This is a genomic window from Roseibium sp. AWQ4_254, from assembly GCF_056161025.1.
This window is the reverse complement of the sequence record NZ_JBSWYH010000011.1, coordinates 113,644-157,881: the sequence shown is the minus strand read 5'-3', so window position 1 is coordinate 157,881 and position 44,238 is coordinate 113,644. Positions and strand designations below refer to the sequence as shown.

The 44,238-nt window shown below is 60.4% G+C and carries 38 protein-coding genes (1 of these 38 only partly in view); 22 read left to right on the top strand and 16 right to left on the bottom strand.

Annotation, left to right across the window (positions count from 1 at the left end; translation table 11 throughout):
• Positions 1-75: 75 nt before the first annotated feature.
• The 7 genes from ACXAIC_RS10785 to ACXAIC_RS10755 form a co-directional block, all read right to left on the bottom strand.
• On the bottom strand, positions 76-291 hold the full coding sequence (locus ACXAIC_RS10785) for a hypothetical protein (RefSeq protein ID WP_475177711.1): 216 nt from the start codon (positions 289-291) through the stop codon (positions 76-78).
• A 158-nt stretch (positions 292-449) separates the two neighbouring features.
• Positions 450-704, bottom strand: a complete 255-nt coding sequence (locus ACXAIC_RS10780; protein WP_475177708.1) for a hypothetical protein — start codon at positions 702-704, stop codon at positions 450-452.
• A 124-nt stretch (positions 705-828) separates the two neighbouring features.
• Positions 829-2,358 carry a S8 family peptidase gene (locus ACXAIC_RS10775; protein WP_475177702.1) on the bottom strand — a complete coding sequence of 510 codons (1,530 nt, stop codon included), beginning with the start codon at positions 2,356-2,358 and terminating at the stop codon, positions 829-831.
• 354 nt (positions 2,359-2,712) lie between these two features.
• Entirely contained in the window at positions 2,713-4,245 is a 1,533-nt protein-coding gene (locus tag ACXAIC_RS10770) for a S8 family peptidase (protein ID WP_475177697.1), read from the bottom strand.
• Positions 4,246-4,260: 15 nt separating this feature from the next.
• A complete protein-coding gene (locus ACXAIC_RS10765; RefSeq protein ID WP_475177693.1) occupies positions 4,261-5,202 on the bottom strand; it encodes a phosphatase PAP2 family protein in 942 nt (313 codons plus the stop codon).
• A 31-nt stretch (positions 5,203-5,233) separates the two neighbouring features.
• The gene (locus ACXAIC_RS10760) at positions 5,234-6,946 is read right to left on the bottom strand and encodes an SARP family transcriptional regulator (RefSeq protein ID WP_475177688.1); all 1,713 of its coding nucleotides are present in this window, start codon (positions 6,944-6,946) and stop codon (positions 5,234-5,236) included.
• 330 nt (positions 6,947-7,276) lie between these two features.
• Entirely contained in the window at positions 7,277-8,179 is a 903-nt protein-coding gene (locus ACXAIC_RS10755; protein ID WP_475177683.1) for a LysR family transcriptional regulator, read from the bottom strand.
• A 128-nt stretch (positions 8,180-8,307) separates the two neighbouring features.
• Between ACXAIC_RS10755 and ACXAIC_RS10750 the strand changes: the two genes are divergently transcribed.
• From ACXAIC_RS10750 to ACXAIC_RS10725, 6 genes are all read left to right on the top strand, one after another.
• On the top strand, positions 8,308-8,778 hold the full coding sequence (locus tag ACXAIC_RS10750) for a nucleoside deaminase (RefSeq protein WP_475177678.1): 471 nt from the start codon (positions 8,308-8,310) through the stop codon (positions 8,776-8,778).
• 91 nt (positions 8,779-8,869) lie between these two features.
• Positions 8,870-9,865, top strand: a complete 996-nt coding sequence (locus ACXAIC_RS10745) for an ABC transporter substrate-binding protein (RefSeq protein ID WP_475177673.1) — start codon at positions 8,870-8,872, stop codon at positions 9,863-9,865.
• Between the two features lie 3 nt (positions 9,866-9,868).
• A complete protein-coding gene (locus ACXAIC_RS10740) occupies positions 9,869-10,648 on the top strand; it encodes an ABC transporter ATP-binding protein (protein ID WP_475177668.1) in 780 nt (259 codons plus the stop codon).
• 1 nt (position 10,649) lies between these two features.
• The gene (locus ACXAIC_RS10735) at positions 10,650-11,486 is read left to right on the top strand and encodes an ABC transporter permease (protein ID WP_475177667.1); all 837 of its coding nucleotides are present in this window, start codon (positions 10,650-10,652) and stop codon (positions 11,484-11,486) included.
• Positions 11,483-12,877: an amidohydrolase family protein gene (locus ACXAIC_RS10730; RefSeq protein WP_475177666.1), complete on the top strand. Its 1,395-nt coding sequence runs from the start codon at positions 11,483-11,485 to the stop codon at positions 12,875-12,877. Before ACXAIC_RS10735 ends, ACXAIC_RS10730 begins: the two co-directional genes overlap by 4 nt.
• Positions 12,878-12,981: 104 nt before the next feature.
• Complete coding sequence (locus ACXAIC_RS10725; RefSeq protein ID WP_475177662.1) at positions 12,982-13,980, top strand: isopenicillin N synthase family dioxygenase; 999 nt, start codon at positions 12,982-12,984, stop codon at positions 13,978-13,980.
• Between the two features lie 72 nt (positions 13,981-14,052).
• Here the strand turns inward: ACXAIC_RS10725 and ACXAIC_RS10720 are convergent, their stop codons facing one another.
• Complete coding sequence (locus ACXAIC_RS10720) at positions 14,053-15,036, bottom strand: isopenicillin N synthase family dioxygenase (protein WP_475177657.1); 984 nt, start codon at positions 15,034-15,036, stop codon at positions 14,053-14,055.
• 247 nt (positions 15,037-15,283) lie between these two features.
• Here ACXAIC_RS10720 and ACXAIC_RS10715 point away from each other — a divergent pair, with 247 nt between their 5' ends.
• The 3 genes from ACXAIC_RS10715 (at position 15,284) to ACXAIC_RS10705 (ending at position 18,217) form a co-directional block, all read left to right on the top strand.
• Positions 15,284-15,445 carry a hypothetical protein gene (locus ACXAIC_RS10715; RefSeq protein ID WP_475177654.1) on the top strand — a complete coding sequence of 54 codons (162 nt, stop codon included), beginning with the start codon at positions 15,284-15,286 and terminating at the stop codon, positions 15,443-15,445.
• A gap of 70 nt (positions 15,446-15,515) precedes the next feature.
• Positions 15,516-17,711, top strand: coding sequence for a glycosyltransferase family protein (locus tag ACXAIC_RS10710; RefSeq protein WP_475177651.1), 2,196 nt, complete (start codon positions 15,516-15,518; stop codon positions 17,709-17,711).
• Positions 17,711-18,217, top strand: coding sequence for a hypothetical protein (locus ACXAIC_RS10705; protein WP_475177647.1), 507 nt, complete (start codon positions 17,711-17,713; stop codon positions 18,215-18,217). Before ACXAIC_RS10710 ends, ACXAIC_RS10705 begins: the two co-directional genes overlap by 1 nt.
• A gap of 72 nt (positions 18,218-18,289) precedes the next feature.
• Here ACXAIC_RS10705 and ACXAIC_RS10700 read toward each other — a convergent pair whose 3' ends face one another.
• Positions 18,290-19,786, bottom strand: coding sequence for a hypothetical protein (locus ACXAIC_RS10700; RefSeq protein ID WP_475177643.1), 1,497 nt, complete (start codon positions 19,784-19,786; stop codon positions 18,290-18,292).
• A gap of 3 nt (positions 19,787-19,789) precedes the next feature.
• Positions 19,790-21,925 carry a caspase family protein gene (locus tag ACXAIC_RS10695; RefSeq protein WP_475177638.1) on the bottom strand — a complete coding sequence of 712 codons (2,136 nt, stop codon included), beginning with the start codon at positions 21,923-21,925 and terminating at the stop codon, positions 19,790-19,792.
• 370 nt (positions 21,926-22,295) lie between these two features.
• On the opposite strand from ACXAIC_RS10695, the gene ACXAIC_RS10690 reads away from it, so the two are divergent.
• The 3 genes from ACXAIC_RS10690 (at position 22,296) to ACXAIC_RS10680 (ending at position 25,412) form a co-directional block, all read left to right on the top strand.
• A complete protein-coding gene (locus ACXAIC_RS10690; protein WP_475177633.1) occupies positions 22,296-23,648 on the top strand; it encodes an aspartate aminotransferase family protein in 1,353 nt (450 codons plus the stop codon).
• Positions 23,645-24,733 carry an anhydro-N-acetylmuramic acid kinase gene (locus tag ACXAIC_RS10685; protein WP_475177629.1) on the top strand — a complete coding sequence of 363 codons (1,089 nt, stop codon included), beginning with the start codon at positions 23,645-23,647 and terminating at the stop codon, positions 24,731-24,733. The genes ACXAIC_RS10690 and ACXAIC_RS10685 overlap by 4 nt, the downstream gene beginning before the upstream one ends.
• A 61-nt stretch (positions 24,734-24,794) precedes the next feature.
• Entirely contained in the window at positions 24,795-25,412 is a 618-nt protein-coding gene (locus ACXAIC_RS10680) for a GntR family transcriptional regulator (RefSeq protein ID WP_475177624.1), read from the top strand.
• A 6-nt stretch (positions 25,413-25,418) separates the two neighbouring features.
• Here ACXAIC_RS10680 and ACXAIC_RS10675 read toward each other — a convergent pair whose 3' ends face one another.
• Both ACXAIC_RS10675 and ACXAIC_RS10670 read right to left on the bottom strand, forming a co-directional pair.
• Entirely contained in the window at positions 25,419-25,835 is a 417-nt protein-coding gene (locus tag ACXAIC_RS10675; protein ID WP_475177621.1) for an MAPEG family protein, read from the bottom strand.
• A 191-nt stretch (positions 25,836-26,026) separates the two neighbouring features.
• Entirely contained in the window at positions 26,027-27,421 is a 1,395-nt protein-coding gene (locus tag ACXAIC_RS10670; RefSeq protein WP_475177618.1) for an L-serine ammonia-lyase, read from the bottom strand.
• Between the two features lie 281 nt (positions 27,422-27,702).
• On the opposite strand from ACXAIC_RS10670, the gene kynU reads away from it, so the two are divergent.
• Entirely contained in the window at positions 27,703-28,923 is a 1,221-nt protein-coding gene (gene kynU, locus ACXAIC_RS10665) for a kynureninase (RefSeq protein ID WP_475177613.1), read from the top strand.
• Between the two features lie 10 nt (positions 28,924-28,933).
• Here the strand turns inward: kynU and ACXAIC_RS10660 are convergent, their stop codons facing one another.
• A complete protein-coding gene (locus tag ACXAIC_RS10660; protein ID WP_475177609.1) occupies positions 28,934-31,021 on the bottom strand; it encodes a putative bifunctional diguanylate cyclase/phosphodiesterase in 2,088 nt (695 codons plus the stop codon).
• Positions 31,022-31,513: 492 nt separating this feature from the next.
• Here ACXAIC_RS10660 and ACXAIC_RS10655 point away from each other — a divergent pair, with 492 nt between their 5' ends.
• The 9 genes from ACXAIC_RS10655 to hemP all read left to right on the top strand — a co-directional run bounded on the left by ACXAIC_RS10655 (position 31,514) and on the right by hemP (position 40,419).
• Positions 31,514-32,284, top strand: a complete 771-nt coding sequence (locus ACXAIC_RS10655; RefSeq protein WP_475177605.1) for an ABC transporter ATP-binding protein — start codon at positions 31,514-31,516, stop codon at positions 32,282-32,284.
• Positions 32,281-32,988: an ABC transporter ATP-binding protein gene (locus ACXAIC_RS10650; protein WP_475177599.1), complete on the top strand. Its 708-nt coding sequence runs from the start codon at positions 32,281-32,283 to the stop codon at positions 32,986-32,988. Before ACXAIC_RS10655 ends, ACXAIC_RS10650 begins: the two co-directional genes overlap by 4 nt.
• A 6-nt stretch (positions 32,989-32,994) precedes the next feature.
• A complete protein-coding gene (locus tag ACXAIC_RS10645; RefSeq protein ID WP_475177593.1) occupies positions 32,995-33,870 on the top strand; it encodes a branched-chain amino acid ABC transporter permease in 876 nt (291 codons plus the stop codon).
• Between the two features lie 11 nt (positions 33,871-33,881).
• Positions 33,882-34,847, top strand: coding sequence for a branched-chain amino acid ABC transporter permease (locus ACXAIC_RS10640; protein WP_475177588.1), 966 nt, complete (start codon positions 33,882-33,884; stop codon positions 34,845-34,847).
• 87 nt (positions 34,848-34,934) lie between these two features.
• The gene (locus ACXAIC_RS10635; protein ID WP_475177582.1) at positions 34,935-36,140 is read left to right on the top strand and encodes an ABC transporter substrate-binding protein; all 1,206 of its coding nucleotides are present in this window, start codon (positions 34,935-34,937) and stop codon (positions 36,138-36,140) included.
• Between the two features lie 571 nt (positions 36,141-36,711).
• The gene (locus ACXAIC_RS10630; RefSeq protein ID WP_475177576.1) at positions 36,712-37,890 is read left to right on the top strand and encodes a BaiN/RdsA family NAD(P)/FAD-dependent oxidoreductase; all 1,179 of its coding nucleotides are present in this window, start codon (positions 36,712-36,714) and stop codon (positions 37,888-37,890) included.
• A 108-nt stretch (positions 37,891-37,998) separates the two neighbouring features.
• Positions 37,999-39,036: a LacI family DNA-binding transcriptional regulator gene (locus ACXAIC_RS10625; RefSeq protein ID WP_475177573.1), complete on the top strand. Its 1,038-nt coding sequence runs from the start codon at positions 37,999-38,001 to the stop codon at positions 39,034-39,036.
• An 83-nt stretch (positions 39,037-39,119) separates the two neighbouring features.
• The gene (locus tag ACXAIC_RS10620) at positions 39,120-39,584 is read left to right on the top strand and encodes an Rrf2 family transcriptional regulator (RefSeq protein ID WP_475177570.1); all 465 of its coding nucleotides are present in this window, start codon (positions 39,120-39,122) and stop codon (positions 39,582-39,584) included.
• 619 nt (positions 39,585-40,203) lie between these two features.
• Positions 40,204-40,419 (top strand): hemin uptake protein HemP, encoded by a 216-nt coding sequence (gene hemP / locus ACXAIC_RS10615; protein ID WP_475177567.1) that lies wholly within the window; start codon positions 40,204-40,206, stop codon positions 40,417-40,419.
• 96 nt (positions 40,420-40,515) lie between these two features.
• On the opposite strand, the gene ACXAIC_RS10610 is transcribed toward hemP, so the two are convergent.
• From ACXAIC_RS10610 to betA, 3 genes are all read right to left on the bottom strand, one after another.
• On the bottom strand, positions 40,516-41,799 hold the full coding sequence (locus tag ACXAIC_RS10610) for an adenylate/guanylate cyclase domain-containing protein (RefSeq protein ID WP_475177561.1): 1,284 nt from the start codon (positions 41,797-41,799) through the stop codon (positions 40,516-40,518).
• 426 nt (positions 41,800-42,225) lie between these two features.
• Positions 42,226-43,689, bottom strand: a complete 1,464-nt coding sequence (gene betB, locus ACXAIC_RS10605; protein ID WP_475177556.1) for a betaine-aldehyde dehydrogenase — start codon at positions 43,687-43,689, stop codon at positions 42,226-42,228.
• A gap of 49 nt (positions 43,690-43,738) precedes the next feature.
• Positions 43,739-44,238: the final stretch of a choline dehydrogenase gene (betA, locus tag ACXAIC_RS10600; RefSeq protein ID WP_475177551.1), read on the bottom strand. The gene runs 1,159 nt beyond the window's last position; the window shows 500 of its 1,659 coding nt (coding positions 1,160-1,659); its start codon lies off the right edge, out of view; it ends in the stop codon at positions 43,739-43,741.

Sequence of the window (44,238 nt, the reverse complement as noted above, 5' to 3'; positions counted from 1 at the left end):
TCATCACGCGCCTTTAAGTGTCCATTTGCATAAGTGGACACTTAAGGCGCAAAATCGAAAAGCGGGAGGTGGGGTTCAGCGGACGCTCACGAAGAAACCCAGATCACGGCGCATGAAGCTGACCAGCCAATTTCCGGTCTCCACGTCCTTTGTTCCGAGCTTCTGACCGGCGCGCTGCGCGACCGCATCCGCCACAACGTCAATATTCTCCAGGTGAACGGGGGCAGCTGCCACCTCGCCCAAAGCCGAGCCCGAAAGGCAGGCTGATCCCGATGCAAAAACGCGACGCATGCATGAGAACCCCGTTCGGGCCAAGCCCGTCAAGCGCTCTCATGCATGCGCCAGAAGTGGACGCATTTTCCGCCGCCCGCTGGAGGGAATTTACGCTGCCATTGCCAGATCGTGCCCTTGACGTGAAGCGCGGCCTCACACCATTGAAAGGAGAGATTTCACAGCGTTGACGCCTCTTCATCGAACGCAATCTGCTCCACATCGTCCCGGGCAGCCAAGGCTTCGATGTCTTTGCCAGGAAGGATACCGGTCAGCATGTTGAGGTCGAGCAGCTGGTCTCCAACCGGTGTGTTGGTTTTTTTCAGCTGGGTCAGCAGGTCCCTGCAGTCCATTTTGCAAGTGATAATCACGGGAAAGCTGCCATTCGGCGATTTGGCCAGTTGAGCCTTCAGGTTCGGATCGAGCTTGTCCAAAAGTGGCTCCTCCTAAACATGCATGGACCCGATCGTCAGGGGCATCAGGAGCAGGGCCTGCCGAGCCGCTGGACGGGCCGTTGGAAAAACGGGGTGGCGCCCCAGGGGGCGCCACCTGAAAGTATCACCGAACGGCGCGGAATGCATTCACAAGTCCGAAGCCGAAGGCGACATCCCGGCCTGCCGGGGCAAGATCGGTGGCCGTGCGCCACATGTGCACACGGATACGGTCGCCGCTCCAGGAGGGGTGACGGGCTTTGATCAGGGCCGCAACTCCGGCCACGTGGGGTGTGGCCATGGAGGTGCCGCTCAGCCTGCGGTAGCCTGTCTGCGGGAAGGTTGACAGGACGTTGACCCCGGGCGCCGTGATTTCAACCTGCGGGCCGAAGCAGGAAAACGGCGCCCTGCGGCGGTTGCAGTCGACTGCGGAAACGGCCATGAAGGATGGGCAACGGGCCGGGTTGCCGACAGGCTCATCGGAATTGCCTGCAGCGGCAACCGCCAGGATGCCTCTGCTGCGCAACCGGCGGCCAGCCCGTTCATAGGCGAGGCTGAACTTGCTCGGATCATGCTGCTGGAACCGGCCGCCAAGGCTCAGATTGGCAATATGCATGCGGTTGCGGTAGCACCACAACAGACCGGCAATGATCCAGCTGGTTCTGCCCGAGCCGCTGCTGTTCAGAACCTTGACCGAATAAAGACGGGCATGGGGGGCGACGCCCACGACACCGCGGTTGTTGGCAAGGGCAGCAACGGTGCCCGCAACATGTGTCCCATGACCCTGATCATCTGCCCAGGAGCGGACACCAGGCACGAAGCTGGCGCCACCAAAGACCCTCAGGTCGGGATGGCGCGGCGCAATGCCCGTATCGACAATCGCGACCCGGGCACCGGCGCCCTTTGAAAAGCGCCAGGCATGGGGAACGTAGATGATCCGCAGACCGCAGGTGATGTAGTCGCGCAGGGCTGAAGCTGCAGGACCACCGGCGTCCGCGCCCTGCTCGCTCATGATGCGGGAGACCATGTCCTCGCTCACTTCTTCGGCCTTGCCGGCGGCCAGTTCACTGAGTGCGCATTTGATCACGCAGCGAATGAACTTCGCCAGCTTGTCCTTCGGGATGCCTGCGGCTTCGCCGGTCGACGAAACCAGCGTATCTGCTGCGGCGTCGAGGGAAAACAGGGCTCCGTCTTCATCAAAATCGATGTCTTCGCCGAAATCCGCCTGCATTTGATCGGAGCGTTCTGCGGCCGCCCGGATCTCGTTGTCTTCCAGCTGCATATCTTCTTCAAGAAAGGCCTGTGCCGCATCCACTTCCTCGGCGGCCTCCGGATCGTCATCGACAATGTCTCCCATTGCCGCCTCATCGTCCCCGAGGGAAGTCGCATGGTTCCAGACGTCGTCTTCGACCGCAGCCACGCCGGTTTTCTTTTCCAGGTCACGGGCTTCCTTGTCCGACAATTCCACATTCAAGGTGCCAATTTCATCGGACACAAGCGCAGCTTTTGGTTCGAGCGGATCCACGCCCATCAAGGTGGCCATGGCATCCATTGGCTGGACATCACTCAGGACGCTGGACAGCTGGTTCATTCCCGCATCCGAGGCTGTGAGGTTTTCATCCATCACGACAATTCTCGGGCTTTTCTGCACAGGCATTTCACTCTCCTAAAAAATAATTTTGACGAAAGGCCCCTTGTGACGGGGCGGTTTGGAAACGTCCCGGGTGACCGGACAGGAACAAAATTAGGTGCTGAAAAGGACTTTGGTCTGGTCATCCGGGATGCAAAGTTACCTTACGTAAGTTTCGTGATTGGCACGGAAAGACAGCGTCAAAATTGCATAAGTTCGGATGGAAAATGCCGGCCGGTTTCTTTCGTGCCGGATGAGCCGTGTTGTGGCTCAGCGGCGGTACGGCCAGCGCCCGGGGAAGGGGATCAGGATTGCTGGAACCGTCGGCGGAGCAAAAAGAAAGCGGCCATTGGCCGCTTTCAGACGGAGATTTATAACAGCTTAGGGGAGGACAGCCTCCAGGGCTGCCTTGGCGTCGACGAGACCGCTGCCGAAGAAGAGCGAAGGTTCAGCAACGTCCTCGCCGTCCGTGTTCATCGCGTCTGTTTTAAGGGCAAGTGTTTCGCCGCCGACCACCATGTCTTTCCGGGCTGTCTTGATCAGTAGTGCCTTCACATCACGGCCATCCATGACGCAGCCGGATGTGCCGGCAAGCCGTTCCGCCCGGCGGATCAACGCGATGACTCCAGCCACGAGGGCGCAGGCCCCAGATGTGCCGCCAAACTGGGTATAGTACCCACTCTGGGCAGGGGTGTCCTCAGGGGTGTCGTCGCCGGTGTCGTAGCCGAAGCGGCCGGGGATGTCGGTGCTCAGAAGCCACATGCGGCTATAGGGAATTTTCTTTGCGCTGCTGGGTAACAGGTATTCGAATGACGTCGTATTCTTCGCCGTGTCACGCAACTGATGCCGGTTGAAGACGGTCATATCGTCCGATGGGGCAACCACAGTGAGGCCGTCCCCATAGTTGGAGTATCCGGAGCGATATCCCTTTCCGGTCACCGCGCCAACGGCGATGATGCCGTTTTCGCGGTTTGCCAGATTAGCCGGGTAAATAAGCTGGCTTTCTCCTTCATTGCCTGACGCGCAAACGATCGGAATGTGGCTGCTGACAGCCACAAACAATGACCTCACGATATGCCACAACCTTTTGCCTGTCAGGGAATGCTGTGGCTCGGTCGGGCGCAGGTCGGCCGCTGTTTTTTGCAGGGTGTTGATGCGCTCTATCAGGTCTGCCGCTTCCCGGTTTTCCCAGCGTTCAAGATTTCCCTGAAAGTCGTTCTTGTCGACCGGATTGTGTTCAGGGTCCGGAAGCCCGCGTGGCATGACAATGACGTCTGCCTTTTGATGCCAGGCGTATAGAAGAGCGGCAATGAACTGGAGCGGATCATTGTCAAATCCGGTGCGGATGGAGATCAGTTGGGAAAACGGGTCGACCCCGAAATAGGGGATCACGCCGGGTGTGGGCGCCGCATCGGGAGACGAGGGCTCGGGGCCCCCAACGACAAGGCCGCTCACGGCGGTACCGTGGGAGGCAAATAAGGTTTCGATATCCCCGATTGTGCGTAAATCGCCCTTCGACTGTTCCAGTTGCTGGGCAATGTCCCCGAAGATGGCGAGCTCGTCTTTTGAAAGGCCCTCAAGTGTCAGGTCGCCGGTGTTCAGCCCGGAGAAATTTCCCTTAGGTTGCTCTTCTGCGCAGGCGCTTGTCCGTGTGCCATATGGGGAAACGGTGAAATCGATTGACCGTTCAGTATCGATACGGCCCTGCAGGTTCGGATGATCCGGGCTGCAGCCCACATCAATCATGGCAACACGTGCGGGCCGGGTCTCTCCCTTTCGCTCCAGCTCGTCCCACAAAGTGGTCTCAAACGACAGACCCGTTTCGTCAGGCACGATCACGCCCAAGGCGACAAGATGCCAAAGGAAATAAAAGCCCTTGGTGTCGGTTTCGGAATTCAGGACTACCTTGTTCATTGCATCTGTCCTTCTTCAAATCCATTCTTGCTGAACAGCCTGATAGCGGTCGGCGAAGGCCTGGGCGAAGCGGTCCGTGAAACGTCTCGCGAGCTCTTTGCCGGCTGCAGTGTCGCTTGGATAGTGCAAGCCCGCCCATTCGCGGTTCTGCGCAACGTTCAAGGCAACGTCCGACAAGGTCTGTGTTGCGGGATGCTCAGGCAGGATCGTGTTGAAGGCGTAGGCAATCGTATGACACTGGAAGGAGTGATTGCTTGGATACGCCTCATGGGCCGGATTGGCGAGAAGCGGCCTGAGGCCTGGTTCGACCTGATTGGGGCGAAGTCTGCCAAATCTCTGCTTGTAAAAGAGGCCAATAAACTCGGTCATGGTCAGAAGCTCTAGAAACAGGGTCTCTGTAGCTTCGAACCCGGCAAGGCCGTCAATCCCGAGCGGCCGGGTGAAGGCAGTAAGGTCCAGCGTTGCTTCCTGCACAATATCGGGCAGGCGTAATTGCCTTTCTTTGATGTTCTTCTGCATCTCCAACAGAAGCTGTGTCTCGAGCCGGCTCAGATCGGGACCCGGTGGCGGCGGCAAGGCAACTTGGGTCCATTCGTCCGGCAAGCGGCTGTCCGGGCTTTTGAGACCAGCGCGATGAAGACGGAGCAGGGCTTCTGTCGGCATGAGGGCCCCATTAGACCCTTGAGCGCTTGGGGCTTTCACCTTGTTTTTGTTTTTATTCTTGTTTTTATTCTTGTTGAGAACGGATTTGTTGAGCGCGGACTTGTTCAGGACCATGCGCACGGCACTGACGCCGCCGGCTCCTTGCGCACCTGCAGGCGGCGTCACCGAGATGTCGACAGGCCTGTCTGGAATTGCACCGAATTGAAGTCCGGTCTCGCTGATCGTGATCCGGCTCCGGTTCAGGAAGTCGGCTATGGAGCTGCAGGTGTGCAGGTCAGTATCTATGGTCTTCATTTCGTCCCCCGATCTGAAAATGAGTAAAAGATCAGTCTAGTCCGGCCTTGCGCAGACCTTTCAGAAAGTTCAGTCCTCCTTCAGTCCCCAAGCCCGGATAACCGGTCCCTTGAAGGACTTTTGCGGAGAAGTCCGGTTCGACCTCGTTGAGGCGCTGACACAGGCTTTCCAGCATCTGCACATTGCCGAGATGGGCATGACTTGAAATCAGGTAGCGAAGAATGGAATTGAATTTCGGGCGTTGGACCAGCGCCCGTTCTCCGGCTGCAATGGCGCTTTTGTGATCGCCTGCGAGTGCAGCGGCGATGCATTTGGTCGTGTCGAAATAATAGCTGATAGGGGTGTTTGCTCCCAGATGCTGAGCCCAGGACGCCATGGCGAGTGCCTTGCTGTTCCGCCCGGCGTAAGCATTCAAGGTGGCATAAAGATCCCAGCCGAAGGTCTGTTCGGGATCGAGTTTTAGGGCACGTTCATAAAGCGATGCGGCAAGGTCGAATTCGCTGAACAGGTAGGAGTGAATGTGGGCTGCGAGGGACAATACGAGCGGATCGAACTCGTCTTCTTCCAGCGCGCGGGTCGCATAATACTGGGCTTCAGAAATTTGTGCTGCAGCGTCAGGCGTGAAACGCTGCCCCACCTGGAATGATTTGGAGAACGCCATCCAGGCATAGGTCTGCGCGTTGGGCTGGTGTTTCAAGAGGGTCTGAAGTTTCTCGTCGGCGCTGTTCAAGTGGTCTTCGGACAGCCCGAAAATTTGATAGATGCACTCAATCAGAACGCCTGCTCTGGCGCTGTCCGGACTAAAGGCAAGACTTTGCAGAAGACGACCGAGCTGAATCACGGTCTGGGATACGATTGCGTTGAGGTTTGAGGACGTCGGATCCTCAAATGCTGTTTTTGTGAAGGCCTGGCTGGAAACCCAAAGCGTGACACCGTTCTCTCTTGAAACGAGTTCAACGGTCAGCCGCACCTCGTTTTCCAGAGTGACTTCATTCATCCGGATGAAAAGCGGCATTGCCACGTCTTGCCGGGCCTTGGCCTGCATATGCGGGTCGATGCTTAAAACGGGGATGCGGCCCATCTCGTAAAGATTACGCATCAGTTTCTGGCGGAAGAGAGAGGCGCAAGGTTGGTGAGGCGGCACGTCCTGCAGCCCGATCGCCCAGGTTTCACCCGAAGATCCGCTTGCGCGTCTTGTCTGATTGTTGTTGCGGGAGGCCGCGTTCCAGCTTGACGGCTTGGTGCGGCGGTCATTGCTGCGCCAGTCATCGGATGCCGTATCAAGCTGTCCGTCCCGCGTGTCCGCCCCTGACCATTCCTCAAATTTCTGTTCCCAGATCTGACGTTCCAGCGTGAGCCAGCTTTCGAACTCTGGGTCGCAGATGTCGAACCCTTCCAGAAAGTGCTCTGAAACTTCCCGATGCTCCTCGGAAATCTGGAGCAGTCCCCGGTCGGCCTGCTGCCTCAACTGCATCGCGTCCACGCGGACCCGCGACAGGTCCATGGTGACCGAATATTTGTCCGTGATAAGGATGTCCTTGTAGTCTGTTCCCAAGCTTTTCCGGATGTCCAGCAAAGCTTGACGCAAACTGGCAGCGGCCTGGTCTTCGCTGCGGTCACTCCAGAGCTTGTCCCGCAGCCAGACCCGGGACCGGGACCCGCGGGGAGCCAGGGCGAGCATGGCAACGATGGCCTTGGATTTCTGGTTTTTGGGCGTGAGTTGATTGCCTTTGCGGTCCAGCACTGTAGGAGGCCCGAAAAGAAAAATTTCAAGATCAGTATCGTTCTGCGGGCTTATATTCATGCTTGCCCCCACCGGACTTGAAGCATTGCCACCATAAATAAATGCAGGAATGATACGCAATTCTGCGCGGGTCTGCAAAAGATGCGTATTTGGCATCCTAAAATCCAAGATAGAACTCACTATGGGCCAAGGTAAGCAGGCGGGAGTAATCGCAGCGTCAAGTTTGCGTCAATTCGGTGGGATTTTTGCCGGGGTTGCTGCGGCGGAGGCGGGGCAGACACCTTGCGCAGAGCCGCCCCCTTCTCACCACCTTGCCCTTTATCTTGCGCGCTACCGTCCGACTGCGGTGATCGCCTTCTCCAGATGGTCGATGACAGTCCCGGTCCTGTCGCCCAGATTGTTGCCCCGGCAGACGGCAAGGCTCAAGGTTTCGGTCAGGCGGCGGCTGGCCAGGGGGCGGAAGAGGAGGGTGCCCGCCTCCACGTCTTTGGCAACATCGAGCCATGTGAGCAGGCTCACACCCTTGCCCATGCGCAAATAGGCCAGGATCGCATTGATGGAATTGGTGTTGAGCGCGACAGCCGGATTGACCCGGACGCTTAAGATTTCGGCCAGCAGGCGGTTGTAGATCGACAGGCCCGCGCTGGGCAGACAGAGCGGCCAGTCGAGCACGTCCTGTAAGGGAACCGGCCCGTCGCCTGGCAGGTCCAGCGAGGGAGCGTAGACGACACCCAGGTGATAATCATAGCTGGTAACGGTGATCAGCCGGGTGAGGGACGGCACGTTGAAGGCGGCCACCAGATCCAGTTCGCTGCGTTCGGCCGCCGCCAGAAGATCGTCGGTGGAGCCGCGCAGCAGGTCCAGCTCAACCGGGCCGTAGATCTCTTCCAGCCCGGCGACAAAAGGTGGAATGACCGCCTCGATGAAACACTCCATGATGCCGAGGCGCAGGGTAAGGCCCGCGCTTTGCTGTTTCTGGCGGACTTGCTGGTTGATCTTGGCTTCGGAGGCGAACCAGTCCAAAGCCTGGCGGCGCAGCTCTTCCCCTTCTGGTGTTAGGGCAATGCCGCTGGAGGTGCGCATGAGCAGTTCCGTGCCGAAGCTGCGCTCCAGGATCTGCATCTGACGGCTGAGGGCCGGAGCGGAAATGTTCAGCCGAGCGGCCGCGTCGCGAATGGAAGGGGACTGGGAGACGATCATGAACGACCGGAGTTCCCGCGAAAACGCCGACATGGGCTGCCTCTCCGTGTAAGAAAAATTCTAACGCACCGTGAAATTCTTTGTTCTTTTTCGAACGATGGTCAATCGCTTATTCTTTTTGCATGCCTCAAAGGGAGGCGGGTGCCTGGAGAGATGTGGCAATGCTGGATGATATCGCCCTGCTGCGGGAAACCATCAAGGTGGCCGAAGAGGCCAAGGCCTGCGGCAACCATCCTTTCGGCGCCATTCTGGTCTCGCCCGCCGGCGAGATCCTGCTGCGCCAGGGGAATACCTATCTGGATGACAAGGGGGTCGGCCACGCGGAGCTCAACCTCGCCCGCCGCGCGGCGCGTACCTATGCGCCGGACTTTCTGGAGGGCTGCACACTTTATACTTCCATAGAGCCCTGCAGCATGTGCGCCGGCGGAACTTATTGGGCCGGCATTGGCGCACTGGTCTATGGTGTAACGGAAGTCCGGCTGGCAGAGCTGACCGGCGACAATCCGGAAAATCTCACCATGGCGCTGCCCTGCCGCACCGTGTTTGACGCGGGACAGCGCAAGGTCGAGGTGCGCGGTCCTTATCCCGAACTCGAAGACGAAATCATCAAGGCGCATCAGGGCTTCTGGTAAGCGCCCGCATCCCCCGGCCCAGGAGGCCCAGGAGGCTGGTCGGGCATTTGCCCGGAAGACCGGCCAGGAACAGGAAAGGTCAGGTACGTATATGCTGCTGAAGTCAAAGAGTGTTTTTGCTGCGGCCCTGTTGTCGCTCACCTTCACCGCACCGGCACTGGCGCTCGACAAGGTCACCTTCCAGCTGGACTGGCTGCCAGGGGGCGACAAGGCGCCGATTTACGTGTGCATCCAGGAAGGCTTCTGCAAGGAGGCCGGTCTGGAGATCTCGATTGAGCCGGGCCGGGGCTCCTCGGAAGCCATCACCAAGATCGCGACCGGATCGTCAGATATCGGTTCGGCCGGACTTGGGGCGCTTCTGGCGGCCAAAGACACCGAAAACGTGCCGGTGACGGCGGTCATGTCGATCTTCAACACAGGCCCCCACGCTTTTTACACCACCAAGGATACGGGGATCACCAAGCTGACGGATGTGAAAGGCAAGAAGATTGCGACATCTCCTTTCACCGCCTCCAACGTCTATCTGCCGCTGGTACTGGCCGATAATGGCATGAGCGAAGCGGACATCACGCTCACCAAGGCCGATCCGGGCGCTCTTGGGCCGCTGCTCATGACCGGCCAGCAGGATGCTATCATTGCCTGGCTGACCGATGTCACCCGCTACACCAATCAGGCCAAGGATGCGGGCAAGGAAATCGTGATCCTGCCCTGGGCAGATGCAGGTCTTGTCATGTATTCGGCCTCTCTGGTGGCCAATGACACGTTCCTGAAGGACCGTCCGGACGTGGCCAAACGTTTCGTGGCCGCCTTCAAGAAGTCGATTGAATTTGCGCAAGAAAATCCTGGCAAGGCCGGGGAAGCTGTGGCAGCGATGGTGCCGGAACTGGCGGCCGAGGAAGTGACCGGCTCCTGGCTGGATGCCTCCAAGCTGATCTTCAACAAGGTGACTGACAAGGACGGGCTCGGCACGCTGGAGCCGGGACGTCTTGCGGCAACCTGGACCCGGGTGGCCGCCGCACAAGGCTTTGATCCGGCATCCCTGGACCCGGAAACGGCGGTTGACCGCTCGTTCCTGCCGGCGGAGTAAGCCGTGGCGCGTGTCCAAAACGCCATCACGTTTTCCGGTGTCGGCCAGACCTTTCTGACCGATACCGGGGCGCTGACGGCGCTTCAAAATGTCAATCTCACCATCGCCCGGCACGAATTTGTGGCTGTGCTAGGTCCGTCTGGCTGCGGCAAGTCCACGCTGCTGCGCCTGACGGCAGGGTTGATGAGCCCAAGCCGGGGCGAGGTCTCGGTCTTCGGGCTCAAGGTCAGCGAACCAAGGGATGATGTCGGCATCGTGTTTCAGCAGGCCACCTTGCTGCCCTGGGCCAATGTGGAAGACAATGTGGTGTTTCCGGCCAAACACGCCCGGGGCCGGGTGAGCGCCGCCGACCGGGACCATGCAAGAGACGTGATTGCCAAGGTTGGGCTGGCAGGTTTTGAGAAACGGCTGCCTGCAGAACTCTCCGGCGGCATGCAGCAGCGGGTCGGGATCGCCCGGGCTTTGTTTCTGAACCCGGATATCTTGCTTATGGATGAACCGTTTTCCGCGCTCGACGCCCTGACCCGTGACGCCATGGGCCTTGAACTCTTGCTCCTGTGGCAGGACAGCCCCAAGACGGTGCTGTTCATCACGCATTCCATTCCCGAAGCCGTGCTCCTGGCCGACCGGGTGGTCGTCATGAGCGAGCGGCCGGGCCATGTGCTGGAAGACCTGCCGGTCCCGCTGGGGCGGCCCCGGGACGAGGACGCCTTGAGAACCCCGGAGATGCAGGACTATATCGCCCATTTGCGCGGGCTCCTGATCAAGAAAGTCGCCGCCTGACATGAGCGCCCACACAGATATAGGCACACCGGGGCAAGACAGCCAAGACCGTCTGACCTTGCCACTCTCCGAGCGTCTGGCGCGCATGCCGGTTGTCTTGCCGCTGATGACCTTTGTCACCCTCCTGCTGGTCTGGGAATTCGGCACAAGGCTCTTTGGTGTGCCCGCCTATGTTCTGCCGGCGCCCAGCCGCATTCTGGAAGGCTATGGCCGGATCAGCGCCGGCCGCTGGCTGGAGCATATCTGGGCCACCTTGCGGGTGGCGCTTCTGGGCTACGGGGTGTCGATCCTGATTTCCCTGCCCATTGCCATCGGGCTCGCCAAATCGAAACTGCTCAGCCGGGCTTTTTATCCTCTGCTTGTGGTCATCCAGTCAGTGCCCGTGGTGGCGGTCGCGCCGATCATCATCGTGGTCCTGGGCACGGATGATGCCCCGCGGGTGGTGATTACCTTCATGATTTCCTTTTTTCCCCTGGTCGTTTCCATGACAACCGGGCTGATGGCGACCCCGCCGGAACTGATCGAACTGTCCCGCTCGCTGCGGGCGCCGGTCACCCGGGAAATCAGCCAGATCCGGCTGCCCTATGCGACGCCCTATATCTTTTCCGGCCTGAAGATTTCCATCACCCTGGCGGTGATCGGGGCCGTGGTCTCCGAGTTTGTGGCTGCTGAAAAGGGCCTCGGCTACTTCATCCAGTTCTCCACCTCCATGTTCAAGCTGCCCCAGGCCTGGGCCGGGCTGGTGCTGTTGATCCTCATGTCCCTGACCCTGTTTCAGATTGTCAGCCAGGTTCAGAAACGGGTCTTTCCCTGGTCATTGCCAAAGGAGGGATGGTGACCGGATTCCTGATTGCCAATATCGAGCATGGTCTGACGGGAGATGCCGAAGGCGGCCGTTTTTCCGGTGCCTTGCGTGTGCGCGGCGGTGTGATTGCCGAGATGGGGGCCTTGGCGCCGGAGCCGGGAGAACAGGTGATTGACGCGCGCGGCTGTGCCGTCACCCCCGGTCTCGTGAACACGCACCATCATCTGTTTCAGTCAGTCTTGAAAGCGGTGCCGGACGGCCTGAACGAGGCCCTGGATGTCTGGCTCCAGAAAGTGCCTTATGCCTATTGGCCTTTCATTGATGACCAGATCCTGAGAACCTCTGCCCGCATCGGTCTGGCGGAACTGGTCCTGTCCGGGGCGACCACGGTCTGTGACCATCACTATGTGTTTTCCAGCCATTATGACTATGATCCCGCGGCGGTCCTGTTCGAGACGGCGGCAGACTTCGGCGTGCGCTTTGTGCTGGCCCGGGGCGGCAATGCCAAGGCCAGAGCGTCTTTTGACGATCCGGCCCTGCCGGACCCGTTCCACGAGACGCTTGAAGAGTTTCTGGACGGGGTTAGCGCCGCCGTGCGACGCTGGCATGATCCGTCACCTGACGCCATGCGCCGGGTGGTGATGGCACCGACAACCCCGACCTTCAACTTCGAGGCGGCGGATCTTCCGGTGCTGGCTGAGACGGCGCGGGAGCTGGGCATAAGGCTCCATTCCCATCTGTCGGAAAACGATGGCTATGCGACCTACACCCTGCGCACCCACGGGGAGCGGCCTGTGCCCTGGCTGGCCAAACAGGGCTGGACGGGACCGGATGTCTGGTATGCCCATCTGGTCGACCTTGCTGACGCTGAAATTGCGCTTCTGGCGGAGACGGGCACGGCCATGGCCCATTGCCCCCAGGCCAATGCACGGCTTGGATCAGGCCTTGCCCCGGCCGACGAGCTGCAGTCAGCAGGCGGCACGATCTCGCTCGGGGTGGATGGGGCTGCCGCCAATGAGGCCGCCGATATGGGGGCAGCCATGTATTCGGCCTTTTGCCTCCACCGGGCCGTCAAGGGCGTTCGAGCGGTGCGGCCGGAAACCGTGCTCCATTGGGCAAGTGAAGGCGGTGCCAGGTGCCTCGGATATGACCGGTCCGGCCGGCTGGCTCCGGGTATGGCAGCCGATATTGCGGTCTTTGATCTGTCGCACCCGCGCAATATGGGGCTTCAGGACCCTGCTTTGGCTCCGGTCCTGACCGGGGCTGCTGTGGTGCGCGACAGTTTTGTTGGCGGCAGGCCGCTTGTGACAGGCGGCAGGCTCCCCAATCTTGATCTGAAGGAGCTGGAGGCGGAGGCCCGCGAGGCCGCCCGACGTTTAAGAACACATCGTAAGGATGCCCTTTTGCAGTGCGCGCCAGTATAATGCGCACTGCCTGAACCGGAGTAGAAGCTGTCAGCGCCGTTCTGTGAGTTTTCCGCAGAATGCGTGGGTCATTGCTCCTCAACCCTGAGGAAATGAAGAGACCTGTGAGCACTGAGACATCTTATGATCTGGCCGAGCTGGAGAAGGAAAAAGGCATTGGCGGCTATGGCCAGGAGGTCGAGCGGGATGTTCCGCAGATCGACATGTCAGATTTTTTCAGCCGCAAGGACGCGATCACGGAAGAGCTTTGGGAGGCTGCCACCGGGATCGGCTTCTTCCAGCTGGTCAATCACGGCATTCCCCAGTCGCTGATTGATGAGGCGTTTGACCTGTCGGCGGCATTTTTTGATCTGCCCGAAGAGACCAAGGCCCAGTATCCGCTCAAACCGGGCACAAATGCGGGCTGGGAATATATGGCGCAGATCCGCCCGTCCACCGGCACGGCGGACCGGAAGGAAAGCTATCAGATCACCCTGCCGCGCATGAAAGAGTTGTGGCCCACCGGGGAGGAACTGGAGGGTTTCAAGCTCACCATGCTGGCCTTTGAGCGGCACAATTGGGCGCTGGCCATGAAGGTGCTGTCGTGCTTTGCCAAAAAGCTGTCCTTTGCGCCGGACACGTTCACCAATGGCCATGACCCGGAAAAACCGGAATATCAGTCCACCCTGCGTCTGCTGCATTATCTGGGAATGGAAGATGCCAAGCCCGAGGATTTCAAATACTGGCGGGCCGGGGCCCACACGGATTTCGACTGCCTGACCCTGCTGCATCAAAAGGAAGGCCAGGGCGGCTTGCAGCTCTGCCCGGGCAAGGATGAAAAGGGCCGGGCAACAGCCTGGACCGATGTGCCGCCCCTAGGCGGCGTCGTGACCTGCAATATCGGCGATATGCTGATGCGCTGGTCCGATGACAAGCTCCTGTCCAATCTGCACCGGGTGCGCATGCCCAAGCCAGACGAATATCTGGGACCCCGCTATTCCATTGCCTATTTCGCCCAGGCAAACATGGATACGGTTCTGGAAGGGCCGGAGAAAAAATACGAGCCGATGACCGGCCACGACTATATCCAGATGCGCCTTGGCGCGAATTTCGGCAAGAAATAAGCTGGTCTTCAAAAGATCGCATCCGGTTTCCGGCAAAGCGTGCCGGACGCCGGGTGTGTCCTGCGCTATGTATTAGCTGTAGGTGCGCCGGTACATCTCCTGAATATGCTGTGAGACGGTCACCGGCGAGTGGGCCGGTGTCTCTCCCGGGGTCAGGCAGGCCTCGATACAGCGCACTTCGTGATCCGGATTTCCGGTATAGAAAAACGGGATCGAATAGCGCTCGCGTCCGGAGCGGTTGATCACCCTGTGCAGGGTGGAGCGGTAGACCCCATTGGTCCAGCGCTGGATCATGTCCCCCAGATTGACCACATAAGCGCCCTTGACCGGCGGGGCAGGCACAAAGGTGCCTAACGCCTGATCAAAGACTTCAAGGCCACCAATACTGTCTTGCCACAAAAGGGTCAGGCCGCCGAAATCCGTGTGGGCGCCGCACCCCTTTTCGTCCGGCGCGGCCTGGGGCCGCTGCGGCGGATAGTGCAAAAGCCGCAAGGTGCACATGGGGTTGGTGGTAAACCCGCAAAAATAGTCGTCTTTCAGATCCAGCGACAGGGCGAGGGCGCGCATCAGCCGGGTGCCGAGTGCTTCCATCTGCCCGAAATAAGCCTCCGCAGCAGGCCGGAATGCGGCCGGAGCTTCCGGCCACTGATTGGGGCCGTGATTGAACTTTCCGGCCGTTACCCTTGGATCGGTCTGCGGGATGTCGACGCCGATATAATAGCCTTCCTTTTGATCCGGCGGCGCGCCGGGCTCAAGCGTCTGGGCGGCCAGGGGCTCATAGCCCCGGTTGCACGGGGAAAGGCTTTTGCTGACCCGGTTTTTCTCATCTTGCGGAAGCGCAAAAAACGCAGCTGCCGCCTGATGGAGGTCTTCGATAGCCGTCTCCGCGATCCCGTGTCCAGTGACATAGAAGAACCCCTTGTCGAGACAGGCGGCGCGGATCTGCGCTGCAATCTCTTGATCCCGGTCCGCCATGCCGGTGCCAAAACCGGACAGATCGATGAGCGGAAGGCCCGGGTTCGCCGGACCGGTGTCGCTGAACGGGGCAGTCGTCATCTCGGGTCTCCTGATCTGCCTTCAGGAAACAGCTCTTTTCCCGCCCCGAAAAGCTCTGATTTGGCGACAGCCGGCTGCCGAAAAGGCATCGGTGCACGAAAGAGGCCGCAAAAGGACATACCGGCTCTTGCGTGGAGAAGAGCAGAGGGCGGAAAGCCCGGCTTGACGTCTGAAGGCAGGTTGCTCAGGATAATGACGTAGCGTTACGTGTTATACTTCCGATCACTTTTTTCTTGTGGGTTCCAATATGTCTTTTCTGAAACAGGCTCTGGCCTATGGACTGGCTGCGGTGATGACCAGCGCGTGCGGGGTGCTGATCAAAGGGTCGCAGGACCAGGGCGCCTCCAGCCAATCCAGCGACACAATTGCGCGCACCTCCGCGAGCCGCCCCGGCGGCGTATTATACTGAGCATGTCTCTGGCCGTGTCCTGCCGCAAACCCGAGCTGAGGGCCAGGTTTCGTCGCGGTGGTCCCGTGTCGTGACGTTCGACATTCTATATCTGGCGGATCTCCGGTTTCCCGGGGGCACCTCAACGGCTTTGCTATATGAGTTGCGGGCGGCGGCCCGTGCCGGGCTGCGCCTTGGGCTGATCCCGGTTTTTTCGCCGCTGTTGGCAAAGGCCCGCCCGCCTCATGCAAAACTCCTTGCGGAGATCCGGCGGGCCGGTGTCACGATCGTCGAAAAAACGGCTGTGCCGCAGGCCAGGGTCGCCCTGATCTATCATCCAAGCCTTCTCAGCGCGGCACTGCCCTTTGTGCCCAGGTTCCGCGCTGATCTGTGCGCGCTGGTGGCTCATCATCCGCCTCAGGACCGGTTCGGCCAGCCAGCTTATCCTGCCCAGCAGCTTGAGGGACTTGCACAGGATCTGTTCCGGCACGGTCTTACGGTCCTGCCCGTCGGCCCGACCGTGCGGCTCGGGTTCGAGCAACTCGGCCTCGGGCATCTGCTGCACGGCGGCACCTGGTTCAACCTGATCGATGTTGAGGACTTTCCGCGCGCAGCGGCTGGTCCCGTTGACGGGCCGCTCGTCATCGGGCGGCATTCGCGCCCCGAGCTGGAAAAATGGCCCGAGCCGGAGACCGCCCGGAAAGCCTATCCGGATGACCCGCGGTTTCAATTCAGGATGCTGGGCATGGGGCCTCAATATCTGGACCGGTTTGAACCGGTTCCCGGCAACTGGTTCCTGCATCCATTTGGAAGCGTGCCCGTGGACCGGTTCCTGAAGCAGCTTCATGTCTACAGCTATTTTCACAGCCCGGCCTGGATCGAGGCTTTTGGCTATGGCGTTCTGGAAGCGCTGGCCGCCGGTCTTCCGGCCGTCGTCCCGCATTATTTCAAGGACTGGTTTGAAGAGGCTGCGCTGTACAGCACCCCGGAAGCCGCCCCGGATCAGTATGAAGCGCTTTTGGAGGATGCGGAGCAGCGGGCCCGTCAGGGAGACGTGGCCCGGTCCTTTACACAGCAGGCGTTTGGCCTTGACGCCTTCAAGCCAAGATATCTGGAGCTTGTGGGCAAGATGACAGCCGGCAAAGGCGGTGTTGGTGCTGCCCGGACTATCAGCGCCAAACGGCAGCCCGTGGTTCTGGTCGTAACAAGCAACGGCGTCGGGCTGGGGCATCTGACGCGCCAGCTGGCGATCGCCCAGGCCTTCGGCCCTCAGGTGAAAGTGGTGTTTTTCTCCTTGTCGGAAGCGGTGACCGTTGCTCGGAAAATGGGATATCTCGTCGAGTTCCGGCCTTTTCACCGCCGCCTGAAATCCAATGTGGAAGCCTGGAACAGCTTCTTTTATGAGGAGTTGCGCGACGCGCTCGGGTTCTATCAGCCGGATCTGGTCATCTTTGACGGCAATACTCCCTATCAGGGGCTATTAGAAGCGGTTGAAGCCTATCAGGAGGCGCCGAGCGTCTGGGTCCGCAGGGGGCTTTGGCGCCATCCTGCCCCGGAGGTTTCCTCCCGGGGCAACCGGTTCCATCTGGTGATCGAGCCTGGCGAGATGGCTGCCGCAGCTGATCCCAAACATGCTGATGCCGGGCTGGATCATGTGGTGCGCGTGGCACCGGTGCTGCTGTCCGATGCCAGCACCGCGTTTTCCCGGGTCACAGCGCGCAAGCTGCTCGGGCTTCCGGAAGACGCCCTTGCTGGTCTGGTTCAATTGGGGGCGGAACAGAATTTTGACATGGGCGTTGTCCGGAAAACGGTCCTTTCAGTTCTTGCCCGCAGCACCGGCTGCCATCTTGTTGAAGCCCGCTCTCCCATCAGTCAGGCAGGAGACACATCAGCCCACGAGCGGCATCACATTCAAAGGTTGTTTCCTCTCGGCCGGTATCTGAATGCGTTCGACTTTGCGGTGACGGCCGCAGGCTACAATTCCTTCCACGAAAACCTGGCGGCTGCACTGCCAACGGTGTTCGTGCCCAACACCGCTCCGGAAATGGACCTGCAGGAAACGAGAAGCGCATTTGGAGCGCAGGCAGGACTGTGTCTGAGCGCAAATGCCTTTGACCCCTATGGCCTTGAGATCTGCCTGCGTCAGATCCTGACAGAGTCTGTGCGGGACGAGATGCGTGCCACCTGCCGGGGCCGGGCGCAGGACTGGCAGGGCGCTGCCGAAATTGCCGGGCATGCAGCCCTTCTGGCACGATTGCCCGCACCAGAGCCTGGCGGGGCAGCATAATGCGTTTTTTCAACTGGCTCCGGGACAAGGGACTGACAGTTGCCCTTCTTGTTTATGGCCGCTGGACCGCGGGCCGGAAAAAACAGGCCTTGCTGCTTGCGGACCCGGCCCGGCCCAAGCCGGTGGCCCTTGTCTGGGCGCTCGGCATCGAGGAAGACACGCGGGACCGCAAACTGGACGGGATGTCTGCCACCCTGCAAGCCTTTTCGACCGTCGTCGTGGTGTGTGACACCACCGGTTTCTCGCCGGTCTTGCGCAAGGGATATCTCGTGGAGGTAGTGCCGGCGCCGCAGGAACAGGCCATTCATATGAGTGATGGTGCGTGGCGGCTCTATCTTGAACGGCGCTTCGGCCGCATGCGCAAGAACTGGGCGCCTGATTTTGAGTTCTTTGCCGGGGAAGGGCCGGACCGGTTTCTGGACCGGGTGGGGGCGCAGACCGCAAAGAACCGGCCAGTCCCTGATCCGTCAGACGACTTGGACAGTTTCCTGGAACAGGCGCCTTAAAGCCAACCGCGTATCATCGGGTTTGCCTTTTGCTGCCTGAAATCAGAGATGTCACCGCAAAAGACAAAGGGGTTAAAATGCGGATGAACGCGGCACGCTCCTGGTCAGACAGCGGGCCTTGTCGACAAAGGGCTGCAGACTTCCCAGCTCGACAAAGGGACTGGTGAGCCGCTGATCGGCGAGCACCTCCAGAAAGGCACCATGCTCCGGATGGGTGGCCTCGCAGACACTCATCTGTTTGAAGGTGGCCGCGTCAAACGTGCCCCAATTGCGGAGCCTCAGAAAATAGACCCCGTTGGCGCCAACATGCTGCGCCAGGCTGACAAAGGCGGGGATCTCGGCATAGTTGCTTTGCTGGACCACAAAATCCAGCCGCAGTTTGCCATACGCCCCGGCCCGGCGCAGGTCTCCCAGAAAACGGAGATTGGCCAGGAGCTGGTCAAAGCGGCCGCCCCTGCGGACGCTGGCATAAGTGTTGGCGCGGGCTGCGTCGATGGAGATCCAGATGCTGTCAACATGTCCCCAAAGATCGAGCCTGTTCCAGGTTGCCTCGTCCAGAAGCAGGCCATTGGTGTGCAGTTGCAGCCGTTCCTTGCGGGAATTGGCTGCCGTGAAATGCTTCAGAAAATTCAGGAAATGCCGGCTGGCGAAGGGATCGCCGGAGCCGGTGACCTTGATTTTTGAGGCCTTCGACAGAAAATCGGCATAGCGTCCATTCACAAGATCATCCAGCTTTTCGGCTTCGGCCTTCTTCAGTTGAAGAACGTCTTTCCGGCAGCTCGGGCAGGACAGGTTGCAGCTCCGGTCATGGGACAGGATTGCCCGTTTGGGCGTGGCCGCCATTTCAAGGGCGGGGCGGAGCTCTGGCCTGTGCGTTCTGACAGTCTCCAGCGGGCGTGTCTCGCCGGGGCCTGTTTCCGGAAGGACTTTTTCCGAAAGGCGCCGTCCGCTGATCATGGGGCAGTGCCAGCGGCTGCAATAGCTGTAATCCCCTTCCAGTATGGAGCGGCGGATTTCCTGAGCGGTTGGAGAGTTCCAGGCCTCCAGCGGTGTCTGGTCGAGGGTTCCGATCGGAACGGGCTGCCAGGCCGAACAGCAGAAATGAACCGCCCGGTTGGAGCGGGTTTCGATCTGTTCGAAGGGCGCCGGGCAAAACCGGCCTTTCAGCCATTGGTCCACCGGCAGCTCAAGATGGTTTTGCCGGGCGTCCGCCGCATCCGCCAGACGCTGGGCGGCAAGGTCATGGTGGTCCAGGTCATTGACAGAATTTGCCAGCGTCCGTGCGGTCTGCCACAGACCGGCCCGCAAGGCACTGAAAGCACCGGCATTCAGCGCTGTGAGCGTGGCCGGTCCGGCGTTGTCCTGAAGCCAGGTCAGGAACGGTTCCAGGTCCGGCCCGCTGAAGGTCTGACCGATCTGATCGGCCAGATCCGATAGCCTGTCGAGGGCCGAAGCCGCGCCCGTCTTGGGAAAACGCCTTGCCTTCAGATAGGCCGGGTGCTCCTTGTCCAGATCCTCCAGCAGCGCCTTGTACCGGGACTGAAGAGAGGGCTGAGGGGCAGGGGGCATCGCTCAAAGCCCGTTGAGCTGGAGCTGCTGCTCGATGCGTTTTTCCACCTCGGCAATCTGGCCGCTGCTCAGGCTGGACTTGAGCGCTTCGACCTCTTCCGGGGCCTTTTTGTATTTCTTCAGCTCCGCGATGCGGAAATGGAAATAGGCTTCTGTCAGGTCCTTCTTGACGATCTTGCCGTCCCTGTAGACCCGGCCCAGTTCAAAGTTTGCCTGGTTGAAGCCCCGGTCTGCGGACAGGGTCAGCAGCTCCAAGATCCGGGTCTTTCCTGTCTTGTCCGGCTTTTGGCCCATCAGGTCCTTTGCCAGAAAATAGGGGGAGAACCGGTCACCGGCCTCAATCGCACGGGTGAGCCAGAGGTGGCCTTGTTGCCGGTCCTTGTCCAGACCCCAGCCATTCAGATAGCTGCGGCCGAGACTGTTCATCGCTTCCCGCTGGCCGTTTTCGGCCGCAAGGCGGTAAAGGGCGGCCGAGGCGCTGTAATTCTGCTCGACGCCGATGCCTTTTCGGTAAAGATCGGCAAGTGCATTTTGCGCATTGACCCAGCCCATGGCGGAGGCCAGCCGATACCATAAAATGCCTTCATCCGGCCGTTTCGGCGCTCCGCGGCCCTTGATATAAAGCGTGCCCATATTGGTGCGGGCGCGCAGGTTCCCGAGTTTTGCAGCCTTCAGGTAATAGTCCCGCGCCTTGTCGTAATCGACCTCGCGGCCCCGGCCCGCATAATGCATGTAGCCGAGATGGGTGAGCGCTGCGGAATAGTTCTGCTCGGCTGCCAGATTGTAGAACACACGGGCCCATTCATATTGTTTGGCCACATCCAGAACGCGGCCGAGCTGGAATTGCAGACGCGGATTTCCAGGGTCTGCCACAAGGGCAAAGCCGCAATTGACCGCCGCGTCGCGGATATTGACGAGGCCGTCGCGGATGGAAGGGGCAACGCGCTGTGGGTCGGCCGGCTGGGCCGCCAGCAGGTCGCACAGGGTGACGGTTGTCTTCAGGCCCCCGGCCGCATCGGGCAGATCCTGGGGCCAGAGGCGGAACAATTCGGCCGGAATGTTGCTCTGCGGCTGGAAGGTGAGTTTTTCAAGGCGCTTTTTCCGGGCCCGGTCCAGAACAGCCTGCTGGCTGTTGTCCTCGGCGTCGAAACTGACTGAAAAGGCGGACCGTGAGGCCTGCTGGCCGCCGGTTTCAAGTCCGCGCATGAGAGAGCGGGCGTCCCCCGCATGGCGGCTGGCGGGAAAGGCTTTGACAAACCGCTGAAGCTCTTCCTTGGTGCTGTATTTGCTCAGGAAGTGCCACAAGACGGCGTCAAGGTCGCGCTCGCCCGCCTTGACGACGGCGTCGTCCGGCTGCTGCACGGTTGCACCTTTCAGAACATGTTCCTTTTCCACCGACCCGATCACCCAGGGGATCTGCAGGCCATCGGTTGAAACGCGCACCTGCTGCCGTACTTTCCGGAATATCGAAAACAGCGACGCATCGGCGTCCTGAAACGCCCGGCTGAGGGCGATCGCATAAGGCCCGTTGGTGCCGGCCGGACCATCCAGGGCCAGCTTGCCGGCGCTGGTGGAAAAGGCCAGCAAGGTTTCCTCGCCGCCAGCTTCCGAATAGGACAACCCGGCCTGGAATTTCGGGTCAAGGTCGGAAAAGGGATCGTCCCGGCACGCATCAATGATGATCAGCCGCAGGCCGCCCTCCGGACCGGTGGAGGCCGCGTCGATCACATTGCGCAGCTGGACGGCCTTGGCATTGACGGACTCTGCCGAGCTTGTGTCCACATCCACGGCCAGAAGCTGGTTCTGGCCCTGAACCTGAAATCCGTGACCGGCAAAATAGAAAACGGCGACTTCCGCGCCGTCGAAGGTCTCGTCCATTCTCCTGATGAGTTCGCTGAATTCATCCTTGGACAGATCGAAGAAGAGGTTCACCTCAAAATCAGCCTGGACCAGGACTTCCGCGACAAGTGCTGCGTCGTTGGAGGCGTTCGCCAGAGGGGACGAGGAATAATTGTTGTTGCCGACCACAACGGCGATCTTGCCGGTGGCCGCTTGCGCGATGGCCGCCGGAAACCCTGCCAGACCGCTGGTCAGAGCAAAAACACTGGCGAAGAAAAACGATTTGAGACCAATTTTCATCCGGGCTGCCCATTTTTGAAGAAAAGCAAGTTGAAGTTCAGAAAAGGGTCGTAAATATGGTGGCATTGGACCTGATTTCCGCTACGTCGGCAAGAAATTGATGCGTGCGCTGCCATGAGTTGTCCAAGCACCGGAAAATCCTCATTGTATTGGCGCCGGAGCGGTTCTAGGGTGGGAAGGCTCAAGGCTGAGCTGTCAGCTGCTGGAAAGGTCACGCCGGTGCGTCCGGGCTGTGGTCCAGAACGGTTTCAAAGCAGCGGAACAGCCCTGTCTTGTAGATCCACTGCCAGACCCGTCCGTCCCCGGCCGAAACAGCGGGGCAGCTTGTGGTCTGGTCCTTCCGGTCTGCACAGTTTCCAAGAGGCGTTTCATGGCGCAATTGCCGAATTCACTCGAAGCCCGCGATATCGCTTTTCAGCTTCATTCTTATTCCGATGCCCGCCGTCAGGAAGAAAACGGCGCCCTGATCATTGAGAAGGGCGAGGGCATCTATGTCGAGGATCTCAGCGGCAAGCGCTATATCGAGGGCATGGCCGGACTGTGGAGCGTCGCGGTCGGCTTTGGTGAAAAGCGCCTTGTCGAGGCCGCAACCCGCCAGATGGAAAAGCTGCCCTACTATCACACCTTCACCTACAGAAGCCACGGCCCGGCCATCGAGCTGGCCGAAAAGCTGATCGGCATGGCGCCGGTGCCCATGTCCAAGGTCTATTTCACCAATTCCGGATCAGAGGCCAATGACACGGCGATCAAGCTGATCTGGTACCGCTCCAACGCCTTGGGCCAGCCACAGCGCAAAAAGATCATCTCGCGCATGCGCGGGTATCACGGGGTGACACTGGCCTCTGCCAGCCTCACAGGCCTGCCCAACAACCACAAGTCTTTCGATCTGCCGCTGCCGCAGATCCTGCACACGACCAGCCCGCACTACCGCACCATGAAGACGGAGGGCGAAAGCGAGGCGGATTTTGCAAAACGCTGCGCACAGGATCTGGAGGATATGATCCTGGCCGAAGGGCCGGAGACCATCGCCGCTTTTTTTGCCGAACCGGTCATGGGCGCAGGCGGGGTGGTGGTGCCGCCGGAGGGCTATTGGGAAGCGGTTCAGCCGGTCCTGAAAAAATACGACATCCTGTTTGTCGCCGACGAGGTGATCTGCGGCTTCGGGCGCACCGGCAACATGTTCGGGACTGAGACTTACAATCTGCAGCCGGACATGATGACCCTGTCCAAGGCCCTGTCCTCGTCCTATCAGCCGATTTCCGCGCTGATGATCAATGACAAGGTCTACCAGCCGATTGCCGATGAATCCCACCGCATTGGTGTTCTGGGCCATGGCTATACCGGCAGCGGCCATCCGGTGGCCGCTGCCGTCGCGCTGGAAAATCTGAAGATCATTGAGGAACGGGAGCTGGTGGCCCATGTGCGCGAGGTTGCACCCGTGTTCCAGAGCCGACTGGCAGGGCTGGCCGAGAACCCTCTGGTGGTGGAAACCCGGGGCATCGGCCTGATCGGGGCGGCCGAGCTCTCCCATCCCTCCCACGCGGACACGCCCGGGTCCCTCGGTGCGAAGGCAAATGGGCTGTTCCAGGAAAACGGCCTGATCTCGCGTGCCATGCTGGACGCGACGGCTTTCTGTCCGCCACTTATCATCACCGAAGCCCAGGTGCATGAGGTGTTCGACATTGCCCAGGACAGTCTGGACAAGGTGGCCGCCAGCCTATGACGGACTGGTCTGTCATCGGCACCATCAGCGGAACCTCCGCTGATGGCATTGATCTGGCGGAAATCGGCACTGATGGCCGGACCGTGAGCCGTTTCGGACCGGCGGAAACGGCAAGCTACCGGGATGACACGCGGCAGCAGGTGCTTGCGGCGGCCCGGCGCATGGGCGAAGGCCGGGAGGCTTGGCCGGCCCTTGGCGTCAGGGTGACAGAGGATCACACAGCAGCCCTGCAGAATTTTCTGTCAAAGCATAAGTTGACGCCGGATCTGATCGTCTTTCACGGCCAGACGGTCTGGCATGACCCGGGCGCTGGGGAGACCGTCCAGCTGGGCGATCCGCAGGCACTGGCCAATGCGCTGGGCGTGCCGGTCATTGGAAATGTCCGGCACGCAGACATGGCGGCGGGCGGTGAGGGGGCTCCGCTGGTTCCCGTCTACCACAAGGCCCTTGCCCGCAGTGTGCTGCAGGAGGGGCACCAGCCACTCTGTTTCCTGAATATTGGCGGGGTGTCCAACCTGACCTTTCTCTGCGGTGACACGCTTCTGGCCTTTGATATCGGCCCGGGAAATGCGCTGTTGGACGACTGGATCCTGGCACATGGGGCGGGAAATTTTGACGACGGCGGGCGGATCGCGCTGAAAGGGCAGGCGGACGAAGCCCGGCTGACAGACGCCCTCAAGCACCCGTTCCTGTCCGCCCCCGGCCCGAAATCTCTGGACCGCTACAGCTTTTCCGCCGCGTTTGCGGAAGGGCTGAGCCTTGAGGACGGTGCGGCCACCTTGCTGGCCTTTACGGTGGAGGCGATTGCGCGGGCGGAGCAGCTCTTGCCTGCGCGCCCGAAGCTCTGGCTGGTTTGTGGCGGGGGACGGCTCAACCCGGTTCTGATGCAGGCGCTGGAGGACAGATTGTCCGGCCAGGTGGGGCCTGTGGACGACTATCAGATCGATGGCGATGCGCTGGAAGCGCAGGCGATGGCGTTTCTGGGCGCGCGCCATCAGGCCGGTCTTCCGGCAACTTTCCCCGGCACCACAGGGGCGGCGCAGCCCGTGATCGGCGGGGTTTTGTACCGGCCCGGCAAAGGCTGAGATGGACCGGTACCCCTTTGGCTCCCTTGCGCAGGGGCGAACTTGCCGGTAACCAGACGAAATGAACGGATCTGAAATCTACAAGCGCCTGATCGGCCTGATCGAAGAGCGGGTCTTGAAACCCGGTGACCGGTTGCGGGAAGCTGAGTTGGCGGAGGAGTTCGGCGTGTCGCGCACGCCGATCCGCGAGGGGCTGAAACGGCTGGAGGCCCAGGGGCTGGCCATTCACGAGCCCAACCGTGGCATGGTCGTGCCGACCCTGGATCATGGCCAGATCAACGAAGTCTATTTCATGCGCGAGGTGCTGGAAGGAACGGCAGCGGGCCTTGCCGCCAAGCATGCCTCCGAGCCGGAAGTCGAGATCCTGCAGGATCTGGTGCGCGCGGACCGGCAGCGCATCGCCGACAAGGACAGCCTTGTGCGCTCCAACCGGGAGTTCCACAGGCGGCTGTGCCTGGCCTCACACAACCGCTATCTTGTGGATCTGATCGAACATCTGCGCCTGTCCCTGATCCTGATGGCCGGAACGACTTTGGACACGCCCGAGCGCCGGGAAACCGCGGTTGAGGAGCATGCGGCCATTGTCACGGCGATTGCCCGGGGCGACAGCGATGCGGCGGAAGCCGCCGCGCGGCTTCATATCGCCCATGCCCACAAGACCCGCCTGCAGCAGATATGACTGTGCTCACACAGGAGCGCCGCTGGTGAAGGCGGCGTCAAGGGCGAGGACAAGATTGGCGAGTGCCGCCACAGACAGCGTGGTGAAGGTCAGGATCATGCCAGCGACTCTGAAGGGCAGCGGTTCCGGATCCTGGCTGACGCTGTAGGCGTGCAGGGAGCGGCCGGTCAGCAGAAGCAGCCCAAGTCCTGCGATGAGCCAGGGCGCAGCGCCCATCAGTTCCAGCATCAGCAGAAGAAGCAGGGCCAGCGGCACATATTCGGCGAAATTGCCATGGGCTCGGATACGCCGTTGCAGCCTCCTGTTGCCGCCGTCTCCAAGGGCAATGCGCTGGGAGTGGCGGATGTTGATCACCCGGCTGCTTAGGAAGATGTAAACAAGGGTCAAAAGACCTGCGGTCAACGGTGTGATGAAAACGGGCAAGGGCTCCTCCGGCGGCTCCTTGGCAATTCCAGTAAATCGGGACCGGTGTTGCCGCCGGAATTGCTCTGACGATCAGTTGAAGCGGAAACAAGACTTGAACGCAAGACTGTCCTGAGCTGGCCGTCCGGATGGGACTTGATCTCGGGATTTTGAGAGCAAATCGCAGGTGACCGGATTTAACTTTCGCAGCATCAGCATTCGACAATATTGACCGCCAGGCCGCCCTGGGAGGTCTCTTTATATTGCTCCATCATGTCCATGCCGGTCTGGCGCATGGTTTCGATGCAGCCGTCCAAAGGCACGAAGTGGGAGCCATCACCGCGCAGGGCGAGGGATGCGGCGGTCACCGCCTTGACGGCCCCAAGGGCATTGCGCTCGATACAGGGCACCTGAACCAGCCCGGCGATCGGATCGCAGGTCATGCCGAGGTGATGCTCCAGCGCAATTTCAGCCGCGTTCTCGACCTGCTCGTTGGTGCCGCCGAGCGCTGCACACAGTCCTGCAGCGGCCATAGCCGAGGCCGAGCCGACTTCTCCCTGACAGCCAACCTCCGCCCCTGAGATCGAGGCATTGGCCTTGATGATGCCGCCGACAGCCGCGGCTGTCAGCAGAAACACCCGTATACCGGCCTGATCAGCACCGGGGCAATGGTCGAGATAATAGCGGGTGACGGCGGGAATGACACCGGCGGCGCCATTGGTCGGGGCGGTGACCACCCGTCCGCCTGCCGCGTTTTCCTCGTTGACGGCCATGGCATAGACCCCGAGCCAGTCCATGACATTGTGCTCAAAGGGCGGTGCGCTGCGGCCTTCCTGGATCAGCTTCTGATAGATGTCAGCCGCACGGCGCTTGACCTTCAGGCCTCCGGGCAAAATCCCGCTCTGGCGGATGCCCCTGTTGATGCAGGCATCCATGGCGGACCAGATCCGGTCGACCTTTTCCTCCACCACTTCGCGCGGGCCGCCCTCGCATTCATTCTGCAGTTTCATCTCGGCAATGGAGAGGCCGGACTGGCGGCCCATCTCCAGCATTTCCTTGGCCGAGGCAAAGGGAAACGGGACCTTTTGGACCGCCAGTTCATTGACCGGCTCATTTGTGGTCCGGCGGAGCTCGGCCTCGCTGACCACAAAGCCGCCGCCAATGGAATAATAGACGAACGTGTCCACCAAACCACCCGTGTCGTCCAGAAGCTGAAAGGTCATGCCATTGGCATGGAGCGGCAGCGGCGGACCGTAGTCGAAAATGATGTCCTGCTTCGGATCAAAGTCCAGCTCCGGCAGGCCCTGGATCTGGAGTTTGCGGACCTTGTGAAGGCCGGCCAGCATCGGTCCGGCAGCGTCCGGGTCGAGCGTGTCGGGTTTCGCCCCCAAAAGCCCTAGGCAGACAGCGCTGTCGGTGGCGTGCCCCTTGCCGGTAAAGGCAAGCGAGCCGTGCAGGGTTACCGTGAGCCGGGAGGCCTTGAACTGCGCTCCGGCCAGACCGCGCGCCCGATCCAGATAGGTGTGAACGGCCACCATAGGGCCGACCGTGTGTGAGCTGGACGGTCCGATGCCGACCTTGAAAATGTCGAAGACGCTGATGAACATGACGTGCGAACGGTCCTGAAACTTTCCTGCCTCGAACTCCTGTCCGGGCTCAGACTACCAGACGCCAAGCTTCAAGGCCGTGATCAAACGGGCTTTTTTGTGCTAATTGCGACATGAGACCCAGATGCGCTTCCTTGGGGGGCTTCCTTTGGGCCGCCTGTGGGGAGGCGGGGAGGAAGCCGCAAGAGACAACCGGAGGGGGAGGAAGCGTGGTTGTTTGCACTGCGTGCCTTTGATAGCGTGCGGCCTCCTTACTCACTGTCACACCACACGGACCTTCCATGACTTCCACGCACCCGGCCGACCTTCAAGACGTGTTGAAACACAAGCGGGACGCTTTCCTGATCCCGGACGGGGTCATATATCTGGATGGCAACTCTCTTGGGGTTCTACCGGCCCATGTGCCGGACCGGGTTGCCAAAGCCGTGCGCGAAGAATGGGGTAACAGTCTGATTCGCGCCTGGAATACCCACAGCTGGATCGATTTGCCCCAGCGCACCGGTGACCGGATCGGCCGGTTGATCGGTGCTCCGTCCGGTACTGTGGTGGCCTGCGACAGCACGTCGGTCAATGTGTTCAAGGTGCTTTCGGCCGCCTTGTCGCTGCGCCCGGAGCGCAAGGTGATCCTGTCGGATAATGGCAATTTCCCGACTGACCTTTATGTGGCCTCGGGCTTGACGGAGCTTCTGGCCCAGGGCCACGAATTGAAGATTGTCGATCCTCAGGAGGTCGAGGCGGCAATCACTGCAGACGTTGCCGTCATGATGCTGACCCAGGTCGACTACAGGACCGGCCGGGTGCACGATATGCAGGCGCTGACGGCCAAGGCGCATGGCGTTGGGGCCATGGCGATCTGGGACCTGGCCCACTCGGCCGGGGCCATTGAGGTGGACCTTTTCGGTGCCAAGGCTGACTTCGCCATTGGCTGCGGCTATAAATACCTCAATGGCGGCCCGGGGGCGCCCGCCTTCCTTTATGTGGCGCCGGACCATCTGGACAAGGTAACATCCCCGCTGACCGGCTGGATGGGGCATGAGGCGCCTTTTGCCTTTGATCTTGACTACCGGCCGGTTGCGGGCATCTCCCGCATGACAGTCGGCACACCCGCCATTCTGGCCCTCTCCAGCCTTCATGCCGCCTTGGATGTGTTTGAAGATGTAGACATGGCGCAGATCCGGGCCAAATCCATTTCCTTGAGTGAATTGTTCATTGCGGAAGTGGAGGCCAAATGCCCGCAGCTGACCCTGGCAAGCCCCCGGGATCCGTCCGCCAGGGGCAGTCAGGTGTCGTTCCGCTTCGAGCAGGGCTATGCGGCCATGCAGGCGCTCATTGCACGTGGTGTGATCGGCGATTTCCGGGCACCGGACGTGATGCGCTTCGGCTTCACGCCGCTTTATCTCTCCCATCAGAATATTGTCGATGCGGTTGATATTCTGGCGGAGATCCTGAAGACCGAAAGCTGGAACCGACCTGAATTCATGACCCGCGCCAAGGTCACCTAAGGGTCGCTGCTCAGGATGTCCCGGTCTTTGGGGCAACGGCCTCGTGGGTGTTTTGAAAAGCTCCAAGCATGGCCAGGAACCGGTCCTCTGTGACCGGTGGGGACAGAATATAGCCCTGATAGTGGCTGCAGCCATTCTCAGCCAGCCAGTTCCGCTGTGCCTCTGTCTCAACACCCTCGGCAACAACGCTCGCATCGAGGGCCTTTGCCAGGGACAGGATCAGTTTCACGATCGCCCCGCCAGAGGCGATATCTTCCATGAACATCCGGTCGATCTTGATACCATCGATCGGGTAGTTGTGGAGATAGGCCAGGTTGGAATATCCGGTGCCAAAGTCATCAATGACGATGCGGTATCCGGTTTGCTTAAGGGCCTTCAGCGTTTCGCGTGCATTCGGGATGTCACCAAGAATGACGGATTCGGTGATTTCCAGCGTGACCTGCGTGGGGTCGCAGCCGCCGGTTTCTGGCAAGGATTGCATCAAACCCAGGAACGGGCCGTCGGAGAGCTGCCGTGGCGACACGTTCAAGGTCAGCGGAAGCGGCGTGGACAGATCTTTCAGCCGCTGCTGAAAGCGGGCGACTTCCCGGGCGGTCCAGGCACCGACCGCGTTGATCAGCCCGGCTTCCTCGGCAATCTTGATGAATGTGTCAGGGCCGATGAGGCCCTGTTCGGGATGCTGCCAGCGCAACAGGGCTTCGCCCGCCACCACCTGGTTGGAGTATGTGCTGGCAATAGGTTGATAGTGAAGAACAAATTCCTCATTCTGGAGGGCGTGCTCCAGATCCTTCTTCAAGGTGCGCTGCCGGTCGCGGAGCAGGCGCATGCTCTCGTCATAGCGTTTGCAGGTGTTTCCAGGGGCCGCCTTGGCCTGATAAAGGGCCAGATCCGCATGGCGCATTAGCTGGTTAATGTCCTGGCCATCGGCCGGATAGTGGACATAGCCGATGCTCAAGCCGATTGTCCGGTGCTTGCCGTCGATCGCATGGGGGCGTGAGAAAGCTTCAAGCAGCGCCTGGCCAAACCAGTCGGGCCTGTCCCTGTCAGGGCGTTCCAGATGGCAGATCAGAAATTCGTCGCCTCCCAGACGGGCAATTTCGTCATGTGGTCCGGCCAGAAGCTTCAGTTCTTCCGCGACGATTTGCAATTGGGCATCACCTGCCGCATGGCCGAAGGAATCGTTGACCTGTTTGAAGTCGTCAAGATCAAACAGGTAGAGCGTTGCCGTCTGCTGTTTCTGCGCCGCTTTCTCCAGCATCTGGGCCAGACGGTCCTGCAGGTAGGTGCGGTTGGACAAACCCGTCAAGGTGTCGTGGCTGGCCAGATATTGCGCCCGTTCCTTGGTCTCATGCAGCTCTGTCACGTCAATTTCGCTGACGAGATAGGCTGGAAGCCCGGTGACGGCATCGTGGCAGGCCCGGATGGTGAGTTCATGCCAGCGCGGGCCGGCCGCGGTCTTCACCTGCGCCACACGCTTTACCATGCCGTTGCGGTCTGCCTTGTCCAGCAGGCCCTGTATGTCCCGCAAGCGCACGAAGCGCTCGTGAAACCTGGTTTCCTGGGACGGGCTGGTCGCACGGGCTGCCGTGTTCCGGTAGAGCGGCTCTCCGCTCTGGGAAAACAGTGAGATCATGACCGTTGTGTGCAGCAGCGCTTCGATGCTCCGGATCGTTTCCGGCTGCTGGGCCTGGTGGTCGCGCGCTTCGCACAGCAGAGCCATTCGGCCATCCCGGAGCCGGATGCCGCTCATCAGCACTTCCATAACCCTCGGTTTGCCTTTTGGATAGAGCGTCCAGACTTCCGAAAACCGCGTGTCCCCCCGGCAGAAATCTTGCTGGTACTGGCGCAGGCGCTGGTCGACGGAGCGGGACATGTCGGCGGACAGGTCCCTTAATTGCAGTTCCTCCAGAGTCTCGGCGTCGAGACTGTCCAGCGCCTTCTTGTTGGCCCACAGATAGCGCTTGTGATCGAAATCGAAAATCCACACAGCCGAATCAAGCCGGTCATAAATGTCCAGCAAAAGTCCGGTTTCCACCTGGCCCTGCGCAAGCAGGGAAGACGGCGCAACCGGGGCCGATGGTTCTATTGGTACAGTCACTTCCGCACGCTTTAACAGTGTTTTCTCCAGAGGAAGGGCCGCGTTTTCTTGGTTTTAATTTTTTTCCAACGCAACGCTCATCGCTCTCTAGTAGCTGAAATTTGAAATCTAAACCAGAATTGATGGTACCGGGTTTATTATATTTTATAAATTCGAATTGATTGAGGATAAGTCATAAATTTATCGTGAAATATACCTAGAGTAATCTGAATTGTGTCGTGCCGCGAATACCAGTATCCCGCGAGAGTGCAAAGAAGCAAATGAGCCGTCCTGCTGAGAACAGTCTGTTTCCAGTACGTGCGGAATTTGAAAAATCTTGCCTTTTTTAAGGTTTGGGCCGGATTTTACCGGTTGCTTGATCTGCGAATGAAGTTAGAAGGTGAGAAAGCTGCGATGTGCGGGCTTGGGAGGCTTGCTTCAGAATGTTCAAAAGAACGGGCGCGGCCAAACGACTGAAGAAAGACCGCTTCCGGGGGGCGGCTAGGAGCATGAATGCTAGAGCTTGACGAGCTCGTCATGGATTTCAGCGGGTTCAGAGCCGTGAACGGCTGCAGTTTCCGCGTTGAAGAAAACAGCATCACTGGCCTGATCGGGCCCAACGGGGCCGGAAAGACTACTCTTTTCAATCTGATTGCAGGCGCCTTGCAACCGACCAGCGGCACGATCCGCTTTCTGGGGGAAGATGTAACGGCGCTGGCCAGCCATCAGCTGTTTCACAAGGGGCTCGTGCGCACGTTTCAGATCCCGCACGAGTTTCACAAGCTAACCGCCCTTGAAAACCTGATGATGGTACCCCCGGCGCAGCCGGGTGAAAGTCTTCTTGCCAACTGGATCTCCTGGAAACGGGTCAAGACGTCGGAAGCGGACGTGGAGCGCCTGGCCTATGAGACGCTGGAGTTTCTGGAGCTGACCCACGTGGCCCATGAGCGGGCGGGCAACCTTTCCGGCGGCCAGAAAAAGCTTCTGGAACTTGGCCGGACCATGATGACTGATGCGAAGCTGGTGCTGTTGGACGAGCCGGCTGCCGGGGTCAACCGGACCTTGCTGCGCAAGCTGGAGGCCAAGATCGCCATTTTGAACAAGGAGCGTGGCTATACTTTCATCCTGATCGAACACGACATGGAAATGATTGAAAAGCTCTGCGCTCCGGTTGTCTGCATGGCCGAGGGCAGGGTTCTGATCGAAGGCGATTTTGAGACCGTGCGCTCCGATCCCCAAGTGCTGGAAGCCTATCTCGGCGAAACCACGGGAGATGCCGCATGACGGCGCTTCTGTCGATGGAACAGCTTACCGGGGGCTATGGGGAAGCGGACATCCTGCAGCAGGTCTCCCTGTCCGTGGCCAGGGACGAGATTGTCGTGATTGTGGGGCCAAACGGGGCCGGCAAATCAACGGCCATGAAATCCGTCTTTGGCCTGTTGATCATCCGGGGTGGCCGGATCCTGTTTGACGGCGACGATATCACCGGCTGGGCGCCCAACAGGATTGTGCAAAGGGGCATCTGCTATGTGCCCCAGGTGGACAACATCTTTCGGGAGATGTCGATCCACGAGAATCTTGAGATGGGTGGCTTTCTGAAAACCGGCGATCTGTCGGCCGCCTATGACCGGGTCTATGAGCTGTTTCCGGATCTGAAGGAACGGCGGAAGACCATGGCGGGCAGCCTGTCTGGCGGCCAGCGTCAGATGGTGGCCATGGGCCGGGCCCTGATGCTGGACCCCAAGCTTCTGCTTCTGGACGAGCCGACCGCCGGTCTGTCCCCGAAATATATGGAACAGATCTTCCAGATCTGCCGGGATGTGCGTGACACGGGCGTTGCCATTTTGCTGGTGGAACAGCACGCCAAGCAGGCTCTGGCCTTTGCCGACCGGGGCTATGTGCTGGCCGCGGGCAAGAACCGCCATGAAGGCACCGGCGCGGACCTTCTGGCCGACCGGGAGGTCGCCGAAATGTTCCTGGGTGGGTGATACGGAATGGATCTTTTCGAACTTCTCAATTTCTATGTGGTGCCGGGCGTCGTGCTCGGGTCCATCTATGCCCTTGGCGCTGTCGGCATCACCCTGATCTTCGCGATCCTGCGCTATGCGCATCTGGCGCATGGGGATCTCGCGACTCTCGGCGCCTTCCTCGCGCTTGCGATTGTGACCGGCCTTGGCGTCTCGCCCTATGTGGCCCTGCCGATTGCGATCCTGGTTACTGCGGGTGTCTCGGTTGGCATCGACAAGGTCTTTTACGAGCATCTGCGCGAGCGGCCAAAGATCGTGACCGTCATGGCGTCCCTTGGCATCGCACTGATGGTCCGTGCTGTGGTGCAGGTCGTTTGGGGTGTCGACACCCAGACTTACACCCGCGGCATTGTGCGCCCGGAGACCTATTTCGGCTTTTTGCGCATCCGGGACCGGGAGCTTTATACGGTGCTGGCCATGGTGGTTCTGGTCGGGGCGCTGCATCTGTTCCTGACCCGCTCCAAATGGGGCAAGGCGATGCGGGCCATGTCCGACAACCCAAATCTGGCGCTTCTGTCCGGCATCGATAATCGCAAGGTTGTCATGCTGACCTGGATCATCGCGGGCGGGCTCTGCGCCGCCTCCGGCTTCTTTCTGGGCATCAACACGGAGCTGAAATCTATGATGGGATGGCACATGCTGCTGCCCATGTTTGCCGCAGCGATCCTCGGCGGGGTTGGCCGGGTGGAAGGTGCTGTTCTCGGCGGCCTGATTGTCGGGATCGCCGAAGAGCTGTCGGTTCTGGTGATCCCGAGTGAATACAAGGCCGCCATGGCCTTTGCGATTTTGCTGTTCATGCTGCTTGTGCGCCCGACCGGGCTGCTCAAGGGCAAGGTGCTTTAGGAGGGCCGGTTATGGAATTTCTGGGTCTCTTGAACTACGCGCTGTTCATGGCGATCTTCATTGGCATCTATGCTTTGCTGGTCCTGGGGCTAAACATCCAGTGGGGCTTTGCCGGGCTGTTCAACGCGGGAATTGCCGGTTTCTTCGCCGTTGGCGCGTATACGTCCGCGATCCTGACCACCGCACCCGCAGACGGGAGGCTTGGCGGGTTTGACCTGCCCATCCTGATAGGCTGGGCCGGCGCCATGGTGGCGGCTGCGCTGGTGGCCTGGCCGATTGGCAAGATCTGCCTGCGTTTCCGCTCCGATTATCTCGCCATTGCCACGATCGGGATCGCCGAAATCATCCGCCTTGTGATCAAGTCCGAACCGGACCTTACCAATGGCGCGCGCGGGATCTCCAGCATTCCCCGCCCAGCCGGGGATCTGGACTATACAGGTTCGCAGATCGCCTATCTGGCCATCGTTCTGGTCGTTCTGATTGCGGTCTATCTTCTGGTCGAGCGCCAGTTCAATGCCCCCTGGGGGCGCATGATGCGCGCTATCCGCGACAATGAGGACGCGGCCAAGGCCATGGGGAAGGATGTGGAATTCCGCCGCCTGGAAGCCTTTATCTTCGGAGCGGCACTCATGGGCCTTGGCGGGGCGCTGTTTGCCCATTTCAACCGCTCGATCACGCCGGAAGCCATCGATCCGATGGTGGCGACCTTCCTGATCTGGATCATGCTCATTCTGGGCGGGTCGGGCAACAACCGGGGCGCCATTGTGGGCGCGGCGGTGGTTTGGATCATCTGGTCCGTTTCAGAGATTGCAACCGACCAGCTTCCGCATGAATATGCGGTTCAGGCGAAATATATCCGCTTGTTCCTGATCGGCCTGATGTTGCAGCTTGTGCTGCGGTTCCGGCCCGAGGGCCTTCTTCCCGAACCGCTGCGGGGAGACGGGCGGGTGACAAAATCGGGAGCGGACCGGTCCTAGGCCCGCCCTGTGACCCCGTGTTTTTGAAATGCGGGATCAGCTCTTTCAAAACCCGGCAAAGACGGGACCAATGAGGAGGTAGTTCTGATGAAAACCAAGTTTCTTGCGCTGGCCGCAGGTCTGATGACCGCAACGGCCCTGGCATCCGTTCCAGCAAAAGCTGATGTGACCATCGGTCTGCTGGGCGGCATTTCCGGCCCGATTGCCGCAATGGCTCCGGCCATGATCGACGCGGCCCAGCTTGCCGTGACCCAGGTCAATGAGCAAGGCGGCATCGGCGACAATGAAAAGCTGGTCGGGGCAGTCGGCGACAGTGCCTGCAACCCGCAAGGCGGCACGGATGCGGCCACCAAGGCGGTCAATATTGAAGGTGCCATTGGCATCGTTGGCCCCCATTGTTCCGGCGCAGTTCTGGCTGCGGCCGGCACCGTCAGCATCCCGGCAGGCATTGCCCTGATCACGCCGTCCGGCACGTCCCCGGAAATCACCGGCCTTGACGACAAGGGCACCGTGTTCCGGACTGTTCCGTCCGACGATTACCAGGGCCGTGCTCTGGCGCGCACGCTGAAGGACCGGGGCTATGGCAAGGTTGCTGTTGCTTATCTCAACAACGACTATGGCACCGGCCTCGCCAATGCGTTCAAGTCGGAATATGTCGATGAGCTCGGCGGCGAAATCACCCAGTTTGCGGCCCACGAGGAAGGCAAGGCGTCTTACCGCTCCAACCTGGCAGAACTCGCCAAGGGCGGCGCCGACACGCTGGTGATCTTCGACTATGGCGACGGTACCGGCCTGACCATTCTGCGTCAGGCGCTGGAGAACGGTTTCTTTGAAAAATTCGTCGGTGGTGACGGCATGAAGTCCGACGCGGTAATCGATGAACTGGGCGCTGAAAACCTGACCTCCTTCGTGGCCTCGTCCCCGGTCGGGGAAAAGTCCAACGCGCTGGATATTTTCAACGAAGCCTTCAAGGCCTCCGGCGGCGACCCGGATGCGATCTTTGCCAACACGTCCTATGACGCCGCTTTCCTCATGGCACTGGCTATCGAAAAGGCTGGCGGCAAGAAGGATGCAGTGGCAGCGGCTGTGAGCGAAGTCTCCAACGGCGAAGGCGAAGCCATCCTGCCGGGCGAATGGAAAAAGGCGAAAGAGCTGATCGCAGCCGGTAAGGCCATCGACTACAAAGGCGCTTCCGGCGACCTGAACTTCGACGCGAATGGCGATGTGCCTGGCACCTATGCCCTGTTTGAAGTCGGCTCCGACGGCTATGAAGTTATCGCTGAAATGAAGTAATACGCCTCTCTTGGCGAGACCCGTTCAAAGACCGGCGGTCCGCAAGGGCCGCCGGTTTTTTGATGCGCTTTTGTGCGGAGCTTGCGGGACATGCCGGCCTCATCTTGAGGGGGAAGAGTGATACATAGCATCATTCCGGCGGCCACTCTCCTTTAAGCCCTCTTGGGGCGTGTGCTACGACCCCGCATCATAGGCTCAGGAGAGTGGCCGCCGGAATTACGCTATGTATGAAAGGCTCGCGGTTGGCAAAAGGCGTCGCAATCCCACGCCGGTCAGCCCCGGTCAAGCCGTGGACGGCCGCACGAGGAAAGGGGCTTTTCTCCAACGGCTGCCGAAAAAGACCTTCATCCTGAGGAAGGCTGTGAGATGGGCTATCGGCCTTCCTCAAGAGAGGGAGGGGACAAGGCCTGCGTTGATTTTCTCCGCGTTTGGACAGAACGCGTTGTGACAGGCATGGGGCAACTGCACCGGCGGTGACAGGTCCATCTGTCCGGGCTGCCCAAACGGGGCTCTTGGTGCTGGTTGCAATTGTCTCTTACCCGCTGCGCTCAAAGCCGCTATAAGCCCGGCCATGCGAGATCTGGATGTTCTGGTGCTGGGCGGTGGGGCTGCCGGGCTGATGTGTGCGATTGAAGCGGCAAAGCGCGGGCGCAAGGTGCTGGTTGTCGATCACGCCAAGCGCCCGGCGGAGAAGATCCGCATTTCCGGCGGTGGACGCTGCAATTTCACCAATCTTCACTGCACACCGGCGAATTTCCTGTCGCAGAACCCGCGCTTTTGCGTGTCGGCCCTGAAGCGCTATGCCCAGCAGGATTTTCTGGCGCTGGTTGAAAAGCACCGCATCGCCTGGCACGAAAAAACACTAGGTCAGCTTTTTTGCGACCACAGCGCCAAGGACATCATCCGGATGCTGCTGGACGAGCTGGAGGTGGCCGGGGGGGCCCTGCAGCTGGAGACACAGGTCAAGGCCGTCGACAAGCCGGATGACCATTTCTCCGTTGCCACCTCAAAAGGCCCTTTGCGGGCGCGCGCGCTGGTGGTGGCAACCGGCGGTCCCTCGATCCCCAAAATGGGCGCGAGCGGGTTCGGCTATGAGCTCGCCAGCCGGTTCGGCCTGGGGCTTGTGCCGCCCCGGGCGGCTCTGGTTCCGCTGACCTTTTCGGACGCCAACAAGGATTTATGCGGGCGTCTGGCCGGGGTCGCGCTGGATGCGCGGGTTTCGGTCGGCAAGACCTCATTCCGCGAAGGGCTGCTGTTCACCCACCGGGGGCTCTCCGGACCGTCCATCTTGCAGATTTCCTCCTATTGGCGGGAAGGCCAGCCGATCCGCGTGGATCTGGCGCCCGATGCCGATGTGTTTGACGGGCTGAAGGCCGCCCGGCAGGCGACCCCGAAACAGGACCTGAAGACGGTGATCGGCCAGTTTCTGCCCAACCGGCTGGCCGATGAACTGGCCGGGGCGTTCCACCTCAAAGGCCGTCTGGCGGACCAGTCCGACAAGGTTCTGCGCCGCACCGCGGACCAGCTGACCCGCTGGCAGCTGACCCCGGTCGGTACGGAAGGCTACCGCACGGCAGAAGTGACCCTTGGCGGGGTGGACACGAAGGAGCTGTCCTCCAAGACGCTGGAGAGCCGCAAGGTGCCGGGGCTCTATTTTATCGGCGAAGTGGTGGATGTGACGGGCCATCTCGGCGGCTTCAATTTTCAATGGGCCTGGTCGTCGGGCCACGCGGCCGGGCAGGCCGTGTGAGGAAAGGTGCTTGAAGACCGGAATCCTGCACTGCAGCAATTTCGGGTGACCGGAGCTGTTTCAAGGATATATTGGTATCGGGAAACAAGGACCGGGCGTGGGGAGCGGATGAAGCGGGTCACCATTCACGATGTTGCGGCCGCCGCAGGCGTCAGCCTGGCAACGGTCGACCGGGTGCTGAACGGGCGGCCCGGTGTGCGCAAGGTGACCATCGAGAAGGTCCTTCGGGCGGTGGAGGCGCTGAACTACACGCCGGATGTGTTTGCCGCCGGTCTGGCCAAGAAACAGGCCTACCGGTTGCACTTTCTCATTCCCAAAGGGCCGAACGCCTTCATGGAGGATCTGACCCGGGAAGCGGCCTCCCATGCCCAGACCATGGGGGGCGACCGGCTGCAGGTTCATGTGGAGCCGATCGATGCTTTTGACGGGCACCGGGTTGCCGGAACGCTGGCGGTTCTGGACAGGTCGGTTTGCGATGGGGTGGCCGTGGTCGCCCCGGCTTTTGCGGAAGTCCGGGCAGCAATTGACCGGCTGCAGGACCGGGGCGTGCCGGTGGTCACGCTTGTTTCCGACCACCCGGGCTCCGCCCGCCGGCATTTTGTCGGCATCGACAATGTGTCGGCCGGGCGCACCGCAGGCCGGCTTATGGGCCGGTTCCTGCCCGAACGGGCCGGGCAGATCGGCCTGATTGCCGGGTCCCGGGGGCTGCGCGATCATGCGGAGCGCTACCAGGGCTGCTGTGATGTGATCACGACGGAATTTCCGCATCTTGAGCTTTTGAGCGTGCGCGAGGGCCGGGACGACAACCGGCGCAATCACGATCTGGTCACCCAGCTTCTTGCAGAGCATCCCGGTCTGGCCGGACTTTACAATGTGGGGGCGGGCAACCGGGGCACGCTGAGCGCCCTGTCGGCGGTGGCGCCCGGGACAAGGCCGGTTTTTGTCGGCCATGAGCTCACCCCCTATACCCGCGATGCGCTGCGCAGCGGGGTGATGGACGCGGTGATCGCCCAGGACCCGGGCCACGAGATCCGCAGCGCGATCCGGGTTCTGAAGGCCCTGTGCGACGGGGTCCCGATCATCGCGGATCAGGAGCGCATCGGCATTGATATTTTTCTCAGGGACAACCTGCCTGACCTATCGTGAGCAGGTGGAATTTCTTAAAACTGCACTCCTGCATTCAATTTTTAGCATTGACGTTTCGGGAAAGGCACCGCATATCTTAGCGCATGCGCCTGACACAACAGACCAATTACGCGGTGCGTGCGCTGATGTATTGCGCCGTGAACCCGGACAAGCCAAGCAAGGTTGCGGAAATCGCTGCCAGCTTTGACATGTCTGAAACCCACCTTTTCAAGATCATGAAGGTTCTGGTTGACGCCAACCTGATCCGGACCATTCGGGGCCGCAATGGCGGTGTGATGCTGGCCCGCCCGGCGGAGCAGATCTCGGTGGGGGAAGTGGTCCGTGCTGCGGAAGAAAGCTTCGCATTGGCGGAGTGTTTTGATTCCGGCCGGAAGGATTGCCCGCTGATCTTGTCCTGCGGCTTTAACGGCTTGCTGCATGAAGCGCTGGAGGCCTTCATGGAAGTGCTGGACGGAAAGTCGGTTGCGGATCTGTCGGAGGACAGGTTCGGCATGCGCGGCCTGTTGAAAATCGACGCCGCCGACAGCCCGGTCGCTGCCAACGCCTGACGCTGTGGACGATTACGGGTCAAAAGCGCCACCATCCGGTTGGCGCTTTTTTTGTGTGCGCCGGGACCAACGCCGTCCCGGTCTTGAAAGAAGCGGCACCCACACTTTCCGCCTCTCCAGGAAACCTCCCGCCTCTGACAGGAAAGGATGCGGCCGTCTTTGAGGCGGGGCTACCGTGTGGTTTGAAGGAGTGCGGCAGACAAGACAAGTCTCCGCTCATGCCTGCGGGGACAAGGCACCTGCCTGAACATGTCCGCAATATCCATTGTGATCTGGACAATGGTCGCGAGATGTCTGGTGAGAAAGGGTACGCCAAAAATTCCCCTTGGGCGGGGGAGGAAAAGGCCGGGCTGGCTAGCCGCTGAGGGAGAGGAGAGGGCGGTTGGCTGGCCTGGCATTTTGTGTCTTCGGTTTCCCGAAAACTCCGTCTCGAGCAGAACCGGAGGACGCGATTTCCAGTTCTGTTTCGATCAGGCATTGCCTTGATAGGAAAACTTGAGTATGAGTGTCAAGTATAAAGTTGAGTTAGATACTCACCTTTTAATTGTTCTTATCTGGACCCCCTTGAGATCAAGCATCAAAAGGGGGCAAAGCAAAGGCCAGGGACCGAATTTCGCGCATGACACTTACAGCGAACAGCCAGAAGCGCCGCCTCTCCATCACCACCTCCAGTGGCTCCCGGCACGCATTGGCCAGCAAGATGCTGCAGCAGCCGAAAACAGAATTCGATTCGCGTGAACTGTTCAGCGGCCTGCGGCAGATTCAGATCCTGCACAATGAAGAAACCTATCGTTTGTCCATCACCAAGCAGGGCAAGCTGATTCTGACGAAATAAAGGGTCTCAGCCCGCTCCGGACACTCCGTCCGGCGCGGGCTGGGATCGCCTGTTCAAACAGCGCGAGATGAAGCGTGCCGCGCCCGGCGACCGCGTTCAGGCCGCAAAAATAGACACAGGTGTTCCGACACCGCGCAACACATGATCGCCCATGGTGGTCAGCCCGGTTTTAAGATCGTCGTCCAGGGCTGCGCGCACAGGCTCTGTCAGGAGTAATTCCCGGCCCAGGGGCTTGCACAAGGATTCCACGCGGCTGGTTTCATTGACCGCCCGGCCAATAACCGTGAAGTCCAGCCTTTCCTCCCCGCCCACATTGCCAAAAAAGACCTCGCCACGATGCAGGCCGATGCCGATCTTCAGCGGATGCCAGAAGTCTGCCGGCGGCAGATCCTCAGGCGGGGCCGCATTCAAGGCGTCGATGGCCGCAAGCGCTGCTTTGGCTGCTTTCAAGGCAGCTGTTGCGGCTGCACCTTCGCCAAGAACCTTCTGGTCGAACACCGCCAGCAGCCCGTCGCCCATGAATTTCAGAATGTCACCGCCATGGCTCAGCACCGCCTCCGAGACACGGTCGAAATAGGCGTTCAAAATGGCAGTCACCTCCGGCCCGCTCAGCCGGTCGGCCAACTGGGTAAAGGCACGCATATCGGCCATGAACACCACCGCTTCGATGGCCTCGCCGTCGCCGCGCCGGATTTCGCCGTCCAGCACCCGCTGTCCTGCGATGGGGCCCAGATAGGTGTCGGCGACATTGCGGGCGATCCGCTGCACGATATGCCGTTCCACATGAAGGGCGAGCAGATCAATCAGCTGGCGGATCACCTTTTTGTTGGTGTCCGAGGGCCCGCCCGGCCTGCAGGTGGCCAGCGTCATGGCGTTGAAGGTTTTGCCGGTGGCGCTCAGGGGCATGGCGATATAGGCGGTAAAGCCCTGTTCCGCCAGTTCTTCCATCAGCGGAGCAGAGGTGCGGCCCTCTTCGCTTTCCAGATCCACCCGAATGGTATCCCCCTCCATGATGACCTTGTAGAGCGGGTTGCGGGTGAAAGCGGCTTGCTGAATGGCACCACTGTCCGCAGCAATCTCGTCGCAAAACTGGTCAAGGCTGCTCCAGAACCAGGAAAAACCGATGACGCGAGGGTGCAGCGTGCCGAAATGCAGCGTGCAGCGGTCGATCCCGAGACCGGCCGCCTTGCAGCGCCACATGAACTCTTCGAACATCAACATCACATTGTCGATGCGGGTCGCCTCATGCAGCAGCCAGGACTCAAGCTCCTCAAGGGTCTGGGTTACCGGGGCACAGGAGGGCCCGCGCGCGGAGCGCTTCAGGAGGTGGACATGCGGCGCATAGCTGCGTGGCGCGGGATCGAGCACAGGGGGGGGCATGAAGGCTCCAGAGAGTATGTCTTTCGAAACTGAAGGCCGTTCGAAGCCCGCGGTAAAAGGAGTCGAACTTCAGCTTCAGGTGAGCAGTCTTGTGCGGACGGCCGTAAAGTGCAATGTGAAAACGATCCCGGTCTGGTTTGGCCTGCCGGTTTGGGCCGTTTCCAGGAGCAAACCGCATCTACCAGGCTTTGTCTTTTGCTGCCTGACAACAGAGGTTTCAGCGCAAAAGACAACACCATTTGAAACCGGATGAACGGCGCCGGCTAGTGTGGTGGAATTGAAATACGCCTCATTTGCGCAGCGCGCGCCGTAGCGCATTTCAATTCCGAAAAACACATTAGAAACATAGGCGTGCTGGTCACTCCCATGACTCTGAAGCTCGTTCGGAACACGCTGGAAATCGAGACGATCTTCACAGTCGGGCGACTAGAACGCGGCTTCGACCCCGTCCATCTCCACATAAACGCTTTTGACCTGGCTGTAATAGTCGATCGCCGCATGGCCGTTTTCGCGGCCCATGCCGGATTTCTTGTAGCCGCCAAAGGGCATTTCGATCGGGGTGAGATTGTAGGTGTTGATCCAGCAGGTGCCCGCCTGCAGGCGGGCAATGACCCGGTGGGCCCGCTGGATGTCCCTGGTGAACACACCGGCTGCCAGACCGAACTCCGTGTCATTGGCGCGGGCAACGACATCGTCCTCATCGTCAAAGTCGAGCAGGCTGAGCACCGGGCCGAAAATCTCTTCCCGCGCAATCCGCATGCCGTCCGTCACATCGGCAAAAACGGTCGGCTGGACAAAATAACCATCCGGCAGGCTGGCTACGGTTGCAGCGCCGCCACCACAGACAAGACGCGCGCCTTCCTGTTTGCCGATCTCAAGATAGGACAGCACCTTGTCGAGCTGGGCTTTGGAGACCAGCGGGCCTATCGTGGTGGTCTCATCCAGCGGGTTTCCCAGAACGGCGTCCTGGAGCCGCTCGGCAAGGCGGGCGAGGAACCGGTCCTTAAGGGCCGTGTGCACAAAGACCCGTGTGCCGTTGGAACAGATCTGGCCGGTGGAATAGAAATTCGCGTTGATCGCCGCCGAAATGGCGTTTTCAAGATCCGCGTCATCAAAGATGATCAGGGGCGACTTGCCGCCAAGCTCCAGAGTGGTCTTTTTCAAGTGTTCCCCGGCAAGGCCCGCAACCTTGGCACCGGTCGGCACCGAGCCGGTTAGCGAGACCTTGGCAATGTCCGGATGGGCCACCAGCCTGGCGCCCACATCGCCGAAGCCCTGGATGACGTTGAAAACCCCGTCCGGAAGGCCTGCTTCGCTCAAGGCCTCGGCGAGCTTGAGGGCGCTCAAGGGCGTAATTTCCGAGGGCTTGAAGATCATGGCATTGCCGCAGACCAGCGCAGGAGCGGCCTTCCAGCAGGCGATCTGGATCGGGTAGTTCCAGGCGCCGATGCCAAAACAGATGCCGAGCGGCTCGCGCTTGGTATAGGCAAAGGAGCCGCCAAGATCGATATGCTCGCCGGTCAGCGTGGCCGCCAGGCCGCCGTAATATTCGAGGCAATCTGCGCCGGAGGCGGCGTCGGCAACGAGCGTTTCCTGCAAGGGTTTGCCCGTGTCCAGGGTTTCCAGAACGGAGAGCTCATGGTTTTTCTGCCGCAATAGGTCCGCCGCCCGGCGCAAAACCCGGCCGCGTTCGGCCGGCGGTGTGGCCGCCCAGACGGCCTGGCCCTGTTTGGCTGCGGCAAGGGCTGCCTCGATCACCGCGTCGTCGGCGGGCCGGATCTCCGCAATAACTTCGCCGGTGGCCGGATAAACGGACGGAAACGGGGTGCCGGAGCGGCTCTCCAGATAGGAGCCGCCGACATAGTGGGAAGCTTGGGGTTGGGCGCGCATTGAAGTGCTCCTGCTTGGGGCCGGTCCGAAGGATCCGGCCCGATGTTTTTTAGCGTTGGCTGTGGTCCCAGTCGGGGTGGATCCAGGGCTCCTGGTTCGACGCTGGCAGCGGCTCCTTGCCTAATATATGGTCGGACGCCTTTTCACCCACCATGATGGACGGGCCATTCAGGTTGCCATTGGTAATCAGCGGGAAAATGGAACTGTCGGCGACGCGAAGCCCCTCCACCCCGATCACCCGGCAGTGCGGATCAACCACGGCCATCGGATCGTCCTTGGCCCCCATGCGGCAGGTGCCACAGGGGTGATAGGCGCTTTCCGCATGTTCGCGGATGAAATCATTCAGGGCATCGTCGCTCTGTACATGGGCGCCCGGCTGGATCTCCTTGCCCCGATAGGGGGCAAAGGCTTCCTGGCCGAAGATTTCCCGGGTCAGGCGAATGCAGGTCCGGAAATCCTCCCAGTCTTCGTCCACGGACATGTAGTTGAAGAAGACGGAGGGTTTCTGGCGCGGATCATTCGAGGTGAGGCGCACATGTCCGCGCGATT

What these genes read in the sequence shown, in the direction of transcription:
- ACXAIC_RS10785 (WP_475177711.1), bottom strand. Translation starts at nt 291, where the DNA reads ATGCGTCGCGTTTTTGCATCGGGATCAGCCTGCCTTTCGGGCTCGGCT.
- ACXAIC_RS10775 (WP_475177702.1), bottom strand. Translation starts at nt 2,358, where the DNA reads ATGCCTGTGCAGAAAAGCCCGAGAATTGTCGTGATGGATGAAAACCTC.
- ACXAIC_RS10770 (WP_475177697.1), bottom strand. Translation starts at nt 4,245, where the DNA reads ATGAACAAGGTAGTCCTGAATTCCGAAACCGACACCAAGGGCTTTTAT.
- ACXAIC_RS10765 (WP_475177693.1), bottom strand. Translation starts at nt 5,202, where the DNA reads ATGAAGACCATAGATACTGACCTGCACACCTGCAGCTCCATAGCCGAC.
- ACXAIC_RS10755 (WP_475177683.1), bottom strand. Translation starts at nt 8,179, where the DNA reads ATGTCGGCGTTTTCGCGGGAACTCCGGTCGTTCATGATCGTCTCCCAG.
- ACXAIC_RS10750 (WP_475177678.1), top strand. Translation starts at nt 8,308, where the DNA reads ATGCTGGATGATATCGCCCTGCTGCGGGAAACCATCAAGGTGGCCGAA.
- ACXAIC_RS10745 (WP_475177673.1), top strand. Translation starts at nt 8,870, where the DNA reads ATGCTGCTGAAGTCAAAGAGTGTTTTTGCTGCGGCCCTGTTGTCGCTC.
- ACXAIC_RS10735 (WP_475177667.1), top strand. Translation starts at nt 10,650, where the DNA reads ATGAGCGCCCACACAGATATAGGCACACCGGGGCAAGACAGCCAAGAC.
- ACXAIC_RS10720 (WP_475177657.1), bottom strand. Translation starts at nt 15,036, where the DNA reads ATGACGACTGCCCCGTTCAGCGACACCGGTCCGGCGAACCCGGGCCTT.
- ACXAIC_RS10715 (WP_475177654.1), top strand. Translation starts at nt 15,284, where the DNA reads ATGTCTTTTCTGAAACAGGCTCTGGCCTATGGACTGGCTGCGGTGATG.
- ACXAIC_RS10705 (WP_475177647.1), top strand. Translation starts at nt 17,711, where the DNA reads ATGCGTTTTTTCAACTGGCTCCGGGACAAGGGACTGACAGTTGCCCTT.
- ACXAIC_RS10700 (WP_475177643.1), bottom strand. Translation starts at nt 19,786, where the DNA reads ATGCCCCCTGCCCCTCAGCCCTCTCTTCAGTCCCGGTACAAGGCGCTG.
- ACXAIC_RS10695 (WP_475177638.1), bottom strand. Translation starts at nt 21,925, where the DNA reads ATGAAAATTGGTCTCAAATCGTTTTTCTTCGCCAGTGTTTTTGCTCTG.
- ACXAIC_RS10690 (WP_475177633.1), top strand. Translation starts at nt 22,296, where the DNA reads ATGGCGCAATTGCCGAATTCACTCGAAGCCCGCGATATCGCTTTTCAG.
- ACXAIC_RS10685 (WP_475177629.1), top strand. Translation starts at nt 23,645, where the DNA reads ATGACGGACTGGTCTGTCATCGGCACCATCAGCGGAACCTCCGCTGAT.
- ACXAIC_RS10680 (WP_475177624.1), top strand. Translation starts at nt 24,795, where the DNA reads ATGAACGGATCTGAAATCTACAAGCGCCTGATCGGCCTGATCGAAGAG.
- ACXAIC_RS10670 (WP_475177618.1), bottom strand. Translation starts at nt 27,421, where the DNA reads ATGTTCATCAGCGTCTTCGACATTTTCAAGGTCGGCATCGGACCGTCC.
- kynU (WP_475177613.1), top strand. Translation starts at nt 27,703, where the DNA reads ATGACTTCCACGCACCCGGCCGACCTTCAAGACGTGTTGAAACACAAG.
- ACXAIC_RS10655 (WP_475177605.1), top strand. Translation starts at nt 31,514, where the DNA reads ATGCTAGAGCTTGACGAGCTCGTCATGGATTTCAGCGGGTTCAGAGCC.
- ACXAIC_RS10650 (WP_475177599.1), top strand. Translation starts at nt 32,281, where the DNA reads ATGACGGCGCTTCTGTCGATGGAACAGCTTACCGGGGGCTATGGGGAA.
- ACXAIC_RS10645 (WP_475177593.1), top strand. Translation starts at nt 32,995, where the DNA reads ATGGATCTTTTCGAACTTCTCAATTTCTATGTGGTGCCGGGCGTCGTG.
- ACXAIC_RS10640 (WP_475177588.1), top strand. Translation starts at nt 33,882, where the DNA reads ATGGAATTTCTGGGTCTCTTGAACTACGCGCTGTTCATGGCGATCTTC.
- ACXAIC_RS10635 (WP_475177582.1), top strand. Translation starts at nt 34,935, where the DNA reads ATGAAAACCAAGTTTCTTGCGCTGGCCGCAGGTCTGATGACCGCAACG.
- ACXAIC_RS10630 (WP_475177576.1), top strand. Translation starts at nt 36,712, where the DNA reads ATGCGAGATCTGGATGTTCTGGTGCTGGGCGGTGGGGCTGCCGGGCTG.
- ACXAIC_RS10625 (WP_475177573.1), top strand. Translation starts at nt 37,999, where the DNA reads ATGAAGCGGGTCACCATTCACGATGTTGCGGCCGCCGCAGGCGTCAGC.
- ACXAIC_RS10620 (WP_475177570.1), top strand. Translation starts at nt 39,120, where the DNA reads ATGCGCCTGACACAACAGACCAATTACGCGGTGCGTGCGCTGATGTAT.
- hemP (WP_475177567.1), top strand. Translation starts at nt 40,204, where the DNA reads ATGACACTTACAGCGAACAGCCAGAAGCGCCGCCTCTCCATCACCACC.
- ACXAIC_RS10610 (WP_475177561.1), bottom strand. Translation starts at nt 41,799, where the DNA reads ATGCCCCCCCCTGTGCTCGATCCCGCGCCACGCAGCTATGCGCCGCAT.
- betB (WP_475177556.1), bottom strand. Translation starts at nt 43,689, where the DNA reads ATGCGCGCCCAACCCCAAGCTTCCCACTATGTCGGCGGCTCCTATCTG.